Below are 57,671 nucleotides of genomic sequence, written 5' to 3'. Positions count from 1 at the left end.
AGATCCGGCTACTTGGCCTTCGGTCAGGCGCCTTTCGTCACCGAGGATTTCTGTCCGGGCCCTCCGCGGTGATACCGTGCGTTCGTGGGTACGAAGAGCGCGTTGCATCGGATCGCCGCCCTCGCCGTGACGGGGCTCGTGGTGACTGTGGGAGCGGTGAGCTGCACGTCCACGGAGTTCATCCAGGAGCCGCCCGGTCAGCCGACCGATCGCGCCTCGGGCGCGGTGCCCGCGGGCGCGATCGGCGTGTGCAAGCGCGAGGGGACGAAGCGTCCGCCCGTCGTGAGCGAGAAGCTCTGGGAGCACGCCAAGCCGTGCACGACGAAGACGCCCGAGAAGTACATCCGGCTCGGCTACTCCGACAAAGAAGACCCCGGCGTCGAGCAGCAGAACGAGCAGATCCTCGCGGCGCTGCGCGAGGGGCCGAAGGAAGACGGCGGCAACAACCAGTTCGTCGCGATGCTGCGGGGCGTGCGTCAACGCTCGCTCGACGTCCCCACGCTGCGCTACCGAGTCGCGCGCGACTCGACCTCGGCGGGCGCCTGCGACTTCACGTACATGCTCAACACGATGGGGAAGTCGCGCGAGAAGATCGAGCGCGACGCCTGCACGGCCGAGGTCTTCGATCCGGAGGAGCGCAAGGAGGTCTGCCTGTTCGACAAACCCGAGGGCCTGTGGCTCACGGGGGGCTGGGCTTGCCTCATGAACGTGCGCGCGCTCGGGTCGGATCAGTCCTGCCATCGTTTGTGTGCATACGATGACTACTGCGCGCGGCAGGTGAGCTGCGCGGGCGCGGACATCGATCTGCTGCTCTGCTCGATGGGCGTCTGCTTGCCTGAGCAGACGGGCCTGTACTGAGCGGGGGTTCCACAGGGATGTGCGTGCGCGGGGCTTTGCCCCGCACCCCAGAAGGGGGCTGTCCGCCCCCTTCACCCCGGACCAGGCACGGCCTGGACCGAGGGCGGATAAACCGCGCGATGCGCGGTTTATCCGACGGGCCCGTGGCAAGACCACGAGCGGCGTTGCCGACCAAGACAGCAGCGCTGCCCTACGTGCTGGGAACGTCTTCCCTGTCGACAGCGCGCATCGCGCGCTGTCGCCCCGCGTCCAGGGCTTGCCCTGGTCCGGGTGCAGGGGCGGATAGCCCCTGCTCGGGTCCGGGGTGAAACCCCGGCGCTACGCGCTGTCGCCCCGCGTCCAGGGCTTGCCCTGGTCCGGGTGCAGGGGCGGATAGCCCCTGCTCGGGTCCGGGGTGAAACCCCGGCGCTACGCGCTAGTCGCCGTACGGATCGTTCGGGTCGACCTTGGGCGCCGGGGCCGTCGGGGCTCCGCCCGGCAGGCGTGACGGCGGCCTCCACCACGGGGGCGGATACCAGAGGCCGTCGATGCGCTTCCAGCCGCCACCGGGGTTCGGCGGGAGAAACCTGTAGCCGCCGCCGTCGGGCAAGCCGCCGTCGAGAGCGTCGGAGCCTGCGTCGCCTGCGTCGGAGCCTGCATCACCCGCGTCGCTCCCGGCGTCGCCTGCGTCGGATCCCGCGTCGCTCGGCGCGCCTGCATCGAGGGCCAGCGCTTCGTCGCTCGGCGCGCTCGCGGAAGGTGCGGCGCTCGCGCTCGTCATGGCGGTCGGCGCGGGCACGACACTCGCAGGCGGCGGAGGTGGCGCGGGCGCGGGCGCGGTCTTCGGCGGAGGCAAAAGCCAGCGAAGCGCCGGTGGGACGAGCGGCTCGGCCCAGGGCAAGTGGCCGAGGCGCAGCGCAGCGCCCGCGCCGCCGAGCGCTGCGACGAGGGTGAGGCCGAGCCATGGCCAGACCGATCGCTTGCGCTTCGACGTGACGAGCGCTGGCGCCGCAGACGGCGGGGGAGGGGGCACGCTCGGGACGACGATCGCGGGCGGTGGAGGCGGCACGGACTCGCCGTCGTCGAGCGAGATCGGGATGATGCCTTCGAGCGAAGCGCCACGCGACGACGGCGTGCCGCCGCGCGACGACGGCGTGCCGCTGCGCTTTCGCGACACAGGCCCTTCGGCCCGCCGCGACGCAGGCGCCTCTGCGGCTTCGAGCCCGCGCGCATCCGCGGCCTGGATCGCGGCGGCGAGCTCGGCGCGGCGCTGCGACGACCGCTCGCCCATCAGTTTGCTCACGAACGAAGACACGTCGCCGTCGGTCACGGCCGCGCCGATGGCGTTCGTGATCTGATCGAGCGCGCGTTGCATCTCGGCGCAGTCGGTCCAGCGATCCTCGACGCGCTTCGCGAGGGCGCGCATGACCACGGCTTCGAGATCGGGGCGCACCGAGGGCACGAGCTCGTGGACCGGGACGGGCTCGGTGCCGACGATGTTGTCCATCGTCTGCTTGTCCGTGGTCGCCTTGAACGGGTGACGCCCGGTGATCATCACGTACATGAGGATCCCGAGCGAGAAGATGTCCGAGCGACGATCGAGCCGCTCGCCGCGGATCTGCTCGGGCGACATGTAGTGCGCTTTGCCCTTCATCATGCCGGGCACGCGCGTGATGGTGACGCTCGCCGTGGCCTTCGCGACGCCGAAGTCGACGATCTTCACGATCCCGTCGTACGAGACCATGACGTTCGCGGGGTTCACGTCGCGGTGCACGAGGCCGAGAGGGCGGCCGTCGTCGTCGCGCATCTCGTGTGCGGCGTGCAGGCCCGCGCAGGCGCTCGAGAGCATGCGCAGGAGCAAGGGGAGGGGGAAGCCGCCTTGGTCCTTGGCGTTGCGGTTGATCACGAAGAGCGACTCTCCGTTGATCCACTCCATCACGATGTAGAGCACGCCGTTCTCGTCGCCGAGGTCGAGGATCTCGGCGACGTGCGGGTGCCGGATGCGCGCCGCGAGCCGCGCCTCGTCGAGGAACATCGCCTCGAACTCGGGATCTTCCGAGAGGCCCGGCAGCATCGTCTTGATGGCGACGATCTTCTGGAAGCCGCGCGAGCCGACCATGCGAGCGGCCCACACGGCGGCCATCCCGCCCTGCGCCACGGGCATGAGGATCTCGTAGCGTCCTAGCGTGACGCCGGGCTTGAGATCTCGGTTATGAAGCAACAACGAGGATCCTCTGGGATGCGTCGTCCTCGGCAGCGGGACCGCGAAGGACAAGGGGAGCGAAGGCTACCGCGCATGGGAGGGTGTCACGATCGCCGCTCACGGCTCAAGAGGAAGCAGCGGAATCGCCATGCGAAGGCAATTGCGCGCACGGCGAGGAGGGCGAGCGAGGAAAATGCGAGCGGTTTCCGGCAGGGCCGCAGTGCGTCAGGGCGGGCCCGTGCGCGGCGGGAGACGGCGCGAGGAGAGTCGTGGTATTGGGCAAACTGCGAGGCAAACGAGCGCGACGACCATGGTTGATAGCCCGATCCCGCCCCCGAAAGACGACGACGACGAGGATGTCCACTGGGCGCTGTCGACGGCCTCCGCGCTGTGGGGCCGCGGGGAGCGAGCCGAAGCGCTGCGCTGGCTGAAGCGCGCCGCCGAGCAGGCCTCGGACGCGGACAAGGACATGCGTTCGCTCGAGCTCTTCAAAGCGGCCGCGGACATCGCGCCCATGCTTGCCGCGGCGCCCGCGCCCGCCCCGCAAGCTGCGCCCGCGCCTGCGCCGCAAGCTGCGCCTGCGCCGGAGCCGGCCCCCGCGCCGCCACCCGCGCCTGCGCCGCAATCGGCGCCTGCGCCGCAGGCTGCGCCCGCGCCGGAGCCGGCTCCGCAGGCCGCGCCCGCGCCGCTCCGCTCGACGCCACCGCCGCCGCCGGGGCGTCCGGGTCCGCCGCCGCTCCCGCCTGGGCGTGGGGTCCCTGGGTCTGCGCCCGCGCCGCGCGCGCCGCTCGTGACCCAGCCACCGGTCGCGCAAGCGCCGGCCCCGCATGCGCCCGTGACACGGAGCGCGCCGCCTCCTCCCTTGCCGCGCGGGGCGCGTCCTCCTGCCGTGCCGACGGCGGCGACGCCCGCGCCTCCCTCGGTCGGGCCGCAGAGCCACGTGCGGCCGAATACGGGTGGTCCCGTGCTTCCCGCGGGGGTCGCGCCGCGCGTGCCCGCTCCCGCGCCGGTCGCCGCCGCGCCTCCGCCCGCGCCTGCCGAGGCGCCCGCCGCGCCGCAGCCTGGCAAGGCGCCTGGCGCGCCGGGACCCCGCAAGCGGCTCCCGTCACGCACCGGCGCACGCAAGAGCGCCACCAACATGGCCGCGGTCGCGGATCCCACGCGTGCAAGCGCCCGCCCGCCGGCCCCGGCCGTGCCCGCGGCGCCGCCGGTCATCGCGGTAGCTCCCGCGCCTGCCACGGCCGCGCCGAAACGCGCCACCCCGAAGACGACCGTCATCGATCAGGCGTGGGGCGACTTCGGGCCCTCGGCGCCGCCGGTCGCGCCGCCGCCGCCGCCCCTCGAGGAAGAGATCACCGCCTCGCAGGCCCGCGGCGAGTTCGACATTCCGGTCGATGACCTCGACGGCGAGACGGCCGTGCTTTCGGGCAAGGACCTCGGCCGCATCCCGGTGGCGCAGGAGCCCGCCGCCGCACCTGCGCCTGCTCCGGTGGCCGCGCCTGCGCCCGCGCCCGTGGCTGCTCCGGTCGCTCCTGCCGCGCCCGCTCCGGCGCCCGTCGCGGCGGTCACGCCAACGCCGGCCCGGGTCGCTCCTGTCGGGCCCGCTCCGGTGCGCCCCGTGGCTCCCGCCATCGCAGCGGTTCCGGCCGCCGCGCCTGCGGCTGCACCCGCGCCTGCCCCCGCCGCTCCGATGGCCCCTCGCGTGGCGCTGGTCGTCGCGGTTCGGGTCGCGGTCGTCGGTCGGGAAGGGGAAATCCGGGTCGTCCCGCTCGCGCCGGGTCAGGCCCCGCCGCCTGGCACGGCCACGGCCCTGCTCGTTCCCACGGCAGACGAGGATGCCGCCGTGATCGGCCGCCTCGTGGGTCTCTAGACGCTCGAAAGGGGATCGCCCATGACGGACGCATCGGAACGAGTGAGGCCGCAACGCATCCGCATCACGAAGCTGCAGGAGACGCAGGTCAGCGACCTCGTCGAGCTCGAGAAGGCCTGCACGGCGATGTACCACGACCTCGGCTTCGACGCGGCCGAGGTGCCGCCGCGAACCTGGAACGACATCGCGCACCTGCCGCGGCACCACAACGTCTTCGTCGCCGAGGCTGATCACGAGGTCGCCGGTTACCTGGCCTGGCGCGACGAGTCGCCGGGCGTCGCGTACCTCGAAGAGCTCTCGGTCCATCCGCGGTTCCAGCGCTTCGGCGTGGGGACGCGGCTGCTCCAGCGGTTCGAGGAGGACGCTCTGAATTGTGAGCGATATGACGTGATCGCGCGGATGTTCGAGAAGGCCACGTGGGCGCAGGCGTTTTACGCGCACCATGGCTTCGCGCAGCTCGGCGACCAGGCGTCGCGGAAGGTGCTCGGGTGGCGGGAGGAGCGCTCGGGTGGGCGTCCGCTGACGAGGCCGGGCGAGGTCCTGATCTGGAAGTCGTTCCGGGCGCAGTGACGTCCGGTCGGTAGGTCGGGACGGCGCCGCGCGAGGGGCGGGGTGCGCGAGGAGGACGCGCCGAGGGAGACGTGTGTCTTCCGGGCGAGGTCGGCGGGTCGGAGTCTGGGGCTGCTGCGTGGAGCTCGGCCGGGGCTCGGGTTGGTCCGCGGCCGGGTCCGGGAGGCGTCCGTCGCCAGGTCCGGCTCCGCGTCCACACCTGTCCTGAGGCGGATCGCGCAAGTTGACATAATGTATCTTATGCGAAATTTAGATGAGCCCGGAGGAGGGGGATCCGAGCCGAAAACCGGCCTGAAACCAGGCGTTCATCGGGTTCGTCTGGACACACGGCGGCCCCGCGACGCGCGCGTGCACCTCGGCCGCGTGGCGCGATCGTCAACTGCGCCCGTTCCGTCCCCGCCGTTCAGGCTTCGGGCGTCGACATCCCCCCGGACGCCCCTCCGCCCCCCGCGAGCTCGTCAGCCGCCCTTCACGCCGAGCCAGCTCATCGTCGTCTGCGCCGGTGCCGGCGTCGGCGGCATGACCTGGACGCCGAGGAACGATCCCCCGTTGCCCACCACGAACGCCCGCACGCCGTACGCGGCCGGCGTCATCGCGAAGCTGCCGCCCGGCAGGAGCCCGTCGATGAGCCCACCCGTCACGGGCGAAAACAGGAACAAGCCGTACCGCGTCGTCCCCACGAGCAGCGCGCCGGCCACCGGAACCGGCGCCGTGATCCCGCCCTCCGGCAGGTTCCGCCGCCAGAGCGTCCGCCCGTCGTTCGGATCGAGCGCCCAGAGACCTGTGAGCCCGCTCGCAGCGAACAGGATCCGCTGCCCAGGCACGGACGGGGGTTTGGGGGCGTAGCTCGGCTCGTCCGAGCGCAGCCCCCGAGCGTTGACGAGCGGCCCGGTCCGCGGCGCATGCTCCGGCTGCTCCCACAAAACGAGCTCCGTCACCCCGACGGCCTTCTCGTTCACCCACGCCCGCGTGCCGTTCTCCGCGTCGAGCGCGTACAGGCCGCCCGCGTAGCTGCCCACGAACACGACCTCACCCGAGGTGATCCGTGCCACCAACGGCGTCGTGTCGACGTCCAGATAACGCGGCGCATCACCGCCGGTCTGCTGCTCCGCCTCGGCCGCGAGATCCACGGCCGGCCACTGCTCCGAGCCGTCCTCGAGGTCGTACGCGAGCACCACGCCGTCCGAGAACGCCGTGTAGACCTTGTCCCGCCCGAGCGCCGGACCCGCGTACCCGGCGACCTCCATGCCGAACGCCGGCGTCCGGTGCTGGTGCCACTTGAGCGCCCCGGTCGCCGCGTTCATCGCGATCAGCGTGTCGTTGGCGTTGGTGACGTAAATCACGCCGTTTCGGAGAACCGGCTTCCGGCTCACCTCGGCGTTCGTCGAGAACCGCCAGAGCATGCGGCCGTCGCTCGCGTTCACCTTGTAAACCGCGCCGTCGTTCGAGCCGAAGTAGACGACGTTCTCGTCGGCGTCGAAGAGCGGCTCGCTCTGGACCGGCCCCATCGTCTCGAAGCGCCAGATCGTCGAGCCGTCCTCGACCCGAAGCGCGTAGAGGCCGTTGTCGCTCGACGGGACGAAGACGCGCCGGCCCGCGACGTCGATCGCGGGCTTGCCGCGCTCGTAGACCTCGGCTTGCTGGCGCGACTCGGCCGTCAGCGGCCGTCGATACGTGATCGACAGCGTGCCGCCCGGGTGGTGCAGCCACGTCGGGACCTGCGGCGTCGCCGGGATGCTCAGGCTCTCGCAGCCGAAGAGCGGGAGCGCGAGGGCCGCGGCGGCCGCGAGAACGCCACGGGAGATCGCGACGGGAGCCCTCACGCGTCCTTCGATCACGGCGTCCCGCCCTGCTGCTGGGCCGCCTTCTTCTGGGCTTCCTCGACCAAGCGCCGCGCCTTTTCCTGGATGTCGGCCGGCATCGGCGCAGGCGCGCCGCCCCCGCCGAACGCAGGCATCTGCGCGGCCGCGGCGGTCGGATCGATCTGGACCATCAGATCATGCACCGCGCTCTTGAGGTACTCGAGCGGCTCGGGCTCCTTGCTGGGCAGCGCGAGTTTGTCCTCGAGTGGCTTCAGGATCTCCTTCGCCTTGTCCTTGTTGCCCTTGGCGAAGAGGAGGCGCGCCTCGTGGTAGGTCGCGAGGTCCTTGTATCCCTTGACGTCGATGCTCGCGAGCTCCTTGAAGCTCGCCATCGCGCCGTCGAGATCACCCTTGCCCTCCTTGGCGTACCCGATGCCCTCGGTGGCGCGGCCCTTCACGTCGGGATCCGCGGCCGCGAGCGGCGACGAAAGCACGGACGCGTAGGCTTCGATCGCCTTGTCCCACTCACGTTTTTCGAGGTACGTGCCGCCCTGGCCGAGCCGCGCGAGCAGCGCCGCGCCCGTGCCCGCGTACTTGTCGATGACCTTGCCGTACGCGTCGAGCGCGGCCTGCGACTTCTCGGCCTCGTTCTTGAAGACGCGCGTCGGATCGAGCTCTTTCTGATCGTCGGGGCGCTTGTCCTCTTCCATCACGAGCCCGCGATTCGCAGCCACGCCCGAGAAGAGATCCGCCGAGGCGTCGCCGAGCTTCTTGTCGACGCGCGACGACCAGAACGCATACCCGCCCGCGCCGACGAGCGCCGCGAGGACCACCCACTGGAGGACCCCGACGTTCGCCTTGAGCCACTTCGTGAGGGCCGAGGCACTCCGCGCCAGCGCGTCGTCGACCATCTCGCCCGCGTCGAGCGAGCTCGCGACGGGGCGGCGCTCGGCCGCGTCCGCTTGCTCGCGGCGTCGCTTCAGGAGCTCCTTGGCGCGCGCGTTCTTGTCGCGAGGCAGCGCCGCGTCGTCCTCCGCAGCCGCCGCGCCACCCACGCGCTTCTTGCGCCGCGCGAGTGCATCCTCGCGCCTGCGCGCCGCGCGGTTCGGCTTCGCAGCCTCTTGCTTCTCGTCCTCGTCGGGCTCCGCAGCCGCGTCTCCGCCCTCGATCGAGGCGTCTTCTTCGCCCGCGACGCCGAGCGCGGCGGCGACGCGCTGCGCGGCCTCGTCCGGCGCTTCCTCTTCGGACCCCGACGCGCGCGCCTTCGAAGGCTCGTCGTCCCCCGCGCCCTCCGCCTCGCGCGCGTCCTCGTCCTCGCGCTTCGCGCGGCCCTCTTCCGACTGCTTGTCCTCTCGCGACACGCCCGGGACTCTAGCCGCGCCGCCCCCGGCGTCAATCGGCCTCATCGCGGTTTCCGCGGGACTTCGCGTGCCGTTCCAGGGCCGCGCGGAGCGCCTCCGTCCCCTGCCCGTTCGTGACAAAAGTCACGGATTTTGCGGAGGATCTCCGTCGGTCGAGCCCTCGCCGCCCTTCTCGGGCGTCCACGGCTCGGGCGGCGGCGGAGGTAGCTCGGCGACGAGCGGGACGACCGCGCAGGCCGAGAGCTCCACGTTCTGCGTCGCGTAAACGACGAACTCGCCGTGTTGACCGGGGCGCACCTTCACCGCCGCGGGTAGCGGCGCGAAGACCTCCTGGGGCTTGTCGCCCGGCGGGACGTAGAGCGTCGCCGCGGTGCGCGCATCGAGCTCGGGCGCGCGCTTGGGAACGAGGCCGCCCGTCTCGCGATCGCCGCTGCTCACGAGGCGCCGCGTCCCCACGCCGAAGCGGATCTCGCCGGGCCGGTCGTCGTTCGAGCGCGCGCGGCAGAGGACCCGCAGCGCGTCGCCGCTGCCGTCGGACTTCGGCACGACCATGCCGACCGAGACGCCGCTCCGCCCGAATCGCCTGAGCTTCTCCAGGTCGCGATCGCGCGGGCCGCCGACGAGCTCGAGCACGTCCGCCTGGAGCGCGATCCGGAGACCGTTCGGGAGCGGATCGGGCACGCCGAGCAGGCGGATGAGCGGGGCGCGGAGCTCGGGGCCGGCGCCGAGCGCGACGAGCGCCTCGGAGAGCGCCACGCGCGCGTGCTGGTAGCGCTCGGTCGCGAGGTGCTCGGCGAGCGCGGGGCGGGCCGCGTCCTGGCCGATCGCGGCGAGCGCTTCGGCCACATGCGGGCGCAGGCGTACGTCGTCGAGGGCCGCGATGAGCACGGGCAGCGCGGATTTGGCGCGGATCTTCGCGAGCGCCGCGACGATCTCCTTCGCCCGCTCGAACGAGAGGACCTCGCGCTTGTCCGCGCGCTTGCCGTACGCCTCGCGGAACCACGCCACGAGATCGTCCTCGCCGCGGCCGTCGCCGCCCTCGGCGAGCGCGAGCGCCGCGAGGCGCCGCCACTTGGGATCACGATCCTCGAGCAGCTCGCGCGTGCGCGGCGCGCCCTCGCCGAGCCTCGTCAGCGTGAGCGCCGACCAGCGCCGCACCTCGTCGTCCTCGTCCCGCACGAGCGCGAGCCGCATCGTCGGCGAGACCTCGGGCCGTTGGAGGTCAAACAACACCTCGGCGGCCTTGCGCCGGATGAGCACGTCCGCGTCGTCGAGCAGCGCGGCGACGTCGAGCGCCGCGTCCGCATCCCCCGCGATCCCGCGCCGCAGCGCCTCGGGCCAACCCTTGCCCTCGCTGCGCAGACCGGCGATCTCGTACCGCCCGTGCGAGGCCTCCACGCCGCGGAGCTCGTTCCGCATGTCGGCCATGTCCGCCGCGCGCGCGCCCGAAAGATCCCGCGTCTCGGCCGGATCCCGCTCCACGTCGTAGAGCGCGCAGGCGCCGATCCTTCGAGCACAAACGAGCCGGAGCGAACCACGCGCCAGCATGGTCATCGTCTCGGTTTCGGCGAACGCGAAGCCTCGCGCGTCCTCCGGGCTCGTGGCGGTGCCCGCGAGCGCGCGCCCGAGATCCGCGCCGCGCACGCGCGCCGGCCGCGGGATGTCGAGCCCCGAGAGCACGGTCGGCAAGAGATCGACGAGCTGCACGGGAGCCGTCACGCGCCGCGGCGCGAAGAGCCCCGGCGCGTGCACCACGAGCGGGACGCGGACCTGCTCCTCGTACACCGTGGTGCCGTGGTAGCGGCCGCCGTGATCCTGGAACTCCTCACCGTGATCGGCGCTCACGATCACCACCGCGTTCGGCCGGCGCGCGCGCACCGTGGCGAGGATCGAGCCGAGCCCCGCGTCCGCCGCGGCGATCTCGGCGTCGTAGCGATCGATGTCACGATCGCCGAACGGGTGCTCGGGGTGCGTCTCGTAGGGCTCGTGCGGCTCGAAGAGGTGCACCCACAAGAAGACGCGGGCGTTCTTGTCGACGCCGTCGAGGTACGTCTCGACCTGCTTGGCGCGGCGATCGGCGCTCGCGAACTCGACCTTGCGGTACTCGAAGTCGAGGCCGCGCTCGCGGATCGGGCCGAAGCGCTCGGCATCGATGAAGAAGACCGCCGGCGGGAAGAAGGCCGCGGTCTTGTAGCCGTAGCGGCGGAGTTGACCGGCCCACGTCTCGGAGTCGGCGCCAAGGCCCTGGAGCACGAGCGGGCGGATGTACTTGCCCGTCATGAGCGAGGTGACGGCGTACGAGGTGTGCGGCGTCGGCGTGTACGCCCGCTCGAAGACCACGCCCTCGGCCGCGAGCGCGTCGATCGTCGGCGTGGTCTTGCGGCCGTAGCCGTACGCGCCGACGTGATCGGCGCGCAGCGCGTCGATCGTGACGAGCACGATGTCGCGGCCCGCGAGATCCACCGCGCGCCCCGCCTGCCCTTGGTTCACGACGAGCGGCGTGTCGTCGAGCGGCGGCGGCGGCGAGAGCGCGGCCGCGATCTCCACGGCGTTCGCGAGCACCGGCGCGCGCGTCAGGTACACGAGCCGCACGTTGTCCGCAGGCGCGAGCCGCTCGGCCGCCGAGGGCGCGACCGCCGCCGACAGCGCGAACAAACCGAGCGCGAGCGCCGCACGCGCGAGCTTCATGCCGAAGGGCGCGATCGCTCCTTCCGCATCGTCCGTGGCCCCAGGCCGTACGCGTCGCGGCGCATCCCAGGCGACCGGGACGAAGGGCGCGAGCAAGAGCACGAGCAGCGCGAGGCCACGATGAAACGCCGGATAGAGGCGCGGCAGGACGAGCAGGTTGACGAGCTCGACCGCGAACATCAGCGCGATCACGCCGAGGAAGACGCCCAGGCTGAACGTGCGTCGCGGCTTCGGCGCGAGCGCCCGCGCGACGAGCGGCCCGAGCACGAACGCGCCCGCGAACGCGACCCCCGCGACGATGCCCACGAACGGCGCGCGGAGAGGCCCTGACAGAAGGCGCCCCGTGGACACGCCAAACGCCACGGCGCCGGCAAATCCCGCCGCGGAGAGCGCGAGACCGATCCGACCCCATCGCCCTTCCGCGTGGCGTGCGCACTCGACGATCACCCCGCCGATCGCCGCGGCCGGCGCCGCCGCCGCGAACGCGATCGGCCAGAGCTTCCAGAACGCGAGCGTGAGTTCGTGGAGCCCGACGAGCTCACGCCGGAAGACGAGCCCGACGACGACCAGCTCGACCAGCAGGAACACGCCGATCGCGAGGTAGCCGTCGGCGATGCGCCATCCGAGCGGAAGATCTCCCGTCCGCGCGCGCGGCCGCACCACGCTCGCGCCGTCCCGGTCCGGCTTGGGTGCCGAGACCGCGAGCCGACCCTTTGCGCGGCTCGGTCGGGGCGCGGCGGGCGGGACGTGTGCGCCCTCCCCGCCGCGGTTCGTCATGCGTAGGTGATCTCGAGGATCTCGTAGGTACGCGGCCCGGCCGGCATGACGACGCGGACCTCCTCGCCGACCTCGCGGCCGATGAGCGCGCGCGCGAGCGGCGAGGACACCGAGATGCGGTTCTGCTTGATGTCGGCCTCTTCGGGCCCGACGATCTGGTAGACGACTTCCTCGTCCGTATCGACGTTCACGAGCTTCACGCGCGCGCCGAACTGGATCTTGTTGCCGCTCAGCTTGCTCGGGTCGATGACCTCGGCGCGGCTCAACGTCTGCTCGATGAACGAGATGCGCGCGACGATGAGGCCCTGACGCTCCTTCGCGGCGTGGTACTCGGCGTTCTCCGACAGGTCGCCGTGATCGCGGGCCACGCTGATGTCCTTGACCACCTGCGGGAGCTCGATCTTCTTGAGCCGCTCGAGCTCCTCGCGCAGCCGAGCTTGCCCTTCGGGCGTCATGGGCACCTTTTCAGACATCGCAACACCTCGACAAAGACGCTCGGACATGCCGAGCCGAACCTTGGATCCCCTTTAGCATGTTCACGCCGAAGCCGCGCCCACCGTCAGGTGGGGCCACGCCAGCGCACGATCCGCCGCGGCATCGCCCGCCCGGCGTCACGCGCCGCGCGCAGAGCCGCCTTGACCAACGCGGCGCCTGCTTTCTCCAGACCCGCGACGTCCACCCCAACGGCTGCGCCCTCGATCCGCGCCGTCACGTTCGCCCGCCCCTCGGCGCCGCCCTCGCTCGTTTGCTCGACACGAACTTCGAGCGGCAGGTCCGCATCGGGCAGGTGCGCAAACCCCCGGTACGTCGCGCCTGATTCTTCCTCGGCCGCGCGTTCCAGCGCGTACCGCACGCCCGCCGTGGGGCGCCTCTGCGACGCGTCCATCCGCTCTAGGTTCCCTGCTTGTTCGCCGCTTTTTGCGCGTCGAGCTCCGAGAGGAACCGCTTCGCCGTCACGGCGAAGGGCCCGCCATACTCGTCGAGCACCTTCTTGAAGACGACGCGCGCCTCGTCGGGCTTGTTCATCCGCATGAGCGTCTCGCCCTTGAGCACGAGCGCCTCGGGCTCGAGCGCCGATCCGGGGAAGAGCTTCAGCGCGTGATCGATCCGCGCGATCGTCGCCGGGTAGACGTCCTGCCGCAGGTAGAAGCGCGCCACGTAGAGCTCGTGCCGCATGAGCCGACCTTGCACGGCGTCGTGCATCTTGCGCACGTCCTCCGCGTAGCGGCTCCGCGGGTTGTCGCGCAGGAACGCGCCGAGCTCGCGGTAGGCTTCGAGCGCCGTGCCTTGATCACGCTCCTCCTGCGGCGGCAGGAGGAACGTGTCGTCGATGTCGCGGAAGAGCGACTTCGCGATGCGGTAACGCGCGTACTCGACGTCGCGATCCGTGCGGTGGTTCTGGATGAACTCGCGGTACGCCGAGACCGCGTCCGCGTACTTCTCCTGCTCGAACTCGACGTCCGCGATGCGCAGCTCCGCGAGCGTCGCGTACCGGCTGTACGGAAAGAGCTTGCGCACCTCGGCGAACAGGGCGCGCGCGTCTTCCCAGGCCTTGCTGCGGTAGGAGCGCATCGCCTCTTCGTAGGCGGAGCGCGCGTCGTCCGTGTAGGTCAGGGTCGCCTTGCGTCCGTCGCCGACCTGGAGATCACACCCCGCGGCCGCGAGGAGAAGCAGAGGCGCGACGAGGCCGAGGGCCCGGGCGAGCCTCGCCGAGGGCCTCGAAGACGTCGAACCGCAGACCTTGCCCATCCCGCGCTCCGTAGCCCTTTCGCGGCCGGCGCGCCAGTGCTTCCTGCCCCGCCGAGAGGCAGGTATGGATAGGTGCGGCATGGAAAGCTCGTTCGTTACGCCCCAGGCGCCCCCCGGCGAGGCCCTGGGAGCCGCGGTCGCCCCCACCGTCCTCGTCGTCGACGACGAGCGGAACATCCGTCGCACCCTGGATCTCGTCCTGCGCGGCGAAGGCTACGAGGTCATCGAAGCCGAGAGCGGCGAGCAAGCCCTGGAGATCCTCGCGAACGGCGGAAGGCCCGTCGACCTCGCGATCATCGATCTGCTCCTGCCCGGCATGGGCGGCCTCGAGCTGCTCGAGCGCATCCGGCGCGACGAAGCCACGAAGAGCCTGCCAGTCGTCGCGATCAGCGGCCACGCGACGGTCCACGACGCGGTGAAGGCCATCAAGCTCGGCGCGGGCGACTTCTTCGAAAAACCCGTGAGCCGCGAGCGCGTGCTCGTCAGCGTCAAGAACGCGCTCTACTCGTCGGAGCTCGCGCGCAAGGTGCGAGATCTCGAGGCGGAGCTGCTCGCGCGTTACGAGATGATCGGTCGCGCGCCGGTGATGCAGAAGCTCTACAAGGAGATCGATCGCGTCGCGCCAACGAAGGCGAGCGTGCTGATCACGGGCGAGAGCGGCACGGGCAAGGAACTCGTGAGCCGCGCGATCCACCGTCTCTCGCCGCGCATCGCGGGCCCCTTCGTCAAGGTGAACTGCGCGGCAATCCCGCGCGAGCTCATCGAGAGCGAGCTCTTCGGTCACGAGCGCGGCGCCTTCACAGGCGCGCAGTCGCGCAAGCGCGGCTTTTTCGAACAAGCGCACGGCGGCACGTTGTTCCTCGACGAGATCGGCGACATGGAGCCCTCGGCCCAGGCGAAGGTGTTACGCGCGCTGCAATCCGGCGAGATCAGCCGCCTCGGCAGCGAGCGGACGCTGCAAGTCGACGTGCGCGTGCTCGCAGCAACGAACAAAGATCTCAGCCGCGAGGTTTCGGCCGGCCGTTTCCGCGAGGACCTCTTCTTCCGTCTCGCAGTCTTCCCCATCCGCGTGCCCTCGCTACGCGAGCGCAACGAGGACATCCGTCCCCTCGCCGAAGCCTTCATGGCCTCGTTCTGCAAGGAGAACGGGCTCAAGACGAAGCGCATGGATCCAGCCGTCCACGCCGCGCTCGAACGTCGCAGTTTCCCCGGCAACGTGCGCGAGCTGAAGAACGCCATCGAGCGCGCAGCCATCCTCTCGGGCGACACAGTCACGATCGCCGACCTGCCCGAAGATCCGCACGCAAGCCCATTCGACGACGATCTCCAAACCCCCGAAGCGCAGGATCCAAGCGAGCCCATACGCACGCCCCCAGGCCCGCTCCCGTCTTCGATCGAGAACATCCCGCGCACAGAAGGCGGTCGCCGGCTGACGCTACGCGAGTTCCGCGATCAGGCCGAGCGTCGCTACATCATCGAGGTGCTGCAGAGTCTCGACTGGAACATCTCGCGCGCCGCGATCGTCCTCGGCGTCGAGCGCACAAACCTCCACAAGAAGATCCGCGCCTACGACATCCGGCGAGGATGACCAGAGCGTAGCGCCGGGGTTTCACCCCGGACCCGAGCAGGGGCTGTCCGCCCCTGCACCCGGACCAGGGCAAGCCCTGGACCTCAGGGGGAAGAACTGCGCGATGCGCAGTTCTTCCCACAGGCCGGTGGCAAGACCAGGCAGCAGCGTTGCCAGTTGAAGCCGTCTTGTTTGGCAGGGCCTTCGCCGGTCTTGCCTCGGCCTGTTCGATGAACTGCGCATCGCGCAGTTCATCGACGAAAGGTCCAGCGCTTGCGCTGGTCCGGGTCGAGGGGCGGACAGCCCCCGCGGGGTCCGGGGCAGCGCCCCGGCGCGGCGGCCTCAGGGCCGACCGGCGCCCCCCACCACGAGCGGCGCGATGATGTCGGCGACGCTCTTCGCGAGCAGCGGCGCCCCTGCTCCGCTCCGCGTCGACGCCTCGCGCAGGACGGGCTCCGCGATGAAGATCGCGAACGAGACGTAGTCGTAGAGCCACTGCGCGAGCATTGCTTCCGCTTGATCGGGGCCCACGAGCATCGCCACGTTCTCGATGATCTGTCCGTCGTCGAGCGTCCCGTCCGGCTTCGGTCCTGCACGCATGAAGAGCGCGTCGTAGATGCCCGCACCCGTCGCGAACGAGGTGAGGTGCTGCCGGACCTCGTCGCCGCGCTTCACGGCGTCGACCTCGCGCATCACCATCGACATCGCCTCGTTGAAGAGCGCGACGATCGCGGCCGGCCCGGTGGGCCGTGGCGCGCGCACCGTCACGCAGCCTCCTTGCACGAGCTGGAAGATCTGCCGCGTGACCTCGAACTCCCCCTGCCCCACCGCGCGGCAGATGTCCGCCACCGATCGCACGCCGTCGATCGCTCGGTAGACCTGCGCGAAATCGCCGTCGTTCGGCGGAGGCCGATCCGGCACGCGATCCGGCACGTGCTCGGCCGACGGGATGCGCTCGCGGAAGTAGCGCATCTCGTCCATGCGCCGCACCGCTTCCATCAGGAGGCCACTCACGGGCACGTTCTGTCGCGACGTCAGCCGCGCCTCGTCGAAACGATCGAGGAAGTAGAACATCCCGCTCTCGGCGCGGATCACCGCGTAGACGATCTCCTCGACCTGCCGGCCCATGAGCTGGAACAACGTCTCGCGCGAGATGTGCCCCATGCGCACGGCCATCTCGCCGAAGCGCACGTCGCCCGTCACGGCCTTCGCCACCTCCTGGAGCTGCTCCAGCGAGAGCGCGCCGTACCGATAGAGCACCTCGCCGAGCCGCTCTCCTTCAGCGCTCGAGTACGCGCCCACCACCGCGCCGTGCTCGAAGAAGATGCTCCGGTTCGTCGCGCCGTCGTAGATCGCGAGCTCGCCGGTCCACGCGCTCTGGCCGATCATCGACACGATGTCGCAGAGCGCGCTCGCGCTCGTGATCTCGCCGCAGAGCCGGAGGCTCCCTGCTTCGGGCGCGTCCGCGCGACGCATGACGACCACGTGCGCGGGTGCCGGCATCAGTCGGAACGCGCCTTGTCGCGCGCGCATCCGCTGGCTTGCCAGCTTGCCGACTGGGTGCGCCGTACCCGTGCCGTCCACGCGCACGAGATCGTGGCCGTCCTCGCCCATCTGCTCGGTTTATAGCAGGACACGAGCGGAACATGCCTCGGCTTTCCGCGGGGATGGCCATGCTACCGTGCTCCCCGTGACCGCCTCCCCCGATCCGATCGCCTCTCCCCAGGCGCTCTCGGCTGCCCTTGGCGGGGCGCGCTACCTCTGCGACCCGGCCACGGCCCTCTCCCTGTGGCTCGCCCTCCGCATGGAGCGCCCGCTCATGCTCGAAGGACCCGCGGGAGTCGGCAAGACCGACCTCGCCCGCGCCGCCGCCCAGGCCCTCGGCCGACCGCTCGTCCGGCTCCAGTGTTACGAGGGCCTCGACGAGGCCAAGGCCCTCTACGAGTGGGACTACGCCAAGCAAATGCTCTACACGCAGCTCTTGCGTGACGCGATCGCCGCGGAGACACACGGCGCAACCATCGCTGGGGCCGCGCAGATCGTGGCCAAGAGCGAAGCCTCCTTCTTCACCGAGCACTTCCTCCTCTCCCGCCCGCTGCTCGCCGCGATCCGCAACGATGCGCCCGTCGTCCTGCTCATCGACGAGGTCGATCGCGCCGATCCCGAGTTCGAGGCCTTCCTCCTCGAAATCCTCTCCGAGCTGCAGGTCACCATCCCCGAGCTCGGCACCTTCCGCGCCAAGCACCCACCACTCGTGCTGCTCACGACGAACGCCACGCGCGAGATGACCGAGGCGCTCCGCAGGCGTTGCCTGCACGCCTTCCTCGACTACCCATCCTCGTCACGCGAGCTCGCGATCCTCGAGCTCGTCGTCCCCGGCATCGATCGCACGCTCGCCTCGCACCTCGTCGCGTTCATCGGCGAGCTGCGCAAGATGGACCTCCGCAAAGCGCCCGCCGTGAGCGAGACCCTCGACTGGGCGCGCGCGCTCGTCCTGCTCGGCAAGAGCAAGCTCGATCCGGACCTCGTCCAGGGCACGCTCGGCCTCTTGCTCAAGCACCAGGAAGACAAGGTCTCCGTCGAGCCGCGCCTCGAATCGCTGCTGACGCGCGCGTCGGAAGGGTGACGTCTCGCCGGGGCGCTGCCCCGGGCCCCGCGGGGGCTACGCGCCCCTCGACCCGCGCCAGGGCAAGCCCTGGACCATTTGGGGAAGAACTGCGCGATGCGCAGTTCTTCCCACAGGCCGGTGCAAGACCAGGGACGGCGTTGCCAGTCGCGGCGGTCTTGCTTGGCAGCGTTGCTCGCCGGTCTTGCCTCGACCTGTTCGATGAACTGCGCATCGCGCAGTTCATCGACCACGGGTCCAGCGCTTGCGCTGGTCCGGGTCCAGGGGCGGATAGCCCCTGGTCGGGTCCGGGGTGAAACCCCGGCGCGACGCCCCTTACGATCCACTGCGCCCCTCGGGTACCTTCGGGCCCATGACATCCGCGCCGGCGACCTACACCTGGTCCTACCTTCTCCAGGTGGTCCCCTTGCCTACCCCGGAACAGGCTGCCCTCTACGCGATCGATGTTCCGCCGGGCGAGCTCATCGAGCGCGGCACGCGTATTCGGAGCGAGAAGATTCTCACGGATCTCGTGCGTATTGGCGGCATCGCGGCGGAGTTCTGGCCCAAGACCACGCTGGCGCAGAGAAAGCTCCTCCTCGGGTTCTCCGATGCGCTCCTGCGTGTCTTCGTGCATGCGGGCAAGAAGCTCGCGGATCTCGTGGAGCAACGGAACCTCTCCGTCGAGGGACGCGAGCGGAACCGCGCTGCTGCTGTTGCGATTGCCGAGACGACTTATGCCGAGGGGATGGCTGAGCGGGAGCGCCTTGCGACCACGCTCGAGGGCGTCGCGGACCATGCGCCTGGCCTCGCCGAGCGGGTGGACAAGGCGCGGAGCCGCGTCGTCGATGCGCAGACCCTTGCTACCTCGCTCGCTGCGCTCGTCGCGCTCGCGCGTGATCTCGTTGCCGAGGGAGGGTCCAAGGTGGCGCTTCAACTCTTTGATGGGGGGCTCACGGCTGAGGACCTCGATGAGAGCGAGGCGCTTGCTGGCCGCGTGAAGTCGACCAGCGAGAAGGCTGCCGGCGCGCGCACGCAGGGCGGCGTCACGCAGGCGGAGCTCGATCTGCAGGATGGGATTTGCCTGGCGTACATGGAGCGGGTGATGAAGGTGTGGAATCGCGCGCACGAACAGGATCCTTCGATCCCGCAGCTCTTGCCGATCACCACGCGGCGGCTGCTTGGCACGACGCGGCGGCGGGCTGCTCCGACAGAGCCGGCCTGACGCACGGTCACACTGTCGCGGGTCATGGCGGACCTGTCGCGAGCCATGGCGGACGCGTCGCAGGTCATGGCGCATACGTCGCGAGCCATGGCGGACCCGTCGCGAGCCATGGCGGACGCGTCGCAGGTCATGGCGCATACGTCGCGAGCCATGGCGGACGCGTCGTGAGCCATGGCGGAACTGTCGCGAGCCATGGCGGACGCGTCCCGAGCCATGGCGGACGCGTCCCGAGCCATGGTGGACGTGTCCCGAGCCATGGCGGATCCATCGCCAGGCCATGGCGGATCTGTCCCGAGCCATGGCGGATCTGCCGGCGACCTAACGCAGCTCCGCGACCTTCTCCCCGAACAGCTTCTCCAGGCGCGCGAGCATCTCGTCGCTCGGCGTCACCGTGAGATCACGCCCGAGCGCGAGCACTGCCTCGGCTCCGTCGTCGAGCTGGATCAAGAGGTGCACCGGGCAAACGCCGCGGCTCGACGCCAGCACGTCCCGCAGTTTGCCGATGTGATCCCGCGTCGCCTTCCGCGCCTGCACGCGGATGCGCACGCTCTTCGTCTCCGCGCGGATCGCGTCCGCGAGCAGCACGACCTCGTCGAGCATCAGCGTCGGCTCCCGCGGCGCCGCCTGCTCGTCCTCGGCGCCCTCCTCCACTTGCGGAAAGCTCACCTTGCCCGACACGAGCACTGGCTCGTTGCCTTGCAGGAGCGTGCCATACGCCTCGATCTGCTTGTCGCGCACCTTCACCTCGACGCGACCGCTCGTGTCTTCGAGGTGGAAGAACGCGACCTTGCCGCCGCCGCCCTTGAAGATGCGCTCGCGATAGCCCTCGACCATTCCGGCCACGCGCACCTTCGACCACGGATCTTTGTGCGGGAGTGCGCTCGCCGCGATCACCTCGAAGCGACTGAGCTCCGTGCCGTATCGATCGAGCGGATGCCCCGAGACGTAGAAGCCGAGCGACTGCTTCTCGCGCACCAGCATCTCGCGCAGATCCCACGGCTCGCATTGCGGGTACTCGTCGAGCTTCTGCTCCGTCGTGGGCGCCGCCTTCGCGAAGAGACTGAAGAGCGACCCTTGCCCGCGCTCACGATCCTTGCTCGCGCTCCGCGCGCGCTCGAGCGCCTGGTCCAGCGCGGCGAACGCGCGCGCCCTCGTGATCCCGCGCGGCACGAGCGTCGCGTCGAACGCCCCCGACTGCGTGAGCGCTTCGAGCACGCCCTTGTTCACGCGCCGCGCGTCGACGCGCTGGGCGAAGTCGAACAGATCGGCGAACGCGCCGCCCGAGGTGCGCACTTCGAGCACCGCCTCCAGCGCCGACTCGCCCACGCCGCGGATCGCGCCGAGGCCGAAGCGGATCTTCGGATCGTACGGATCGGCGTCCTTGATCTTGCTCGGCGCCTTCCGGCCGACCTTCTTCGTGGCCTTGCCCGGCTCGCTGTAGACGACCGAGAAGTCGATGTTCGACTCGTTGATGTCGGGCGGGAGGATGTCGACGCCCCAGGCGCGGCCCTCCGCGATGATCCGCACGACCTTCTCGATCTTGTCGCGATCCGCGGTCATCAGCGCGCAGAGGAACTCCACGGGGTAATGACGCTTGAGGTACGCGGTCTGGTACGTGATCAACGCGTACGCGGCCGAGTGGCTCTTGTTGAAGCCGTAGCCCGCGAAGAACTCGAGCAGACCGAAGATGCGATCGGCGTCCTCGGCGGACACGCCCTTCTTCAAGGAGCCCTCGACGAAGATGGACTTCTGCTTGGCCATCTCCTCGGGCTTCTTCTTGCCCATCGCGCGGCGGAGCAGGTCGGCGCCGCCGAGCGTGTAGCCGGCGAGCTGCTGCGCGATCTGCATGACCTGCTCCTGGTAGACGATGACGCCGTAGGTCGGCTTGAGCAGATCGTCGACGAGGTCGTGCATCTTCGCGATGGGCTTTCGCCCGTGCTTGCAGTCGACGAAGTCCTTCACCATGCCCGTGCCGAGCGGGCCGGGGCGGTAGAGCGCGACGGCGGCGACGATGTCTTCGAAGTTCGTCGGGCGCAGGTCCTTGAAGAGCTGCTGCATGCCGCTCGATTCGAGCTGGAACACGCCCGTCGTCTCGCCCGATTGCAGGAGGTGGAACGTCTCCTCGTCATCGAGCGAGATCGCGTTGATGTCGAACACCTCCGCGCCTGCCTTGCCCTTCTGATCCGGTCGCGCGTGGATCAGCCGCACCGCGATGTCGATCACGGTGAGCGTCTTCAGGCCGAGGAAGTCGAACTTGACGAGGCCCGCCTGCTCGACGTCGTCCTTGTAGTACTGCGTGACGAGCGCTTCGCCGTTCCGGAAGCACGGCACGTGGTCCCAGAGCGGACCCTCGCTGATCACGATGCCGGCCGCGTGCATGCCGGCGTGCCGCGTGAGCCCCTCGAGCTTCTGCGCCTGCGTGAGCAGCTCGCGCACCGAGGGATCACTCTCCATGTGCGCCTTGAGCTTCGGCTCGATCTCGATCGACTCGGGGATCGTGTACGTCTGCCCCGGCCCCTTCTGCGGGATCAGGTTCGCGATCTTCTGCGCCTCGGCCGGCGGGAAGCTCATCGCGCGGGCCACGTCCTTGATGACGCTCTTCGCCTTGAGCTCGTGGAACGTCGCGATCTGCCCGACGCTATCCTTGCCGTACTTCTCGGCGACGTACCGGATCACCTCGTCGCGCCGATCCATGCAGAAGTCGACGTCGAAGTCCGGCATGCTCACGCGCTCCGGGTTCAGGAAGCGCTCGAAGAGCAGGTTGTACGGGATCGGATCGAGATCCGTGATGCGCAGCGCGTACGCCACGAGCGAGCCCGCGCCCGAGCCGCGGCCCGGGCCCACCGGGATCCCCATCTCCTTCGCCTGCCGGATGAAGTCCCAGACGATCAGGAAGTAGCCGGGGAACTTCATCCCGATGATGACGTCGAGCTCCATGTCGAGGCGCTTGCGGTACGCCTCCTGGTCGACCGTCTTGCCCCCGCGGCCGAACTCCTCGAAGCGCTTCGTCAGCCCCTCGTGCGAGACGTGCCGGAAGTACGAGTTCGTATCGAACCCCTCCGGCAGCGCGAACGTCGGCAGCATCGGCTGGCCGAGCTTCAGCTTGAGCCCCGCGCACCGCTCGGCGATCTCCAGCGTGCTCTTGATGGCCTCCGGGTGGTCGCGGAAGACGTGCGCCATCTCGTCCGGCGACTTGAGGAACATCTCGAAGCTCTGGTGATGCGCCGCGAACGCGTCCGCATACGAGCGGTTCGCCGCGATGCACGAGAGGTAGAGGTGCCCTTCGCCGTCGTCGCGGCTGCCGAAGTGCGCGTCGTTCGTCGCGACGATCGGCAGGCCCCGATCCTTCGCGAGGCGCGTGAGGATCCCGTTCAGCACCGGCTGCTCGACAAGCCCGTGATCCTGCAGCTCCACGTACAGGCTGCCCGGCTCGAACGCCTCGACGAGCCGACCCATCGCCGCGCGCCCTTCGTCCTCGCCCTCCTCGAGCACGCGCTGCGCGAGCACGCCGCCCATGCAGCCGGAAAGGCCGATCAGGCCCTTGTTGTTCTGCGCGATGAAGTCGAGCGACACGCTCGGCGCGGCGCCGCTCATGGGCGTCACGTGGCCCTCGGACACGATCCGAACGAGGCTCTTGTAGCCCTCGAGGTTCGACGCGAGCAGCACCAGGTGATCGACCGGCGTGTCGTCCGTCTTGCCGCTCGGCACATCGTTTCGCGCAGTGCGCGGCCGCGCGACGTTCACCTCGCAGCCGAGGATGGCGCCTACCTGTGCGTCCTTGCACGCCTTGTAGAGCTGGATCGCGCCGAACATGTTGCCGTGGTCGGTCAGCGCCACGGCGCGCATTCCGAGCGCCTTCGTCTTGCCGACGAGGTCCTTGATCTTGAGGGCCCCGTCGAGCAGCGAGTACTGCGAGTGGACGTGGAGATGAACGAACTCGGCTGCCACGATCGATCTTGCCTCGGCGTTGCTTTCGGCTCGGGCGAGCTCGCTTCAGGATAGGCGCGCGTCACCCAAACGAGGCGCCTGTTCGTGATGCTTCGCGTCGCTGGTGAAGCTGCATCGTACGGCTTCACTCTGGCCGTGTGCGGTGCGTCGCGCCCCGGGATCGCCCTTGCTGAAAAGGCAACGGCATGGCTAGCATGCGCCCCGTCCACGGGCACTCGACTGGCTGCCGTGCGCTTTGCGAACGACCCGGGTTCGGGTTCGGGAAAGTGAGTCAGGTTTCTATGCTTCGCACTCGTCTTCTCACTGCGGTTTTCACGGCGACTTCGCTCGCGGTTCTCGGGGGCTGTGGCTCCGACACGGTCTCGGAAAAACCCCCGGCGCCGCCGCCCGAGGATCCCGTGGGGCTCGCGCCTCCGGAGGAGCCCGCTGGTCTGTCCGCGTGCGAGGGGCCGGGCAAGGTCATGGCGATGAGCCAGATCTTCCTCGGCGACACGAAGCGTGACGGCACGCCGGATCCCACGGGTGGCTGGAAGGCGTTCGGCTACGACCTCGACGGTCGCGCCTCGACGAAGGCGTCGGTCGGCCTCTGCAAGCCGCGCGCAGGCGGCTCGCCGGCGGTCGTGTATCCGGATGGCGACGAGGGCCGGGACAACTCGTTCGGCAAGAACATCCTGCCGGTCATCCTCGGCCTCGCGTCGGACATCAGCGCGCAGGCGAACGAGGCGATCGCGAACGGCGAGTTCACGATCATGCTCGACATGGCGACGCTCGGCACGTCGTCGGACTGCAACAGCCTGACGTCGAAGCTCTACGGCGGCGCGGACCTCGGCGCTCCGCCGAAGTGGGACGGCACCGACCAGTGGCCGCTCATCCCCGAGCTGCTGAGCAACGAAATGGATCCGACCTCGGCGAAGATCGTCTTCCCGAAGAGCTACGTCGTGAAGGACACGTGGGTCTCGGGCACGAAGGGCACGGTCAAGCTCTCGCTCTCGATCAGCGGGTTCACGATCGCGCTCGACATCAACAGCGCGGTCATCACGGTGGACCTCAACGCGGAGCGCAACGGCGGCACGAACGGCACGATCGCCGGCGTCATCGAGACCGAGGCGCTGATCACGGAGATCTCGAAGGTCGCGGCGGCGTTCGACGAGTCGTTCTGCGATAAGGACTCGCCCACGCTGCAGAGCATCCTGAACCAGATCCGCCAGGCGTCCGACATCATGAAGAACGGCACGCAGGATCCGGCCGTGGAGTGTGACGGCATCTCGATCGGCCTCGGCTTCGACGCGAAGGCCGTGCAGCTCGGACCGGTGGCGCCGAAGGGCGAGCCCCCGCCGGATCCCTGCGCGATGCCGATGCCGTGAAGGCTCACGTCGGACACGAGGGGCCGGCCCACGGGGTCTGCCCCTCGTGGCCCGACGTTGCAGGACGGAGGGCGCATTCGGCGCACGCCAGCGGGGGGGAATGCGTGTGCTTCGGCGGCGCGCGCCCTACAGTTTGTCATGGGGGGATCGTGTTGAAGGGGGACCGGGCGTGTGGACGGCGGGAACGTGCCCGGGTGAGCCGTTTGGCCCGCGAGAAACGTCGAGGGGCAAGAAGCGGGGGCGCGTAAGGCGTCCGCATGCTGCGACGTTGGGTGGGGGATCGAGCGGTGGAAAGAAAAACTCCAAACCGCCTGAAGAAACCTGATAGAAGCGCGTCCAAGACCCGTTCGGCTCGACGGCTGCCTGCACGCCGGTGAACCATGGCTTGGCCGCGGCCCGTGCTTCTCGGAGGAGATCAATCTCTATGCAAAAGTTCCTGGCTCCCGTTCTGTGCACCGTGCTGATGGTCGGCGCCCTCGGCGCGATGACTGGCTGCACGGCCTCTGCGTCCGTGGGTAGTGGTGCGGAGACGCCGCCGCCCCCGCCGCCGCCCCCGCCGCCCCCGCCGCCCCCGCCGCCCCCGCCGGCCGCGCCGCCCGCGGCGGAGCTCAAGACGGAGGGCAACAAGCTCGTTCTCCCCGGCGCCATCGTCTACAAGACGGGCAGCGCGGAGCTCGAGCCGGTCAGCTTCCCGATCCTCGATCAGGTCAAGACGTACCTCGACTCGAAGCCGAACGTGACGCTGCTCCGCATCGAGGGCCATACGGACGCGGACGGCGACGCGGCGAAGAACCTCGACCTCTCCGCGCGGCGCGCGCAGTCGGCGGCGAAGTACCTCGTGGGCAAGGGCGTCGATTGCAAGCGCCTCATCGCGGTCGGGTTCGGCGTGACGAAGCCCGTCGCCGACAACAAGACGGCCGAGGGCAAGGCCCAGAACCGCCGCACCGACTTCATCAACGCGGCGCTCAACGGCAAGCCCATCATGAAGATGCCGGTCGACGGCGGCGCGCCCAAGGTCCTCGACGCCTGCGCGCCCTGACGATCCCGCGTCTCCCCTCCTCTCCCACCGTCCTTCCCCTCCCCTCCCGAACCCCGGGGTGAGGCGAGACCAGCCGCCGAAAAACGCTGGCCAATCCGCCCCGGGCCCATCATCCCTTCATGGCCATGCGCCCGCTCGTCCTCACGTCGCTGCTCCTCGGCTCGTCGCTCGTCTTCGCGGCGGGGTGTGACTCCTCCTCGCGCGACGTGCGCGAGTGGAAGCCGACGGATCACGATCAGCCCCTCGGTCAACAGCCCGGGCAGGTCGCCGCGCGTCCTCGCAACTCCGCGGAGCAGGGGCCCGATCAGAGCCTCGTGGAGATCGCCTGGCAGCGCAACTGCGCGAGCTGTCACGGTCAGCGCGGCAAGGGCGACGGGCCGCAAGGTCCGATGGTGCGCGCGCCCGATCTCACACGATCGGACTGGCAGGCGCAGGTGACGGACGATCAGGTCGCCGAGGTCATCCGCAAAGGTCGCAACCGGATGCCGCCGTTCAGCAACCTGCCCGATCAAGTCATCATGGGCCTCGTCGGCCGCATCCGCGCGAACCGCTCGCCTTGATCCGCGCCTCACGTTGACTTCCCCTCTCCTGCTCGTCACGTTGCGGCCGATGCAGCGGGAGACGACGACGGACGAGGAAACGCAGCCGCAGGCCGAAGGACCGGCGAAGCCCTTGTTCACGCCTTCGCCGCGGCGGCGACGGCTCCTGTCGTTGCTCCTGCTCGCGGGCGGCGGCGCGGCGTTCCTGTCGCTTTCGCCGCACTGGCCCAAGGAGCGCTCGGTCGATTTTCGTCTCGACGGCGAGACCGGCACGGTCGTCGGCTTCGATGTGACATGGTCGCGGGCCGGCGGGGAGGCGGAGGCCGTCAGCGGCAGCTCGTTCCACTTCGAGCCCGGGCGCGCGCCGAAAATCGTCCACACGTCCGTGCACTTGCCGGATGGTTCGTATGCACTGGACATCCGCATCGACCGCGCGGATCGCAGCGACTCGATGCAGCGCACGCTGACACTCGGAGACGCCGAGCAGATCACCGTGCCGCTTCGCTGAGGCAGAGAGCGTCCTTCAAGCATCGCCTGCGTCTCGCGGGACACGGTTCGCGGGTCGAGAAACGACCTGCAAATCAGCCATCAAGCGTACGAATTCGCTCGGTATTTCTCCGTTCGTGCCGGTGAGGCTTCGTGCGGGAACGGAACGTGTGACGAATTCGCTTGATGCGGCGCCCCAGACACCGCTACTTCTTGGCCCGTTGGCTTGGGGTGTGGCAGCTTATCCTACATGCTCTTATCTGTCGCCGATGAGCGCACCCTGTCGTTCCTGGACAGGGGCCGCGTCGCGGCGCCGGAGGGCGACCCGAGGGACGGGTCGCCTGCACTGATGGAGGACCGATGAAGATCACGCCCTGGTACCTGGCCGCTCTCGCTCCCTTCGCCGCGATTGGGTGCAGTGGTGCATATCTCGGGCACGCGGCCGTCGTCGTTCTGACGATCGGTATCTTCTTTGGCACGCTCTCGCTCGGCCGGACGCCGAACGCTCCCCCGCCCTCGCCGCCGAACGCGCGTGCGTGAACGCGCGTCGGTTCGGCACTGTTAACCTCGGGTCATGACGTACGACACCGTCGGCTCTCTCAAGGGCCTGGACGAGTTCTCCTTGATGGACCTCGAGGCGGTGCGTCTCATCCTGCGAGGCGACTCCGTCGTCGACTGGCACAGGCTCCACGTTCGCGACGAGGAAGAGGCGCGCACGCTCCTGCGAGCGCAGGAGTTCCGGCCCGAAGAGCCCGCAGATCGCGCGCGGCTCGAGGCGATCAAGAACGAAGCGATCGCCTATCTACGTCGGCACTTCGAGTTCCCGATCCCCAAGCCCGTCGCTCGCTGCTCCGTGGAGGAGCTCTTGGTGCTCGCCTCGGGCAAGGGTCACAGGCAGCTCTGCGCCTGCACGATCCTGAAGGCGATGCACATCATCCATCACCTCGAAGGGCGCGAGCTGCTCTTCTCGATCCCGATGTCCGACCAGGATGTTTTTCACCTGGTGGAGGAGAAGGTCTATCGGATCGTGGGCGGGATGCTCGCGGCCGGCTTCCCCATCACGGAGTTCATCGGGGGGCGGAAGAACAAGGACTCGCTCTACACGAAGCTGCTCTCGAAGACCGACACGACCGCAGCGGCAATCTACGACAAGCTGCGGTTCCGGATCGTGACGCGGGAGGCAGACGACATCCTGCCGATCCTGCTGTACCTGTCGGAGCGGCTGTTCCCGTTCAACTACGTCGTGCCCGGGCAGAGCACGAACACAATCTTTCACTTCCGTAGTTACTGCGAGCGTCACCCGTTCCTGCGCATGCTGCTTCGCGAGCTGCAAGCAGGCGTGGATGACGGTCTGACGCTCAGCAACAACACGTTCAGTGATCAGAGCTATCGCGTGATCCACTTCGTGGTGGATCTGCCGGTGCGGCTGCCGCCCGAGATCATGGAGCTGGCGCCGCCGGCAGCGTGGGCACTCGGTCCAATCGTGTTCGTGTTGTGCGAGTTCCAGCTCATCGACCGCGAGACGGAAGCGGCGAACGAGCTCGGAGACGCGAGCCACGCGAAGTACAAGGAGCGGCAAAAGGTGGCCGTGATGCGTCGGTTGAAGCTCGGCGGGCGAGCGCCGACGCGCGTGCCGACGACGAAGCGGAATCGCTAGGGAACGTTTGCGCCGGGGTTTCACCCCGGACCCGACCAGGGGTTGTCCACCCCTGGACCCGGACCAGGCACGGCCTGGACCGAGGGCGACAGCGCGCGATGCGCGCTGTCGACAAGGACAACGTCGCCAAGCGACACGTCCGCGTCGCTGTCTTGGTTGGCGAGGTGGTGGGTGGTCTTGTTTGGGCCCGTCCGAGAAACCGCGCATCGCGCGGTTTCTCGGCCCTCGGTCCAGGCCGTGCCTGGTCCGGGGTGCCGGGGGCGGACAGCCCCCGGCTGGGGTTTGGGGCAACGCCCCAACCTCCCGCCAGGGGCAAGAACGGCCGATCAGGTACGGGTCTTGAGGCCTTCGCGGTCGAGCACCACGATGCGGCGGCGGTCGACCTCGATGATGCCCTTGCGGCGGAGTTCGCCCAGGGTGAGCGTGACGGTCTCGCGGGTGGAGCCGATCATGCTGGCCATCTCCTGGTGCGTGAAGGGGGCCGAGATCAGGACGCCGCGCGGGTCGGGGATGCCCCAGCGCTGGGCGGCCTTGAGCAGGAACTCGGCCAGACGCGCTTCCACGTTGCGGAAGAGCATCGAGGCGAGACGCTCTTCCGTCTCGGCGTTGCGCTCCACGAGCGCGCCGACCAGCGCGTTCGCGAAGGCCTGATCCGAGGACATGAGCCCGCGGATCGTGGCGATCGGAACGACGAGCGCTTCCACGTCTTCCGTGGCGATCGCGCTCTCGCGGTGGTTCGGGACGCCGCCGAGCGCGGCCTCGCCGAGGAGGTCGCCCGCGCCGCGGTAGCCGAGCGAGAGCGTGTGCCCTTCGTTCAGCGCCCGGACCAGGCGGACGCGTCCGCTGCCGAGCATCACCACCGAGTTTGCGGGGTCGCCCTGGGTCACCAGTGGCCGGCCGCGCGTCACTCGCTGGATCGTTCCAGCGTCGGCCAAGAGGGTCTGCGACGCGGGCGAAGCCGCGCTACCGACCGCTCCACGCCGTAGAATCCGCCGCTTGCGTGCGTCCGGATCGAGCCCCCCGTCGTTGCCGACCGCGCCGGAACGAGCCGGGACGTTCGGTGCCATCGCATCCTTACCCATCATATCGAGACTGCTCCTCTAGGTGCGTTTTCGCCGTGCGGGCCCTGAAAAAGAACGCGGCTTGCGTTGACATCTCCGAAGTACGGCCCGTACCTTTCGGGGGCCGAAGCCCCAGCCGAAGAACCCAAGTTGGCGGGGATCCGGTGCCCCGCTCCCCTGAAGCTACGGATCGTTGGATGCGCCTCTTTAGCGGTAAAATTGCCCCTCTCAGCGAAGAAATCGTCAAAACCCTGGCGGACAACGGGGAGATCGAGTGTGAGGACCGAAAAGAGGTGGTCCGCGACCTGGAGTCCGTCTTTTCTCAGTACCTCGCGACGGAAAAGGAAGTGATGGACAAGTCGAAGGCCACGCTGGAGTCGCGTGGCCTTCCGCCGTCCGAGCTCGGGCGGATCCGGAAGATCATCGCCGAACAAAAAGGCATCAAGATCGGCGAAGACATCCTCGACTACTTGCTAGACCAGTGCATCGAGATGCTCATGCACTCGGGCAACGTCGACGAGGTCTACGGTCAGGATCACGACCTCAGGCGTCGCATGCGGCCGGTGCTGAAGAAGTACCTCGCGGCCGACGACGAGCTCGACGCCGAGGTCCGGAACAAGATGAAGAACCTGCAGGAAGGGACTCGGACCTGGGAGGTCGAGTACCAGAAGATCAAGAACGAGATCCAGCGCCGCAAGGGCCTCGTTTGAGGGGAGAGTAGAGACCGATGGGCTGGATTCCGAAGGTCGAGCAGAAGCGCCACTTCTGCCACAAGTGCAAGAACGAGCTCGTCTTCGAGGTGAAGCTCCAGCGCGCCGACACGTGTCCGCACTGCGGCGTCGACATGCACTGCTGCAAGAACTGCGAGTACTGGGATCCGTCCGCGCACAACCAGTGCAAGGAGCGGATCGCCGAGTACATCCCCGACCGGGAAAAAGCGAACTTCTGCACGTTCTTCACGTTCAAGAACGGCGTCCCCGAAGATACGTCCGCGCAGATCGCCAAGTCGAAGGCCCGCCTCGACGATCTGTTCAAGAAGAAGTAAGTCGCGAGCGCCTGCGCGTTCGAGCATCGAAACGGGCATGTCCACGCCTCGTTACCTGGTCACCGGCGGTGCCGGTTTCATCGGCAGCAACATCGTCGCGGCGCTCGTCGCCGCGGGCGAGCGCGTCCGCGTGCTCGACAACCTCGCCACGGGGATGTGGGAGAACCTCGACGGGATCTCCCCTTCCTCCGCGGTCGAGCGCATCGAGGGCGACATCCGCGACCCCGAGGCCGTCGCCAAGGCCGCCGCGGGGGTCGAGGTCGTCTTTCACGAGGCCGCGCTCGGGTCGGTGCCGCGCAGCGTCGAAGACCCGGTCACGAGCGACGCCGTCAACGTCGGCGGCACCGTCACCGTGCTCGACGTGTCGCGCCGCGTCGGCGTGCGTCGTGTCGTGTTCGCCGCGTCGTCCTCGGCGTATGGCGAGACGCCCGTCCTGCCGAAGCGCGAGGACATGCAGCCGATGCCGCTCTCGCCGTACGCCGTGACGAAGCTCGCGTGCGAGAGTTATTGCCGCGTCTTCTCCTCGATCTACGGCCTGGAGACGATGTGCCTGCGGTACTTCAACGTCTTCGGCCCGCATCAGACGCCCGAGGGGCCGTACGCCGCGGCGATCCCGCGCTTCGTCGACGCCGCGCTCGCGGGAAGGCCGATCCGGATCTTCGGCGACGGCGAGCAGACGCGTGACTTCTGCTTCGTCGACAACGCGGTGCGGGCGAACTTGCTCGCCGCTGCGTCGCCGCGGAAGCTCGCGGGCGAGGTCGTCAACATCGCGGGCGGACGGCGCGTGTCCTTGAACGCGCTTTGCGTCGAGATCGGCCGCGTCCTCGGGAGTGCGCTCGCCGTCGAGCACGGCCCGGCCCGACCGGGCGACGTGCGACATTCGCTCGCGGACGTGAGCCTCGCGCGGGAAATCCTGGGGTACGAGCCTTCCGTGCGGTGGGAGGACGGCATCGCCCCGACGATCGCGTACCTGGAGGCGCTCCGGGCGCAGGGACCCGCCGAGGCCGCTCGGCGGTCGGCCGAGCGACGCGCACAAAGTCCGCGGGAGAGCGCAAATCTTGCGGGTGCGACAACCAACGTTGTTGCACTCTTTCGGTGAGCGACGTATCCGGCAGAGCCATGCGGAGCATGACGGGGTTCGGGATCGGCGAGGTGACCCTCGGAGAGGGCCGCGTGCTCGCCGAGATCCGCTCCGTCAACCAGCGGTTCCTCGACGTTCGAACGCGACTGCCGCGCGAGCTCGCCGAGATCGCGCTTTTCGCCGAGCAAGTCGTGCGCGAGCGGCTGCGTCGCGGACGGGTCGAGCTCGTCGTGCGTACGGAGGGGCCGGTGCTGACGGCGGCGACGCTCGACGTGGCGCGTGCGCGCTCGGCGTTCCGTCAGCTCCTCTCGCTGCGGGACGAGCTCGCGCCGGGCGCGGAGCTGCCGCTCGCGTTGCTCTCGGCCGTGCCGGATCTGTTCATCCCGCCGGCGGGGCCGGAGCTCGCGGCGGTGCGCGACGCGGTCAGGCGCGCGATCGAGGCCGCGATCTCGGCGATGGACGCGATGTGCCGCGCGGAGGGCGAAGCGCTGCACGCGGATCTCTCGGGCCGGTGCCAGGCGCTCCGGCGCCTCATCGAAGCGATTGCTTCACAGGCGGACGGTTTGCGCGAGGCGGCGCAGCGGCGGCTGCACGAGCGGCTCGAACGTCTGCTCGCGAGCGCGGAGCTCACGGTGGATCGGGGCAGGCTCGAGCTCGAGCTTGCGATCCTCGTGGACAAGAGTGATTTCACCGAGGAGCTCACGCGCCTGCGGAGCCACCTCGATCAGCTCGAAGGCGTGCTCGCGTCGAGTGGGGGCGAGCCCGTGGGGAGGCGGCTCGACTTCCTTCTGCAGGAAATGGTACGCGAGGCCAACACGCTCGGCGCGAAGGCCCAGGACGCCTCGGTCAGCCAGCTCGTCGTCGGCATCAAGGTCGAGCTCGAGCGGCTTCGCGAGCAGGTGCAGAACGTCGAGTGACGCGGACACGCCCGAAGGCCCAGAACCCCAGCACGAGACCGACACGAATGGTGAGCGACTTCCTCCTCCTCATCGTCTCCTCCCCTTCCGGGGCGGGCAAGACGACGCTCTGCAACCGGCTTCGCGCGGAGTTCCCGGACCTGCGCTTCTCGGTCTCGCACACGACGCGCAAGCCTCGCCCGAACGAGCTCGACGGGCGCGAGTACCACTTCATCGACAAGGACGCGTTCGATCGGATGATCGGCGAGCACGCGTTCGCGGAGTGGGCGCCGGTGCACGGCAACTACTACGGCACGAGCGTCGCCGAGATCGAGATCGCGAAGCGCGAGGCGCGCGGCGTGCTGTTCGACATCGACTACCAGGGCGCGCGGCAGATCAAGGCGCGCATGCCCGAGGCCGCCTCCGTGTTCATCCTGCCGCCCTCGCTCACCGAGCTCGAGCGCAGGCTGCGCGGCCGCGGGACCGAGGACGAGCCGACCACGCTGCGTCGCCTCCAGGCGGCGAAGAGCGAGATCGAGCATTACGGATTCTTCGACTACGTGATCGTGAACGACGATCTCGAGCGGGCGTACGATCAGCTTCGTGCGGTGGTGTTCGCCGAGCGTTGCCGTCGTGGCCGGCACGCGCTGCTCTGCGAGCAGATGCTCGCCGAGGGGAAGGTCGGAGCCTCCACATGAGCCACGTCCTCGGGGTGATCGGCGGCAGCGGTGTGTACGCGCTCGAGGATCTCGAGGACGTCGAGGAGGTCGACGTCGAGACGCCGTACGGTCCGCCGAGCGACCTCGTGTTCCGCGGCCGCGATCGCGACTCGGGGACGACGCTGCTGTTCTTGCCGCGCCACGGACGAGGCCATCGACTCTCGCCGACGGAGATCAACTACCGCGCGAACGTGTGCGCGCTGAAGAAGCTCGGCGCCACGCACCTCGTCAGCGTGAGCGCGGTGGGATCCATGCGCGAGGAAATCCCGCCTGGGGATCTCGTGATCGTCGATCAGTTCATCGATCTCACGAAGCGCCGCACGAGCACGTTTTTCGAGGGCGGCGTCGTGGGGCATGTGGCCTTCGCCGATCCGGTTTGTCCGCATCTCTCGTCCGCGCTCGCGGACGCCGCTTCGCAGGCGCTCTCGGATACGCAGAAGAAGCTCCACCGCGGCGGCACGTACGTGTGCATCGAAGGCCCGCAGTTCTCGACACGCGCGGAAAGCCTCCTCTATCGGAGCTGGGGCGTGCACGTGATCGGCATGACGGCGATGCCCGAGGCGAAGCTCGCGCGCGAGGCGGAGCTGCCTTACGCGCTGCTCGCGATGTCGACCGACTACGACTGCTGGCACGCGACCGAGGAGGCGGTGACGGTGGAGGCGGTGATCGCGGTGCTCCGGGAGAACGTGGCGTATGCGCGGCGCGCGCTGCGGGGTCTCTCGCGTACGCTGCCCGATCCCAAGACGAGCCCGGCGCACGGCGCGCTCACGAACGCGGTCATGACCCGACGTGATCTCGTACCCGAACAGACGCGGGCGCGGCTGTCGTGGCTTTTGCCGGATCTCTCGTGCTAGAAGGGGCCGCCGTGAGCACGTCCTCTCCGATTCTCATCGTTGGATCCATGGCCTTCGACGATCTCGACCTGCCCTCGGGCAAGGCGCGCGACGTCGTGGGCGGCTCGGCCACGTACGCGGCCATGACCGCGTCGGTCTTCGCGCCGGTGCGTGTCGTTGCCGTCGTCGGGGACGATTTTCCGGAGCACGTGCTCATCGCCATGCAGGCCCGCGGCATCGACACGCGCGGCATCGAGCGGGCGAATGGAAAAACGTTCCGCTGGGCGGGCCGGTACGATCAGGATCTCGTCCACCGCACCACGCTCGACACGCAGCTCAACGTCTTCGCCGACTTCCGCCCGCGCCTGCCCGAGTCCTACCGCGACACGCCGTTCCTCCTGCTCGGCAACATCCATCCGGGGCTGCAGCTCGACGTGCTCGAGCAGGTGCGCTCGCCTCGCCTCGTCGTGGCCGACACGATGAACTTCTGGATCACGGGTGAGCCCACGCTGCTCGCGTCGATGCTGAAGCGCATCGACGTGCTCATCGTGAACGACGAGGAGGCGCGACAGCTCTCGGGCATCCACAACATCCGGCGCGCGGCGCGCGACATCCTCGCGCGTGGCCCGAAGCGCCTCGTCATCAAGCGCGGTGAGCACGGCGCGCTCCTCTTCGACGAGGAGGGCGTGTTCGCGGCCCACGGATTCCCGCTCGAGGACGAAGTGGATCCGACGGGCGCGGGCGACTCGTTCGCGGGCGGCTTCCTTGGCTACCTCGCGACGCAGTCCGACGTCACGCCGCTCGCGCTGCGGCGCGCGATGGTGCACGCGACGGCCACGGCGTCGTTTTGCGTCGAGGCGGTAGGCACGGGCAAGGTCGGCGTGCTCGCGCGCGACGAGGTCTCCGCGCGCGTCGCCGACATCCAGAAGCTCTACGAGTTCGGCGCCAGCACGATGTGATCCACCCGCTCCGCCCCGCGCGGAGTGGGCGCCGTCCGTGATAGTCTCCGCGCTCCTTTTTGCGTGGAGGAAACACGGATGCGCTTTTCGAATGTGGCCGCGTCGCTCGCGGCTTTCGGGCTTTTGTCTCTCGGGGTCCTCGGCAGCGGCTGCGGCGGTGAGGATACCCCGCCCTCCCAGCCGCCTCCTTCGAACGCGAACTGCGCGCTCACGGCCGAGTGCGTCTCGGCCGATCCCACGTGTATCGCGCTCGTCGACAACGCGAGCCAGACGGAGTTCGGCCTGCGCATGTCGCAGATCATCATCAGCAAGCCTGCGACGCTCGCGGCCGCGAGCTTCATCGGCAAGACCGTCGCAGGCGGCGTCGCGCTGAACGACACGAAGTGCAACCTGTCCGGCCAGGGCACGTTCTCGTGGTTGCTCCACTTCGACACGATGACGAACACCGTGTGCACGGGCGGCGCGAAGCCCGTCGCGAACCCCGCGGACGGCTACACCTTCGTGAACGAGATGATCGGCGGCTTCAACATCACGCCGATCAAGTTCTCGAGTGATCTCTCGCAGGGCAACTTCGAGGTCGATCAGGGTCAGGACATCATCGTCCCCGTGTACACGGCCGAGGGCGGCGAGCCCATCCTCCTGCCGCTCAAGAAGGCGCGGATCCTGGGCGGAAAGCTCTCGTCCAACAACAACTGCGTCGGCAGCTACAACGCCGAGGGCCTCGATCCGCTGAACCTCTGCAAGCCGTACCCCGAAGAGAATCAGTTCACGTTCAACAACGCGGGCAAGATCGAGGGGTACATCACGCTCGAAGATGCGGATGCCGTCGAGGTCGATCTCGCGAAGAAGTCGCTCTGCGCGCTCCTGACGGGCAAGGACGACGCCGCCACGCCGATCGCGAAGTGCGTGCGCGATGCGAACGGAAAAATCGATTACAAGGGCGATTGGTGCGACGCCACGAACGCGGCTGCGGACGGGACGTGCGCCGACGCGGTGCAGCTCGGCGCGGAGTTCGCGGCGAGCGCGGTGAAGATCAACGGCGGCTGTCCGCTCTGACGCGGAGACGTCCCGTCCGTCACGCTTGCGGCGTGCGCCGTAGGACGCGTACGATCGCGCAAATCCGGTGAAAAACGGCCTCTGGCGTGTGCGAGAGGCCGCATCGGTGGCGCTTCGGAGGTCTTCGCCATGCCTCGCTTTCTCAGACATCTCATCGGGATCATGGTCGTGATCCTCATCGCCGGTTGTGCCGGCGGTGGTTGCTCGAGCGGATGCTCGGGCTGTGGCATGACACCCTTGCCCGGCGGCTTCGATCCAAACGCCCGGATCGAGAACGCCGGCTCGGTGCGGCTCACGCAATCCGGGCTCACGTTCCTCGAGCAGAACCTCGGGCCTCTGGCCAAGAGCCTCCTTGGGGGCAGCGGGAGCGGCGGCGTCGTCACGTTCCCCATCCCCTCGACGAGCGGTTCGACCGCGGGCATCGGTTACGACGTTTGCCCCGACGGCCCCAACGAGGGCTCGAACCCGCCGAAATGCGTCGCGGAGATCGACGTCGGTAACGCCCAGCTCAACATCGACACGTCGACGCCGCACAACATCAAGATCACGGGCCCGCTGCCGCTCCGGCTCCAGGACCTGCCGATCGACATCTCGTACTTCGGCATCCCCGACAGCGCCACGGCGCGCCTGACGGGCAACGGCTGCACCACGCCGTCGACGTTTGCAAACATCGATCTGAACGTCGACATCTCGATCGAGGTCGACACGAACGCGGCGCACTCGCGGTACGGCTACTCGCGGGTCAAGGTCGGCACGCTCTCGGTCAACGAGACCCAGCTCCAGGACTCGCTCGAGTTCTGCGGTGGCGGGTTCTCGAACTTCGTGCTCAACGCGATGAAGGGCATCGTCTTCGATCTGCTCGTCGGCGAGCTCATCGGCACGCTCTCCGAGACGATCGAGGAGCAGCTCTGCCAGCAGGCGAACCCGGATCTGAACCCCTCCTGCCCGCTCGGCACGAACGACGTGGGCGGCGTTTGTCGTTATGGAACGGCCGAGAGCGACGAGTGTGCCTCGATCATCCTCGGCACCGACGGCAACGTGAACCTCGGCAGCCTGCTCGCGAGCGTCTCGCCGGGCACGAAGGGCGGCCTCGACATCCTCTTCGCGGTCGGCGGCGCGAGCCAGCGGACCGACAACAGCGGCTACGCGTGGGGTGATCTCAACCCGATCGATGGCGGCGCGACGCTCGGCATGTACGGCGGCGCGGAGCCCACGCCCATCTCGCAGTGCGTGAAGTTCTCGCCGATGGATCTGCCCACGGGCATCCCGATCCCGGACGAGATCCAGTCCAACACGGTCTCGAACTGGCCCGCGGGGCTCGACGGACCGCACGTCGGGGTCGCGGTCTCCGAGCGGTTCGCGAACTACGCGCTGAACGGCATGTACAACAGCGGCTTCCTCTGCCTCGGCATCTCCACCGAGACGGTGCCGCAGCTCGCCTCGGGCACGCTCTCGCTGCTCGCGGCCTCGCTCAAGGACCTCGGCCTCCAGCGCGAGCCGCAGCAGGTCGCGCTCGTCATCCGGCCGGGCCGCCCGCCGACGGCGACGTTCGGCAACGGCACGGACATCAACGCCGATCCGCTGATCCGCGTGAAGCTCGATCAGGCATCGTTCGACTTCTACATCTGGTCGACGGACCGCTTCATCCGCTTCATGACGGCGACTTTCGACCTCGACGTCCCCGTGAACCTCACGGTCACGCCGGACGGCCTGCTCCCGGTGCTCGACAAGATCGGCGTGACGAACGGCGTGGTCACGAACTCCGAGCTCCTCAAGGAGGATCCGGCGGTCATCGCGAGCGCGCTCCAGGGCCTCATCGGCGGCCTCGGCTCGCAGTTCCTCGGCGGGATCAGCGCGATCGACCTCGCGGACGCGCTGAGCTCGGTGGGCCTCACGCTCACGATCCCCGAGACGGTCGAAGGCCAGGGCTCTGCCGGCCTGCGCAAGCTCTCGAAGGGCAGCGACAACTACCTCGGCATCTTCGCGACGCTCGGCGTCGGCCAGGCGTCGCCCGTCGCGCCGAACCCGGGTTCGGCGGCGAAGGCCGAGCCGATCGAGACGACGGCGCGCGTGATCGAGAAGAAGCTCGATCGCACGGGCTTCCGCCTCGGCACGGTGGACGAGGAGAACGCGCCGGTCGTGACGCTGCAGATGTCGTCGCCGAGCGACCTGGGCGCGGTGCCCGTCGAGTACTCGTACCGTGTCGATCGCGGCATGTGGAAGCCGTTCACGCGTGAGCGCACCGTCGACGTGCGCGACGAGTGGCTGCGTCTGCAAGGCAAGCACACGGTGAGCGTGCGTTCGCGCGTCGTGGGCAAGCCCGAGACGCTCGACGAGACCCCGGCCGAGATCGATGTCGTGATCGACGCCGAGCCGCCCGTGATCGCGGTCGGCGAGGTGCAGGAAGGCAACCGCGTGTCCATCGACGTGCGCGACCTCGTGGGCGGCGGCGGCGAGTCCCGCGTGCGCTACCGGCTCGACGGCGGCGCGTGGTCCGCGTGGAAGCCCGTCACCGAGCTCGGGATGATCGACGTGGGCGAGTCGGCCGAGATCGACGTCGAGGCCGAGGACGCCGAGGGCAACGTGGCCGAGGCTTCGCAGGCGCTCATCCGTGGTCGCGCGCTCATCACGGGCGAAGGCTGCGGCTGCGCCGTCGTCGGCGACGATCGCACGCAGGGCAAGCCCATGTGGATCGTTGGCCTCGCGCTGCTCGGCGCGGTGATCCGGTTCGGCCGTCGCCGCTCGCCGAAGGCCGTGGCTGCGAAGCCTGTGGCGGCTCCCGCTCCCGCGCGTCGCGCTTCGTCGCGCCGCACGATCCGCGCGCTCTCCGGGCTCGCGATCATCGGCGCGGCGGGCTCGTTCGCCGGCTGCAACTGCGGCGGTGACGACAGTGCGATCGCGGCGGGTTATAGCTGCGTCGCGCCTGGCTGCACGACGCTCGAACCCGGTCTCATCGGCGCGTACACGTCGGTCGCGGTCTCCGGCAAGGGGATCTGGGTCGCCGGGTACGTCGAGGCGGACTGGGCGAACGAAAATAGCTGGGGTGATCTCGTCGTCGGCACGTGGAACGGCACGAGCGTCGGCTGGTCCGCGATCGACGGCGTCCCGGCCGAGCCCGCGGTCGATCCGACGAAGTTCAACAAGAACGGCTTCCGCGGCGGCCAGCTCGATTCGGGTGACGACGTCGGCACGTGGACGAGCATCGCCGTGAGCAGCGACGGTAACCCCGCCGTTGCCTACTACGACCGTACGAACAAGGCCCTCAAGTTCGCCCAGCGCGTGGGCGGCACGTGGAACATCGTCACGGTCGAGCAGAAGGCGCAGGCCGACATCGGGCGGTACGCGAAGCTCCTCATGGCGGGTGGCGACAAACCCACCATCGCGTACCTCTCGATCGAGCCTGGCAAGGACGGTGCGATCACCTCGAAGGTCCGCATCGCGGCGGCGACGACTGCGACGCCGGGGGCTGCGGAGTGGACGTTCGAGGACGTGGCCGTCGACGAAGCCACGCCGTGCCGCGCGTACAACTGCGCGCTCGGCGACGTGTGCGTGCAGGAGACCGGCCGCTGCCAGGAGAAGCTCACGGCGTGCGATCCCAAGTGCGGATCGGGCTCGGCGTGCGTGGACATCGGCGGCGCGACGCAGTGCGCGGACACGTTCGACGCTGCGAAGATCGACACCTACCCCGAGGCCATCGGCGACTACATCTCGCTCGCGCAGGATCCCGCGGGCGCGCTTGGCCTCGCGTTCTACGATCGCATCCGGGGTAACCTCGTGATCGCCTCGAAGAACGCGGGCATGTGGCAGACGACGATCGTCGACGGGCAGGCAGCCGATGGCACGGACACCGGCGACATGGGCATCGGCTCTTCGCTCTTCATCGACGAGAAGGGCGACTGGCACCTCTCCTACGTCGACGGTTTGTCCGAAGGCCTCCGCTACGCGCAGGTCACGAAGGGCACGACCGTGAAGTTCACGGGCATCGTGGACGACGGCCTCACGATCGACGGGATGACGAAGTTCGACGACGGCCAGCACCTGGTCGGCGACGACTCGGCGATCTACGTCGGCGCGAGCGGCGCCGTCCACATCACCTACCAGGACGCGACGGCCGGCAAGCTGCGGTATGCCGTGGGCACGCCGACCGGTGATCAGGTCGACTGGAAGGTGCGTGCCGTCGAGCAGGACGGCTTCGCCGGCGCGTTCTCGCGTCCGATCGAAGTCGAGGGCCAGTTGATGCTCGTCAACTGGTGGCGCCGCCTCGACGAGGCGGGGCCGCGCGGCGACGTCTCGATCGTCTCGCCCTGATCCACGACGAGGGCGCGCTCTTCGGGGCGCGCCCTTCCCTTCCCTCTCCGCGTTACGCCGCGGCGATCTCCGCGGCCGTCTCCAGCAGCATCTCGCGCGTCGCCGGGCCGTTCACCCGCGCGCGCTCCGCGGCGACGATCTCGAGCAGCTCCTGCTTCGTGGCGACACCGGAGTCGAGCAGCGCCCGCATGTACCCGTCGACCGCGCCCTGCGCTTTGGCGAGCTTCGTGTAGCTCGCGCCCGCGCTCTGCGCGCGGAGGGCCTCGTTCAACATCTGCTTGAGCTCCGCCAGCATCTCGCTCTTGCGTCGCATGAGACACCTCTCCCGATCCGGCAGGCTGCCGCCTCGGCCGCGCACCACGCGCGTACGCCTCTGGGGTCGGTCCTCGCCCACCCGGCTGCGCCACGCGCGCCGGATCGCCGGTACACGACGTCCCCTATCCGAGGCGCGCGCGTCGGGCCAAATTGTCGATCGTTTTTCCGAGAGGCGTCGCCGTCAGGACGAGCTGCCCTGGAGCAAGCGGCCGAGCGCGCTGTCCGCGAGCGTTGGATCGAGGCGACCGAGCGCGACCGTCGGGCCCTTCTGCGGCACGAGCACCACGCGGCAGCGACCCCGCGAGGCGGGCATCAGGTTCGTCAGGGCGAAGTCGATCGCGATGGAGACGGCCACGAGCAGCGCGCCCATGCCGAGCAGATCCGGCGAGCCCGCGCGCGCACCGTCGACGAAGAGCGAGATGCCCACGTAGCTGCCGATCGCCAGCGCGAAGAGCCCCGCGTACATCGCGAGCCGCGGATAGCGCACCTCGCGGGCCACGCGCGTCAGACCCTCGACCGGGAAGACCATCTCCCGCTCGCGTACCGTCCGTCCGAGCAGCTCCGTCTTCGCGAGCACCGTGATCGAGCGCGGCGAGACCCGCATCTCCGCGGGGCAACGGTAGCGGAGCACGAAACGCCCGAGCAGGCGGGCGATCGGCATCAGGAAGAGCAGGCCTGTCACGGCGAGCAGCACGAGCGCCACCGGACCACGCGGCGGCGGGACGAGCTCACCGGCGGCCGCGGCCGCGCCGGGGCTCCGCGCGTCCTGGAGGAGCGCGCGCACCACGGGATCACGCGCCTCGGCGGCGAGCGTCCGCGCGTCGTCCCGCGCAGCCGGCGACGAGCTCGCGCCGAGCGCTGCGGCCACCACGAGCGCCCCGGCGCGACCCACGAGCGGCGCGGCTCCTTCGTCTGCCCTGCGCACGAGCGCCGCGGCTTCTCGCCAGAGCCCGTCAGCCTTCGGCCCGAGCGCAGCATCGATCGCGGACAGCGCATCCAATGGCGTGTGCGCGGCGACCCACGCGAGCGCCTCGACCACGCGCCGCTCGGCTTCCACGCCTTCCGGCGGGGCGAGCGCGATGCCGCGGGCGAGCAGCGCCGACAGGAGTGCGCGTGTCGCCGGCCCTGTGGGCTCGTTCGGGCTCCGTTCGAGCGCGGCGAGCACGTTGCCGAAGGGGGTCTCGGCGTCTTCGGCCGAGAGGCCGAGCCTGGAAGCGGCGTCGCGGGCCCCGTCGGGCAGCGAGGTCCTTCGCTCGTCGGCGCAGGCGAACGCGATGGCGTGGACGAGGCGGGCCAGATCGTCGCCGCGCGGATGACCGGCGAGCTCGGCGAGGACTTCGTGAGGCGTTTGGTCGGCGGGCATGGCAGGGCGTGCTCTGTCGCGCGTCGCGCGCGGGTCGACTTAACCGAACGCGCGCGCCCTGGCTAGTCTTCCGGGCTCTTTCGAAGGCCCGGCCGTGGGCCGACCGTGCGTCAGGGCGCTTTTTTCCCGCCCTCTTCCGCGGCTTTCGCTTGTTTCGCGAGCTGCTGCTCGACCGCGCTCATGATGTATTTGAGCTGCTTGTTCGTCACGTGCGTGGTCGCGCGGACCAGGTCCCCCTCCGCGACGAACGGCGTCGGCCCGAGGACCTCGAACCGGCCGATGAAAGGAATCTCGACCTTCCGGAACCCCTCGACGATCGGCCCGAGCTCTCCGGCGTGCTTCTGGGCCAGGTCCGCGTCCTTGTCCTGCGCCTCGAGCAGCACGTCCGCGCCGCCGTCGTCCGTGGGCGTCACGGAGAGCCGCATCCACTTGAACGTATCGGGGATCTGGAACGGCAGGCCCTTGAATGCCCGGTGCGGCGTGACCATCGAAAGCGCGATCCCCACGCCGCTCGACTTGTTGAAGCCCTTCGTCGACTTCACCTTGGCGAGCTCGCCCTTCGCGTCGGCGGGCAGGACCACGAGGATCCGTTTGCCCGGGACGAGCGCGAAGATGCGCTCGCCCTTGTCGGCCTTGGCGATCGCGGCGGGCACGGGCGTGTCTTCGAGCCAATGGCCCGGCGGATCGCTGCGCTTCACGATCGCCTCGATCGAGGCGCGGATCTTTGCCTCGGGCACGTTGAAGTCCATCACCGCGACGACCTTGCGCGAGTCGCGGAACTGCGGGCCCGCGATGAGCAGGTGGTCGAGGTCGCGGATGGGATCGATGGGCGTGTCCTTGAAGAAGGACTGCCACTGCGGGATGCCCACGAGGATTCGGCTGAACCAGGTCCCGAGCTCGTGCTTGCGGATCCGGTCGCCGGCGATGAGCACCTGCACGTTTGGGTTTTTCGAAGCGATCTCCGCGGCCGAACCCGCGGTCGCGAGCGGATCCTTGAGCTTCGGGCCTCCGGCGTCCGCGCCTGCGTCGGGCAACTCCGCGACCGGCGCCGGTGCGCCCGCATCCGGGCCCGCATCCGGCTCCGCTTTCGCGACCACCTCCGCGTCGGCGCCTGCGTCGGGCAGCTCCGCGATCGGCGCGCCTGCGTCAGGCGCCTGCGTGCCGCCATCCGTATCGAGAGGCGCTGCATCGGGGACCCCTGCGTCCTCCGGCCCTGCGTCGCTTGTGCCTGCGTCCTCGGCTTCTGCGTCGGGACCTGCGTCTGGCGCCTCGGCATCCGGGCCTGCGTCGGCCGGCTCTGTTTTCTTCTTGGGCTTTGGCTCGGCTTGTTTCGTGGGTTCGGCGGCGGGATCGGGCTCCGCGGCGGTCGGCTCGGATTCCGGTGCGGGCGCCGGCGCTGCGGTTTCTCCGGGCACGAGATCGAGATCGATGGGGATCACGACCTCGCCCTCCATGTCGACCATCGACATCTCCTCGCCGAAGAGGAGCGACAGCCAAGCGAACAGACGCGTCGGCAGCAGCGGCAGGTGCAGGAGGAGCGCGATCGTCAGGGCAACCACGAAGGCGCGTGGAGCGGCCGCGCGGATTCGCCCGAGAGGCGTGACCGGCTCGTTCGTGTCTTTCCGGCCACGGGGCCGCGTCCGCTGCTCCACGGACCCTACGGTAGCAGCGCATGGCCGGGCGTCATCGGGGCCGAGCGCTCCGTGGCACGTTCCTTTCAAGCGGCTTTCTCATCCCTTTTGCAGAGAACTGGATCGACGATGCAGGAACGGGTACGAAGACCCCCGAGCCCGTCTGGTCGAGAAGACGAGGCGCTTTTTTCGGCGATGGGAAGCTCTCCAGTGGATCGGCCTCGGCGTGAACAAGATCGACCCCGCGTGGCGATGAACTCCCGCGTGCCGGCGGGTCGCGAGCCCGCGCCTCCTCCTCCCGAGGGGAAGGCGCCTTCCACGCTCGCGGCGAGTGCGCTCGGCTTCGCGGTGGCCGCGGGCCTCGCGGGCGCGGTCGCGTGGGCGAGTGGTTGCCACGGGGATGCGCCGCCTGGCGCCTCCGTCGACAAGCCCACGCGGACGAGCCAGCTCCCCGCCCCTCCCCCCACGACGCCCCCGGCCCCGAAGGGTTCTGCGCGGGTCGCGACGGCGACGCCGGCCGACTCCCGAGATGCGGGCGCCGACGCGGCCGCCGACGCGAGCGCCGAGGTCGCCGAGGCCGAAAAGCCCTACACCGGCCCGCTGCTCGGTGGGCTGGCGGTGCAGACGCCGGTCTATCCGACGATGGAGTCGAGCAAGAAGCGGCTCGGCTACATCCGGCTCGGCGGCAAGGTCCCGGTGGATCCGAACCCGACGAAAAACGCCTCGTGCCAGCAGGGCTGGTATCGCCTGCTCGACGGCGGCTACGTCTGCGGCAAGTACGCCACGACGGATCTCACGAACCCTCAGGTTCGCATGGGCATCACCGCGCCGAACCTCGAGGAGGTGCTGCCTTACCGCTACGCCTACAACACGGCGCACGGCACGCCGCTCTACCGATCGGTCCCCTCGAAGGAGGACATGATCAAGTACGAGCCGTACCTCGAGATGGCGAAGAAGGCGCGCAAGAAGAAGAAGGCCGAAGAGGAGGCCGAGAGCGCGAAGGACGAGGCGGCGAAGGATCAGACGGCATCGGCTGCGGCGACGCCCTCGGCGAGCGCGTCAGCGGCGGGCGACACGGCGGCCCCGGCGGCGAGCCAGGAAGGCGCCCCGAGCGCGCCGTCGCCGATGCCTTCGGCCGAGGTCGCGGCGATGCTCGACGCGGGGCCTGCGGTCGAGGAGCCGCCGAAGCCCTGGTGGCAACAGATCGAGCCGGGCAAGCCCGTCAACGTCACGCTGAAGGAGCTCGAGTCGGACGCCGACGGCACCGTCGCGAAGCGCATGGTGAAGGGCTTCTTCGTCGCGGTGGACAAGACGTTCGGGTGGAACGGGCGGCTCTGGTACAAGACCACGGCGGGCCTCGTCGCGCCGAGCGACCGCATGTACATCGTCAAGCCCCCGACCTCGCAGGGCATCGACGTGCCCGAGGGCGTCAAGCAGGTCGGCTTCATCCTCGCGACGAAGTCGTCGAAGTTCGAGATCGACGACGAGCACAAGAACGTGAAGGTGAAGGGCCCGGCGCCTCGGTTCACTGCGGTCGGGCTCACGGGCGTGACGGCGACGGTGAAGTCGGTCGTGTACCGGCAGACCACCGAAGGCTGGTGGATGAAGGGCGTCGACGCCACCTACACCGAGCCTGGCCCTCCGCCGGCGGATCTCGCGCCGGGCGAGAAGTGGATCGACGTCAACATCACGCGGAAGACGATCCTCGCGATCGAGGGCGACAAGCCCGTGTACGCGGCGCTCGTGTCGCCGGGGCGGAAGTCGACGAACAAGGCGAAGGATCACTCGACGATCAAGGGCACGTTCCGGATCCGCGAGAAGCACATCGCCGTGACCATGGACGGCGACGGCACGGTTGCGGGCGACCTGCCCTACAGCATCGAGGACGTCCCGTACGTCGCGTACTTCGAGGGCTCGTATGCGCTGCACGGCGCGTTCTGGCACTCGAACTTCGGCCGCGAGATGAGCCACGGATGCGTGAACCTGTCGCCGCTCGACGCGAAGAAGATCTTCTTCTGGGCCGAGCCTCGCCTCCCTCGAGGCTGGCATGCCGTCTGGTCCACGCCCGAGAACCGCGGCACGCTCGTGGTCGTCCACGAGTAATCCCTCAGAAAAAACCAGCACCTACGGCCTTTCTGGTAATCTGGACATATCCAGCGAGCCAGCAGCCCCGAACGCCGGGTAGGCCCGAACGAAGCGAAGCGGAGTTGAGGGCCGTAGGGTGTGGGCCATCGAGCCCACACCCTCCCCAAGAGACTTGACTTGGGGCGGAGTGTCGAACAGTTGTTGAGGCCGTCATGGACCAGTTCTCGGCCCACCTCGATCGCGGGTGGGATCTCGTTCAGCGTGGGGATACCCGCGGCGCCGAGGCTTCGGCGCGCCGAGCGCTGGAGCTCGATCCCAACTCCCCCGAGGCCCACAACCTCCTCGGTTACGTCGCGGCCCTCGAAGGGGACGGCGAGGAGGCGATCGAGAATTACCGGCAGGCCATCGCACTCGACGACACGTACCTGGAGGCGATGCTCAACGCCGCCGAGGTCTACATCCACCCGCTCGGCGAGTACGACCAGGCGATCGAGATGTGCGACCAGGCGCTCGATCTCGCCGAGGTCGACGAAGAGATCATCGATGCGCTCCTCCTCAAGTTCGATGCCCTGCTCGCGAAGGGGGACACGGAAGAGGCGGCGCGGGTGGTCGAGCGGATTCCGAGCGGGCCTTACGACAACCCGAACCACACGTTCCTCGTCGGGCGCGCGTTATACGAGATCGGGCAGACGGAGCGGGCCGCGCGGCTCGTGGAAGAGGCGGCGATGAAAGATCCGCGGCACGTCGAGGCGTACTACTACCTCGGGCTCGTTCGCGACGAACGCGGCGACATGCGCGGCGCAACGCAGGCCTTCTTGCATGCGCGCGAGCTCGACATCGAGATGGGGCTGCCTCCGTGGGCGCCGGGTCGCGAGGCGTTTGCCGGCCTCGCGCAGAAGGCGATCGCCGGGCTGAATCCCGTCTTGCGTCGGTATGTCGACGGAGCCGATGTGTACGTCTCCGATGTCCCGGGCATGGAGCTCGTCGCCGAGGGCGTCGATCCGCGGGCGCTCGTCCTGCTCGATGGGCTCGTCTCCGACGAGCTCTCGCGTGGCGGACGGAACGATGCGCCTTGTGCGCGGATCTTCGTGTATGCCATCAACGTCGCCCGGCTCGCGGGCAGCGTCGAGGGCATCGAGCGGGAGATCAGCTTGGCGCTCGAACGCGAGATCACCGCGACGTTCCTCGAGGCCGAGCAGGCCGAACGCCCGGAGAGCGAGCTCAACTGACGGGCGGGGACCGTTCGCCATGGAACCCGACCCCGAGAGGCCCGCGAGGCCCGTATCCGCCCGAAGACGCGGCCGCACGGTCGCCGGGGCGATTTATTACGGCATCATCGGCGCCGTTTGCCTCGCGGGCACCATCCAGATCTCCGTCCAGGTGTTCTTCACTGCGCACCCCCCTTCCCCGTATGGCGGCTGCCACGAGGGGCTCCGGGCCCTCGTCGGGGCCGTCGATCGGGCGCGGGCGGCCGCCCCCGGTACGGACGGCGAAGACGGGGCGATCGCGCGCTTCCGGGCGGCGCTCGAGCCCGAGTGGAAGTACTTCGAGGGTGTCGCGACCACGTGCAAGGGGTCGGCGAAGGACGAGGGCGCTCTCGACGCCATCGAGCGGCTCCGCTATGCGGAGGAACATGCAGCGCGGCGGGAGGCTTCGGACCTGGCCCCGCTGCGGCGCCAGGTGCAGGAGATCGTGAACACCGATCTCGCGAAAGCCAGCGAACCCCCCAAAGGCCCCTGAACTCCAGAGCGGCGACGAATGACAGACCAGAATCCCACCTCCCAGGGCGCGAACGCCTCCGAGGCTCGCACGAGTGATCCCGCAGCGGCCGGCCAGGCAGCCGCGACCGCGCCCACCTTCGACGTCCTGCCCCTCTCGGCCGAGCTGCGCGAGACGCTGGCCGAGATCGGTTACGTGAACCCCACGCCGGTGCAGGTCGCCGTGTGGGAGCCCGCGACACGCGGGCGCGACGCCGTGGTGCAAGCGCGCACCGGCACCGGCAAGACGGCGGCCTTCGGGCTGCCGATCGTCGATCACATCGTCAAGCGCTCGGCTGCGAACGTGCAGGTCTTGGCGCTCTGCCCGACGCGCGAGCTCGCGCTGCAGGTGACGGCCGAGATCGAGCGGCTTGGCAAGCGCAAGGGCGTGCGCGTCGTGCCCGTGTATGGCGGCGCGCCGATGCCGCGGCAGATCGATGCGATCGCCGCGGGCGCGCAGGTCATCGTGGGCACGCCTGGCCGCGTGCTCGATCATCTGCGCCGCGGCACGCTCGAGCCGAAGACCATCCGCCTGCTCGTCCTGGACGAGTGCGACGAGATGCTCTCGATGGGCTTCGAGCGTGAGCTCAGCGCGATCCTCGAGCGTTTGCCCGAGAACCGCCAGACGCTCCTCTTCTCGGCCACCTTGCCGCCCGACATCGAGCGGATGGCGAAGAGCAAGCTCAAGAACCCCGAGTTCGTCACGCTCTCGGGCGACCACATCGGCGCGCTCTCCATCGATCACTTCGTGTACATGGTCGCGGGCGACAAGCTCGGCGCGCTCATCCGCGTGATCGAGGTCGAGAACCCGGAGAGCGCGGTCATCTTCTGCAACACGCGCGACGAGACCGAGCGCGTGGCGAACGCGCTGCAGCGCCAGGGCTTCGATGCGGACTGGCTCAACGGCGACCTGCCGCAGTCCGATCGCGAGAAGGTCATGAGCGCGACGCGCGAGGGCCGGCTCCGGTTCCTCGTCGCGACGGACGTGGCGGCGCGCGGGATCGACATCTCGCTCCTCACGCACGTCATCAACTACGACTTCCCGCAGGACGCCGAGGCGTACGTCCACCGCACGGGCCGCACCGGACGCGCGGGCCGCACGGGCACCGCGATCTCGCTCATCGCGCCGCAGGACATCGGCGGGCTCTACCTCGTCCGGCTCACGTACAAGATCCGTCCGATCGAGCGGCAGATCCCGACCGAGGGCGAGCTCAAGACGCGCGCCGAGGCGGACCTCGTGAACATGCTCGCCGAGGCGTTCGCTCCGAAAGGTACGCACCCGGACGATCTCTCCCTCGCGCGTCGCATTCTTTCGCATGACGCGAACGAGCGGATTCTCGCGGGGCTCTTGCGTGATCATCTGGGCGCGCGGCCGACGGTGAAGGACGAAGCGGCGGCTGCGCGCCGCGCCGGTCCTCTGCCGAAGCGCGTCGAGGCGGCCCCTGCCCCGGCGAAGGCCGAGGCCAAGCCCGCGCGCGAGCCGCGCGAAGAGAAGCCGCGCCGCGAGGAGCGCGAGGCGCGTGAGGAGAAGCCGCGCCGCGAGGAGCGCGAGCCACGCGCGGCCGGTGAGGAGCGTGCTCGTCGCGAGGAGCGCGAGGAACGGCCGCGTCGGGAGGAGCGCGAGGAGCGCGCCTCGGGCGAGGAGCGCGAGCCGCGGGAGTCGGGGCGCCGTACGCGCAGTCGCCGCGAGGCTCGGCCCGAGATGCCGCGGCCGGCCCGCGCGCGTGGCGGGGACGAGGTTCCGCCGACGCCCGTCAGCGCGGCCGATCCGTTGCCGCCGCCGAAGGCGCGCGCCGCAGCGCCGGTTCGTCACGCCGACTTCACGAGCTGGCAGCCGCCGGAGGAGGAGGGCGACGACGAGCCGATTCTCGGCGACGCGGCGCTCTCGGGTCCGCGGGAGGTCGCGCGTGAGGTGGGGCCGGACGACACGGATCCGGGGCGCCCGCAGGAGGGTTCGTCCGGGGACTACGCCGAGGTCTTCGTCAGCGTGGGTCGCCGCGACGGCGTCCGCGCGGCCGACCTTCAGTCGCTCCTGCTCGACCAGATCGGCCTCGACAAGGCGGATGTCAAGCGGATCCGCGTCCGCGAGCGCAACGCGTTCGTCAGCGTCCGGCGCACCGAGCTCACGCGTGCCGTGGCTGGGTTGTCGGGGGCGACGCTTGCCGGTCGCACCGTAATGGCCGAGCCGGCACGGGAGCGCGGCGCCGCGGGCAGCGAAATCGACGCGGACGCTGCGGGCGTCGTCGAGCCCTGAGCCAATTCCCGGCGATCTCCGCCCTTGGTCGACACTCGGGACGCCGGATCACTTCCGGCGTCCTGCTCTCCAATTACCCCGCTGGCGGAGAATGCACGAAGGTCGTATCCCCTTGGATATGGCGCGGCGCGGATGGGAGGACGAGGTCGGGAGGCTCCGGCAAGAGGTCGACGGCGCGATCGCGGCGGGCCTCGGCGTCGAGGACATCCTGCCCCTGCTCGCGCGCATCACCCGCATCGCCGAGCCGGGCAGCGTGCCCTGGGTCGCGGCGCATCGGCAGCTCGCCGAGCTCGGCGTCGAGCACGACCCTTGGCGCGCGGCGCTCTTCGCGCGCAAGGTCCTCGCGCATGACGGCCGGGATGATGGGGCGTGGGCCGTCATGGGCCTCGCGCAGTCGCTCCTGCGAAACTTCCGTTATGCGGCGCGCGCCTACGAGCGGGCCCTCGCGCTCTCGCCGGACAACCCCTGGTACGCGCATAACCTCGGCCACCTCTACGACGTGGCTTTGGGTCGCCCGCACGACGCGCTCCCCTTGCTCGCGAAGGCCAGCGAGGCGCAGCCCGAGGAGGCGGACATCGCTGCGAGTTACGCGCATGCCCTCGCGCGCTCCGGCAAGCTCGTTCTCGCCAAGCGCGTGCTCAAGCGCGCCATCCGGCGCGGGGCCACGGCCGATCAGATGGCGCTCTGGCGCTGGCTCGATGCCGGCGCGCCGGAGAGCGTGGAAGCCTCGGGCCGTGAGCGGCGCGCCAAACCGAAGAAGCAGCGGGCGCGCCAGCGTCCTTCCGCGCGCGACTAACTGCTGCTTTCGATCCGCTTCCCGCTTGTCGTCGCCCGCGCGGTGCTACATCGAAGCGCCATGCGCCGTTCTCGCTGGGTCCGAGCCTCGCTCGTTACGCCGCTCCTCTCCTTCGCGTTGCTCGTCTCCGCGCCGCTCGCCGCGCAGCCGGCCGCGCCGCGCGTGCCAGAGCCCCCCGCGCCGCAAGCGCCCGCGGCGACGCCGCCGACGATCGCCGTGGACGATCCGCTCCTCGCGCCGGTCCCCGCCGCGCCGAAGACGCTCGCGACCTGGCGCGAGGCGGTCACGATCGTCGAGACGCGCGCGCCCGATTTGCGTATCGCGGAGGCGGAGGTCGCGCGCGCGGAGGGGCTCAGCACGCAGGCCCTCGGGCGCGCGCTGCCCACGGTCACGGCCACGGGATCGGTCAACCACAACATGATCCTGTCGGACGGCAGGTTCCTCTTCTGCCCCGTGGGCCCGGCGGTCCCTACCAACGACGAGAGGACGCAGGGCACGTGCCTCATCGACAACACGCCGGCGCAGTACATCCCGCTGCCGTACACGCCCGTCCTTCGCGGCGACGTCACGGCGCGCGTGCCGATTCTGTCGCTGCGCAACTGGTACGCGATCGGAACGGCGCAAAAGAACGTCGACGCGGCGCGCGCCAGCGTCTCGGATCGGCGGCGGCAGCTCCTCGCGAACCTGGCGGTGGCGATCGTCAATGTCGTCACGACGGAGCGCACGAGCGAAATCAATCGCAGCGGCCTGCGCACCTCGCTGGAGCGCCTCGAGCTCACGAAACGAAAGGCGCGGCTCGGCACGGGCACGCAGCTCGACGTCGTCCGCGCCGAGCAGGACACGAACCTCGCACGCACGCAGATCGTGCAGAGCGACGAGTCGCTGCGCCGCGCGCGGGAGTCGCTTGGCCTCGCGCTCGGCGAGAACGTGGCGTACGGCGTGCCGCCCACGATCTCGCTCGACGACATGAAGCACAGCATCGAGAGCACGTGCTCCGCGGGTAAACCCGAGGATCGGCCCGACGTTGTGGCGGCGCGCCAGCAGCTCGAGGTGGCCAAGCGCCAGGCCCGGGAGACGCGGCTCGGCTTCCTGCCCACGGCGGAGGCGACCACGACGCTCACGGCCATGAACCTCGGCCAGGGCAACCTCAAGAACTACACGTGGACCATCGGCGCGGTCCTCACGATCCCCATCTACGAGGGCAGCCGCTACGGCGAGGTCCGGACGACGCGCGCGGCCGTCCAGCAGCAGGAGGCGCGGCTCGAGGCGGCCGAGCGGCAAGCGCGGCTCGACACGCAGCAGACCATGCGCGCCGTCGAGGTCGCGGAGCAGGCGCTCGTCATCTCGGAAAAGGCGCGGGATCTGGCGCGCGAGACGGCGCGGCTCACGCAGCTCGCGTACGACGCCGGCACGGCCACGAGCTTCGAGCTCGTCACGTCCGCGCAGAGCCTCCGCCAGGCTGAGCTCGATCTCGCGGTGCGGGAGCTCGAGCTCGTCCGCGCGAGGATCGGCGCGCTGCTTGCTGCGGCCGTCTGTGACGGCTGAGAGAGCTCGCCGCGGTTTTCCCTCTTTGCCCGAGACAGCCGCTTCGGATCCCTCCTATCATCGCCGCGCACGCTCGTTTTCGTGGGGGTGCGCGCTCGCGTGACGCGGCGCGACGACGTCTCGTATCGAAGGAGAATCCGCCATGGCCAACATGCCGCCCCCGGGTGGGGGGTATCCCCCGGGAGGTCCGCCCGGCTATCCGCCGCAAGGCTATCCGCAGCAGGGAGGCGCCTACGGCCCTCCGCAGCACGGAAATGACCCGCAGGCTGGCATGGGGCAGCCGTCGCCGTACGGAAATGCTCCGCACGCTGGCATGGGGCCGCCGCCGTATCCCGGGTATGGTCCGCAGGCTGGCATGGGGCAGCCGTCGCCGTACGGAGATGCTCCGCAGGCTGGCGTGGGGCAGCCGCCGCCGTACGGAAATGCTCCGCACGCTGGCATGGGGTACGGCCCGCAGCCCGGAGCGCCGATGGGTGCGCCGCCAATGGGCGCTCCGATGGGCGCTCCGCCGATGGGCGCTCCCATGGGTGCTCCCCCGATGGGCGTTCCGATGGGCGCGCCCATGCCGCAGCAGGCGCAGGGCGGCGGCTTCAACATGCTCAAGGTCGTGGGCATCGGTGTCGCCGTGGTCCTGGGCGCCACCGGGATCGGCGCGTTCGTGTGGTACGGCTACACGCACCCGTCGGTCCGCATCGTCAACGTCACGGGCAAGGACGGCGTGAGCGTCACGCTCGACGGCCAAGAGCTCGCCAAGGACCTGAAGAACGCGGCCACGGAGAACGCGGCGGTCGTCGTCACGAAAAACGTCGCGAGCGGCGCGCACAAGCTCGAAGCGAAGGACGCGAGCGGCAAGGTGCTCGAGAGCTTCACCTTCGAGTTCAAGTCGGGCACGAACGGCTACGTCTACGCCCCTGGCCGCGCGGCCGACTCGAAGACCTGCTTCATCGTCCAGACGGACGAGTACAAGACCATCAGTGTCGGGCTCGGCAACCAGGACCGCTTCAAGACCCTCGACCCGACGAAGAACATCTGGGAGCTGCCCACCACGATCGAGTTCTGGTTCCAGGACACGCCCGAGAGCGTCGAGATCAAGACCAAGAAGGGCGACTCCTCGAACAAGACCGTCACGAAGCGCGCGCTGCGTCAGGCTCCCTGCGACGATCCCGACTTCATGGATTGATCAGGAGGGGGCCGGGTTCGCTCGGCCTCTCGCGCTCCCGGGTTCCGCGAGGCGCGTGTCCGCGGTATAGAGCGCGGACCGATGGAACGACTCGCAAGCTACGTATCAGGTGCCTGGGTTCACGGCTCTGGCAAGGCGGCCGTGCTCGTCAATCCGACGACGGAAGAGCCCATCGCGGAGGCCAGCACGGAGGGCATCGACTTCGCGGGCGCCCTCGCCCACGCTCGCGACGTCGGCGGCCCTGCGCTCCGCGCCCTCTCCTTCGCGCAGCGCGGCGAGCTGCTCCTCGCCTTGTCGCGCGCTATCCACGCGAACCGCGACGCCCTGATCGAGGTCGCCATCCAGAACGGCGGCAACACCCGCAGCGACGCGAAGTTCGACATCGACGGCGCCTCCGGCACGCTCGCGTATTACGCCGAGCTCGGCAAGCAGCTCGGCGACGCGCGCTTCCTCGTCGACGGCGAGGGCGAAAAGCTCGGCCGCAGCCCGCGCTTCTTCGGCTTCCACGTCCTCGTCCCCCGCGCGGGCGTCGCCGTGCACATCAACGCCTTCAACTTCCCCGCTTGGGGCCTCGCCGAGAAGGCTGCTTGTGCCCTCCTCGCCGGCATGCCCGTCGTCTCCAAGCCCGCGACGAGCACGGCCCTGCTCGCGTATCGGATCGCGCGCCTGTTCGTCGAGGCGAACATCCTCCCCGCGGGCGCCTTCTCCTTCATCGCGGGCGCGCCCGGCGACATGCTCGATCACCTCGGTGGCCAGGACGTCCTCGCCTTCACCGGATCCGCCGACACCGGCGCGCGCCTTCGCGCCTTGCCGGCCGTCGTGCACGGCTCGGTGCGCCTCAACATCGAGGCCGACAGCCTCAACACGGCCGTCCTCGGGCCCGACGTCACCTCCGGCTCCGACACGTACCGCATGTTCCTGCGCGAGGTCTCCCGCGACATCACGCAGAAGGCCGGACAGAAGTGCACCGCCATCCGCCGCATCCTCGTCCCCGCGGCGATCGAGGGCGAGATCAAGGACGAGCTCACGAGCCTCCTGCGCGACGTCAAGGTTGGCGACCCTGCGCTCGAAGGCGTCACTGTCGGCCCGCTCGCGACGGCTGCGCAGCTCCGTGACATCCGCGCCGGCATCCAGAAGCTCGCCGCGGAGGCCTCGATCGTCCTCGGTGACGGCTCCTTCGAGCGCGTCGGCGCGCAGGACGGCAAGGGTTACTTCGTCCCGCCCACGCTCCTCCACTGCAAGGATCCCGATGCGGCGCGTGACGTCCACCAGCACGAGGTCTTCGGTCCCTGCGCCACCATCGTCCCTTACGACGGGTCCTCTGCCCGCGCGACGGACCTCGTCCGCCGCGGCGGCGGCATGCTCGTCGGCTCGGTGTACAGCGACGATCGCGCGTTCGTCACCGACATGATCTTCGGTTTGTCGCCGTACCACGGCCGCCTCTACTTCGGCAGCGAGAAGATTGCCGATCAGACGCCTGGCCCGGGCACGGTCCTCCCGCAGAGCGTGCACGGCGGCCCTGGCCGCGCGGGTGGTGGCGAGGAGCTCGGCGGACGCCGCGGCCTTGCGTTCTACTCGCACCGCGCGGCGATCCAGGGCGCGCGGCCCATCCTCGAAGCCGCGCTCGATCTGAAGAGCTGAGTCGTGGGGGCGCGCCCCACGGCGCGCTTCCTCCTAAAGATCGCCGCAGCTCGGATCCTGTGCGGCTGCGAGATCGAGCGTCCAGATCGGCGCTTCCCCGCCCATCGACCGACCCACGCCGAGCGTCGAGAAATCCCCGTTCACGAGCACCGGCTGCGTCGTTGTGTCCGTGGCCCACTGCTCCAGCGTCTGCGCGGCGCCGGCGTAACCCTTCGCCAGAAGTTCGGCCATTCCCACGGTCCCGTCGCACGCCACGGAAAATCCCGCCTCGCAAGCGCGCGTCACCGACGTGGATCCGTCCAGCCCTACGTCCTTCAGGTACCCCTTGTCCCGCATGTCGTCGCTGTGCGCCGATGCCGACTCGTTCAGCGTCGCGCAAACCTTCAGCACGGGCACGCCGGCCGTCGTGCGCATCTCGTTCAGCTTGACGACGAGCTCACTCTCGACGGCGTCGAGCGGATTTGCCTGGCTCACACTATCTGCGTACTCGACCGTCGAGCAGCCCACGCATGGGGCGAGACCGAGCGCACCGAGGACGGGGAGCATGGGCCAAACGGACCCGCGGGACGAAGCCGAGCGGCACATTTTCACCATACGGGGCATCTTATCGCGTTAGGCTGCCGGATGTTCCCGTTCGTATGAGCACCGCCGCGGCCCTCATCGGAAGCACCCTGGCAGGTCGGTTCCGGATCACTTCGTTCCTTGGGGAGGGAGCGATGGCGACCGTGTACCGCGGCGTGCAGGATGCCGACCCGCGCGAGGTCGCGGTCAAGGTCATGCACCCGGAGCTCGCGCGCGACACCACCTTCGCCAAGCGCTTCCGCCGCGAGGCCAAGGCCGCCTCGCGCCTCAACCACAGGAACACCGTCCAGATCATCGACTACGGCGTCGACGGGAACGTCGCGTACATCGCGATGGAGCTGCTCCAGGGCCGCGATCTCTTCGAGATCCTCTCGGTCGAGCGGCGCCTGTCCGAGGCGCGGGCCGCGCGCATCTTGATCGACGTCTGCGACGTGCTCACGGTCGCGCACGACCAGGGCGTCGTGCACCGCGACCTCAAGCCCGAGAACATCATGATCCTCGGCCAGCCCGATGCCGCCGGCCGCGAGCGCATCAAGGTCCTCGACTTCGGCATCGCGAAGATCCTCGACAAGGAGCAGCCGCAGAAGGAAGGGGGCGAAGGCGGGGATGCGCCGCCGATCAGCGCGGCGCCGAGCTCCGCGATCACCACGGTCGGCGTCATCGTCGGCACGCCCGAGTACATGTCCCCCGAGCAATGCCGCGGCGAGGGCGTCGATCAGCGCAGCGACATCTACGCGTGCGGCGTGCTCCTCTACCAGCTCGTCACCGGCCAGATCCCCTTCAGCGGCGACTCCATCATCGATATCGCCCTCAAGCACATCCGCCAGCCGCCGCCGCGTCCGAGCCACGCCACGCCCTTCATGCACAAAGGGCTCGAGGCCATCATCCTGACCGCGCTCGAAAAATGGCCCGCGCAGCGGCAGCAGAGCGCCACCGAGCTCAAGGCCGCGCTGGAAAAAGTCCTGCCGGAGCTCCGCACCACGCCGCATCGGCTCGGCGGCACCTCGCGCGACGACGCGCCGACATCCGCTGCGCGCCGCAACATCGCCGAGGTCCCGGTCGAGTCGGTCCGCTTTGCGCACGCCACGATCCCCGAGCAGTCGACGCTCCCGTCCGAGGAGCTCACGATCAAGCGCAAGGGGATCAAGCCCGCTGCGTCTCCGGACGATGCCGAGCGCGACACCGATCCCGAGGGCGGAAAAATCTCGAAGGACGGCGTCATCATCCGCGTCCCGGCCGACGCCGAGCCTGTCCTCGGCTCCTCGCCGACCATCCCCGCGGCGCCGTCGGTCACGGACACGCTCGCCACGGGCCGCGAGCCTCCGCCGGGCCTGAAGAAGCCCGCGTCGCCGAAGCCGCCGATCGTCGTGAGCGTGCCTTCCGACACGCGCAAGGCCGCGGCCCCGCTCGCCACGGACAAACCGCGCGCGGTGGCGCGCAAAAAGAAGGGCGGCACGAGCTTCTGGCTCCTCGTCCCGATCGCGGTCCTCGTGGGGATCACGGTGGGCGCCGTCGTGTTTTTTCTGACGCAATGAACGGGTCTCCAGAGAGGTGACGGATCGCATGGCGAATCGGCTCGACGACGACGCGCTCGATCAACTCTTCCGCAAGGCGCGCACCCACAACGGGTGGCTCGAGCGCCCGGTCGAGGACGACGTGCTGCGCGAGATCTACGATCTCGCGAAGATGCCCCCCACGAGCGCGAACTGCGCGCCGATGCGGGTCGTCTTCGTGAAGAGCCCCGAGGCGAAGGCGCGCCTGCTCGCCGTGGTCTCCGCGGGCAACCAGGAGAAGACCCGCACCGCGCCGGTCACGGCGATCCTCGCGAACGACCGCCGCTTCTACGACGAGCTGCCCAAGCTCTTCCCGCACGCCGACGCGCGCTCCTGGTTCGTGGGCAACGAGGCCCTCGCCGAGAAGACCATGTTCCGCAACGGCACGCTCCAGGGCGCCTACCTCATGCTCGCTGCGCGGGCGCTCGGCCTCGACTGCGGCCCCATGTCCGGCTTCGACAACGACAAACTCGACCGCGAGTTCTTCCCCGACGGCCGCTACGCCTCGAACTTCCTCGTGAACCTCGGCTACGGCGACGCCACGAAACTCTTCCCGCGCAGCCCTCGCTTCAGCTTCGACGAGGCCTGCACGATTCTCTGAGAGGGGCTCCTCCACAGCGTAGCGCCGGGGTTTCACCCCGGACCCCAGCAGGGGCTATCCGCCCCTGCACCCGGACCAGCGCAAGCGCTGGACCCGGGGCGACAGCGCGCGATGCGCGCTGTC

At 69.5% G+C, this 57,671-nt stretch carries 45 protein-coding genes; 31 read left to right on the top strand and 14 right to left on the bottom strand.

The window, feature by feature from the left end:
• Positions 1-84 precede the first annotated feature (84 nt).
• The gene (locus tag KEG38_RS29050) at positions 85-858 is read left to right on the top strand and encodes a hypothetical protein (protein ID WP_272423119.1); all 774 of its coding nucleotides are present in this window, start codon (positions 85-87) and stop codon (positions 856-858) included.
• Positions 859-1,273: 415 nt separating this feature from the next.
• Here the strand turns inward: KEG38_RS29050 and KEG38_RS29045 are convergent, their stop codons facing one another.
• The gene (locus KEG38_RS29045) at positions 1,274-3,058 is read right to left on the bottom strand and encodes a serine/threonine protein kinase (protein WP_272423118.1); all 1,785 of its coding nucleotides are present in this window, start codon (positions 3,056-3,058) and stop codon (positions 1,274-1,276) included.
• 292 nt (positions 3,059-3,350) lie between these two features.
• Here KEG38_RS29045 and KEG38_RS29040 point away from each other — a divergent pair, with 292 nt between their 5' ends.
• On the top strand, positions 3,351-4,910 hold the full coding sequence (locus KEG38_RS29040) for a hypothetical protein (RefSeq protein ID WP_272423116.1): 1,560 nt from the start codon (positions 3,351-3,353) through the stop codon (positions 4,908-4,910).
• A 21-nt stretch (positions 4,911-4,931) separates the two neighbouring features.
• On the top strand, positions 4,932-5,480 hold the full coding sequence (locus KEG38_RS29035; protein WP_272423114.1) for a GNAT family N-acetyltransferase: 549 nt from the start codon (positions 4,932-4,934) through the stop codon (positions 5,478-5,480).
• Positions 5,481-5,938: 458 nt separating this feature from the next.
• Here the strand turns inward: KEG38_RS29035 and KEG38_RS29030 are convergent, their stop codons facing one another.
• The 6 genes from KEG38_RS29030 to KEG38_RS29005 form a co-directional block, all read right to left on the bottom strand.
• Positions 5,939-7,303, bottom strand: coding sequence for an outer membrane protein assembly factor BamB family protein (locus tag KEG38_RS29030; protein WP_272423112.1), 1,365 nt, complete (start codon positions 7,301-7,303; stop codon positions 5,939-5,941).
• 11 nt (positions 7,304-7,314) lie between these two features.
• A complete protein-coding gene (locus KEG38_RS29025) occupies positions 7,315-8,643 on the bottom strand; it encodes a tetratricopeptide repeat protein (protein WP_272423111.1) in 1,329 nt (442 codons plus the stop codon).
• A 123-nt stretch (positions 8,644-8,766) separates the two neighbouring features.
• On the bottom strand, positions 8,767-12,108 hold the full coding sequence (locus tag KEG38_RS29020) for a sulfatase-like hydrolase/transferase (protein WP_272423108.1): 3,342 nt from the start codon (positions 12,106-12,108) through the stop codon (positions 8,767-8,769).
• On the bottom strand, positions 12,105-12,581 hold the full coding sequence (gene greA, locus KEG38_RS29015) for a transcription elongation factor GreA (RefSeq protein ID WP_272423106.1): 477 nt from the start codon (positions 12,579-12,581) through the stop codon (positions 12,105-12,107). Before greA ends, KEG38_RS29020 begins: the two co-directional genes overlap by 4 nt.
• An 86-nt stretch (positions 12,582-12,667) precedes the next feature.
• Positions 12,668-12,994: a hypothetical protein gene (locus tag KEG38_RS29010; RefSeq protein ID WP_272423104.1), complete on the bottom strand. Its 327-nt coding sequence runs from the start codon at positions 12,992-12,994 to the stop codon at positions 12,668-12,670.
• Positions 12,995-12,999: 5 nt separating this feature from the next.
• Positions 13,000-13,857 (bottom strand): outer membrane protein assembly factor BamD, encoded by an 858-nt coding sequence (locus tag KEG38_RS29005; RefSeq protein ID WP_272423103.1) that lies wholly within the window; start codon positions 13,855-13,857, stop codon positions 13,000-13,002.
• A gap of 79 nt (positions 13,858-13,936) precedes the next feature.
• Here KEG38_RS29005 and KEG38_RS29000 point away from each other — a divergent pair, with 79 nt between their 5' ends.
• Positions 13,937-15,445: a sigma-54-dependent transcriptional regulator gene (locus tag KEG38_RS29000; protein WP_272423102.1), complete on the top strand. Its 1,509-nt coding sequence runs from the start codon at positions 13,937-13,939 to the stop codon at positions 15,443-15,445.
• 321 nt (positions 15,446-15,766) lie between these two features.
• Here the strand turns inward: KEG38_RS29000 and KEG38_RS28995 are convergent, their stop codons facing one another.
• A complete protein-coding gene (locus tag KEG38_RS28995) occupies positions 15,767-17,038 on the bottom strand; it encodes a DUF4388 domain-containing protein (RefSeq protein ID WP_272423101.1) in 1,272 nt (423 codons plus the stop codon).
• A 76-nt stretch (positions 17,039-17,114) separates the two neighbouring features.
• Here KEG38_RS28995 and KEG38_RS28990 point away from each other — a divergent pair, with 76 nt between their 5' ends.
• On the top strand, positions 17,115-18,050 hold the full coding sequence (locus KEG38_RS28990) for an AAA family ATPase (RefSeq protein WP_272423099.1): 936 nt from the start codon (positions 17,115-17,117) through the stop codon (positions 18,048-18,050).
• 352 nt (positions 18,051-18,402) lie between these two features.
• The gene (locus KEG38_RS28985) at positions 18,403-19,254 is read left to right on the top strand and encodes a hypothetical protein (RefSeq protein WP_272423097.1); all 852 of its coding nucleotides are present in this window, start codon (positions 18,403-18,405) and stop codon (positions 19,252-19,254) included.
• A gap of 318 nt (positions 19,255-19,572) precedes the next feature.
• Here KEG38_RS28985 and dnaE read toward each other — a convergent pair whose 3' ends face one another.
• Entirely contained in the window at positions 19,573-23,202 is a 3,630-nt protein-coding gene (gene dnaE, locus KEG38_RS28980) for a DNA polymerase III subunit alpha (protein ID WP_272423096.1), read from the bottom strand.
• Positions 23,203-23,483: 281 nt separating this feature from the next.
• Here dnaE and KEG38_RS28975 point away from each other — a divergent pair, with 281 nt between their 5' ends.
• The 6 genes from KEG38_RS28975 (at position 23,484) to KEG38_RS28950 (ending at position 28,287) form a co-directional block, all read left to right on the top strand.
• Positions 23,484-24,566 carry a hypothetical protein gene (locus KEG38_RS28975; RefSeq protein WP_272423095.1) on the top strand — a complete coding sequence of 361 codons (1,083 nt, stop codon included), beginning with the start codon at positions 23,484-23,486 and terminating at the stop codon, positions 24,564-24,566.
• Between the two features lie 424 nt (positions 24,567-24,990).
• Complete coding sequence (locus KEG38_RS28970; RefSeq protein ID WP_272423093.1) at positions 24,991-25,605, top strand: OmpA family protein; 615 nt, start codon at positions 24,991-24,993, stop codon at positions 25,603-25,605.
• 119 nt (positions 25,606-25,724) lie between these two features.
• Complete coding sequence (locus tag KEG38_RS28965; protein ID WP_272423091.1) at positions 25,725-26,165, top strand: c-type cytochrome; 441 nt, start codon at positions 25,725-25,727, stop codon at positions 26,163-26,165.
• Between the two features lie 13 nt (positions 26,166-26,178).
• Positions 26,179-26,652: a hypothetical protein gene (locus KEG38_RS28960; protein WP_272423090.1), complete on the top strand. Its 474-nt coding sequence runs from the start codon at positions 26,179-26,181 to the stop codon at positions 26,650-26,652.
• A gap of 338 nt (positions 26,653-26,990) precedes the next feature.
• On the top strand, positions 26,991-27,170 hold the full coding sequence (locus KEG38_RS28955; protein WP_272423088.1) for a hypothetical protein: 180 nt from the start codon (positions 26,991-26,993) through the stop codon (positions 27,168-27,170).
• A 34-nt stretch (positions 27,171-27,204) separates the two neighbouring features.
• Complete coding sequence (locus tag KEG38_RS28950) at positions 27,205-28,287, top strand: TIGR04552 family protein (protein ID WP_272423086.1); 1,083 nt, start codon at positions 27,205-27,207, stop codon at positions 28,285-28,287.
• 326 nt (positions 28,288-28,613) lie between these two features.
• Here the strand turns inward: KEG38_RS28950 and KEG38_RS28945 are convergent, their stop codons facing one another.
• Positions 28,614-29,354 carry a Crp/Fnr family transcriptional regulator gene (locus KEG38_RS28945; protein ID WP_232379562.1) on the bottom strand — a complete coding sequence of 247 codons (741 nt, stop codon included), beginning with the start codon at positions 29,352-29,354 and terminating at the stop codon, positions 28,614-28,616.
• 191 nt (positions 29,355-29,545) lie between these two features.
• Here KEG38_RS28945 and KEG38_RS28940 point away from each other — a divergent pair, with 191 nt between their 5' ends.
• From KEG38_RS28940 to KEG38_RS28900, 9 genes are all read left to right on the top strand, one after another.
• Positions 29,546-30,058 (top strand): DUF507 family protein, encoded by a 513-nt coding sequence (locus KEG38_RS28940; RefSeq protein ID WP_136929694.1) that lies wholly within the window; start codon positions 29,546-29,548, stop codon positions 30,056-30,058.
• A gap of 17 nt (positions 30,059-30,075) precedes the next feature.
• A complete protein-coding gene (locus KEG38_RS28935; RefSeq protein ID WP_153817484.1) occupies positions 30,076-30,393 on the top strand; it encodes a hypothetical protein in 318 nt (105 codons plus the stop codon).
• Between the two features lie 37 nt (positions 30,394-30,430).
• Positions 30,431-31,492, top strand: coding sequence for an NAD-dependent epimerase/dehydratase family protein (locus tag KEG38_RS28930; protein WP_272423081.1), 1,062 nt, complete (start codon positions 30,431-30,433; stop codon positions 31,490-31,492).
• 20 nt (positions 31,493-31,512) lie between these two features.
• Positions 31,513-32,391, top strand: a complete 879-nt coding sequence (locus tag KEG38_RS28925; RefSeq protein WP_272423079.1) for a YicC/YloC family endoribonuclease — start codon at positions 31,513-31,515, stop codon at positions 32,389-32,391.
• Positions 32,392-32,438: 47 nt separating this feature from the next.
• On the top strand, positions 32,439-33,068 hold the full coding sequence (gene gmk / locus KEG38_RS28920; RefSeq protein ID WP_272423078.1) for a guanylate kinase: 630 nt from the start codon (positions 32,439-32,441) through the stop codon (positions 33,066-33,068).
• Entirely contained in the window at positions 33,065-33,943 is an 879-nt protein-coding gene (gene mtnP, locus KEG38_RS28915; RefSeq protein ID WP_272423077.1) for an S-methyl-5'-thioadenosine phosphorylase, read from the top strand. The genes gmk and mtnP overlap by 4 nt, the downstream gene beginning before the upstream one ends.
• Before the next feature lie 11 nt (positions 33,944-33,954).
• Entirely contained in the window at positions 33,955-34,881 is a 927-nt protein-coding gene (locus KEG38_RS28910; protein ID WP_272423076.1) for a PfkB family carbohydrate kinase, read from the top strand.
• A gap of 78 nt (positions 34,882-34,959) precedes the next feature.
• A complete protein-coding gene (locus KEG38_RS28905; RefSeq protein ID WP_272423075.1) occupies positions 34,960-35,937 on the top strand; it encodes a hypothetical protein in 978 nt (325 codons plus the stop codon).
• Positions 35,938-36,066: 129 nt separating this feature from the next.
• Positions 36,067-40,245 (top strand): LBP/BPI/CETP family protein, encoded by a 4,179-nt coding sequence (locus KEG38_RS28900; RefSeq protein WP_272423073.1) that lies wholly within the window; start codon positions 36,067-36,069, stop codon positions 40,243-40,245.
• Between the two features lie 52 nt (positions 40,246-40,297).
• Here the strand turns inward: KEG38_RS28900 and KEG38_RS28895 are convergent, their stop codons facing one another.
• The 3 genes from KEG38_RS28895 to KEG38_RS28885 form a co-directional block, all read right to left on the bottom strand.
• Positions 40,298-40,558 carry a hypothetical protein gene (locus tag KEG38_RS28895; protein ID WP_272423072.1) on the bottom strand — a complete coding sequence of 87 codons (261 nt, stop codon included), beginning with the start codon at positions 40,556-40,558 and terminating at the stop codon, positions 40,298-40,300.
• 183 nt (positions 40,559-40,741) lie between these two features.
• Positions 40,742-41,923, bottom strand: coding sequence for a serine/threonine-protein kinase (locus KEG38_RS28890; RefSeq protein ID WP_272423070.1), 1,182 nt, complete (start codon positions 41,921-41,923; stop codon positions 40,742-40,744).
• A 110-nt stretch (positions 41,924-42,033) separates the two neighbouring features.
• Positions 42,034-43,575 (bottom strand): hypothetical protein, encoded by a 1,542-nt coding sequence (locus KEG38_RS28885; RefSeq protein ID WP_272423069.1) that lies wholly within the window; start codon positions 43,573-43,575, stop codon positions 42,034-42,036.
• A 231-nt stretch (positions 43,576-43,806) separates the two neighbouring features.
• On the opposite strand from KEG38_RS28885, the gene KEG38_RS28880 reads away from it, so the two are divergent.
• The 8 genes from KEG38_RS28880 (at position 43,807) to KEG38_RS28845 (ending at position 54,812) form a co-directional block, all read left to right on the top strand.
• The gene (locus tag KEG38_RS28880) at positions 43,807-45,657 is read left to right on the top strand and encodes a L,D-transpeptidase (RefSeq protein WP_272423280.1); all 1,851 of its coding nucleotides are present in this window, start codon (positions 43,807-43,809) and stop codon (positions 45,655-45,657) included.
• A 194-nt stretch (positions 45,658-45,851) separates the two neighbouring features.
• The gene (locus KEG38_RS28875) at positions 45,852-46,868 is read left to right on the top strand and encodes a tetratricopeptide repeat protein (protein ID WP_272423068.1); all 1,017 of its coding nucleotides are present in this window, start codon (positions 45,852-45,854) and stop codon (positions 46,866-46,868) included.
• A gap of 19 nt (positions 46,869-46,887) precedes the next feature.
• A complete protein-coding gene (locus KEG38_RS28870) occupies positions 46,888-47,379 on the top strand; it encodes a hypothetical protein (RefSeq protein WP_272423066.1) in 492 nt (163 codons plus the stop codon).
• Positions 47,380-47,397: 18 nt separating this feature from the next.
• Positions 47,398-49,650: a DEAD/DEAH box helicase gene (locus KEG38_RS28865; RefSeq protein WP_272423065.1), complete on the top strand. Its 2,253-nt coding sequence runs from the start codon at positions 47,398-47,400 to the stop codon at positions 49,648-49,650.
• 118 nt (positions 49,651-49,768) lie between these two features.
• Positions 49,769-50,446 carry a tetratricopeptide repeat protein gene (locus KEG38_RS28860; RefSeq protein ID WP_272423064.1) on the top strand — a complete coding sequence of 226 codons (678 nt, stop codon included), beginning with the start codon at positions 49,769-49,771 and terminating at the stop codon, positions 50,444-50,446.
• A gap of 60 nt (positions 50,447-50,506) precedes the next feature.
• Entirely contained in the window at positions 50,507-51,991 is a 1,485-nt protein-coding gene (locus KEG38_RS28855) for a TolC family protein (RefSeq protein WP_272423063.1), read from the top strand.
• A gap of 142 nt (positions 51,992-52,133) precedes the next feature.
• Complete coding sequence (locus tag KEG38_RS28850) at positions 52,134-53,171, top strand: hypothetical protein (RefSeq protein ID WP_272423062.1); 1,038 nt, start codon at positions 52,134-52,136, stop codon at positions 53,169-53,171.
• Between the two features lie 81 nt (positions 53,172-53,252).
• Complete coding sequence (locus KEG38_RS28845; RefSeq protein WP_272423061.1) at positions 53,253-54,812, top strand: 3,4-dehydroadipyl-CoA semialdehyde dehydrogenase; 1,560 nt, start codon at positions 53,253-53,255, stop codon at positions 54,810-54,812.
• Positions 54,813-54,845: 33 nt separating this feature from the next.
• Here KEG38_RS28845 and KEG38_RS28840 read toward each other — a convergent pair whose 3' ends face one another.
• Complete coding sequence (locus KEG38_RS28840; RefSeq protein ID WP_272423059.1) at positions 54,846-55,286, bottom strand: CAP domain-containing protein; 441 nt, start codon at positions 55,284-55,286, stop codon at positions 54,846-54,848.
• 35 nt (positions 55,287-55,321) lie between these two features.
• Between KEG38_RS28840 and KEG38_RS28835 the strand changes: the two genes are divergently transcribed.
• Both KEG38_RS28835 and KEG38_RS28830 read left to right on the top strand, forming a co-directional pair.
• Entirely contained in the window at positions 55,322-56,929 is a 1,608-nt protein-coding gene (locus tag KEG38_RS28835; RefSeq protein WP_308216889.1) for a protein kinase domain-containing protein, read from the top strand.
• A 28-nt stretch (positions 56,930-56,957) separates the two neighbouring features.
• Entirely contained in the window at positions 56,958-57,548 is a 591-nt protein-coding gene (locus KEG38_RS28830; protein WP_272423057.1) for a malonic semialdehyde reductase, read from the top strand.
• Positions 57,549-57,671: the final 123 nt, after the last annotated feature.

Origin of the sequence: Polyangium jinanense, from assembly GCF_028435265.1 — a bacterium.
Lineage (GTDB): Bacteria > Myxococcota_A > Polyangia > Polyangiales > Polyangiaceae > Polyangium > Polyangium jinanense.
Note: the sequence above shows the minus strand (reverse complement) of the source record. Positions and strands in the feature narration are given on the sequence as shown.

Coding starts and splice junctions, on each gene's coding strand:
- KEG38_RS29005 (WP_272423103.1), bottom strand. CDS start 13,857: ATGGGCAAGGTCTGCGGTTCGACGTCTTCGAGGCCCTCGGCGAGGCTC.
- KEG38_RS28905 (WP_272423075.1), top strand. CDS start 34,960: ATGCGCTTTTCGAATGTGGCCGCGTCGCTCGCGGCTTTCGGGCTTTTG.
- gmk (WP_272423078.1), top strand. CDS start 32,439: ATGGTGAGCGACTTCCTCCTCCTCATCGTCTCCTCCCCTTCCGGGGCG.
- KEG38_RS28940 (WP_136929694.1), top strand. CDS start 29,546: ATGCGCCTCTTTAGCGGTAAAATTGCCCCTCTCAGCGAAGAAATCGTC.
- KEG38_RS28900 (WP_272423073.1), top strand. CDS start 36,067: ATGCCTCGCTTTCTCAGACATCTCATCGGGATCATGGTCGTGATCCTC.
- KEG38_RS28955 (WP_272423088.1), top strand. CDS start 26,991: ATGAAGATCACGCCCTGGTACCTGGCCGCTCTCGCTCCCTTCGCCGCG.
- KEG38_RS28830 (WP_272423057.1), top strand. CDS start 56,958: ATGGCGAATCGGCTCGACGACGACGCGCTCGATCAACTCTTCCGCAAG.
- greA (WP_272423106.1), bottom strand. CDS start 12,581: ATGTCTGAAAAGGTGCCCATGACGCCCGAAGGGCAAGCTCGGCTGCGC.
- KEG38_RS28930 (WP_272423081.1), top strand. CDS start 30,431: ATGTCCACGCCTCGTTACCTGGTCACCGGCGGTGCCGGTTTCATCGGC.
- KEG38_RS28845 (WP_272423061.1), top strand. CDS start 53,253: ATGGAACGACTCGCAAGCTACGTATCAGGTGCCTGGGTTCACGGCTCT.
- KEG38_RS28890 (WP_272423070.1), bottom strand. CDS start 41,923: ATGCCCGCCGACCAAACGCCTCACGAAGTCCTCGCCGAGCTCGCCGGT.
- KEG38_RS28995 (WP_272423101.1), bottom strand. CDS start 17,038: ATGGGCGAGGACGGCCACGATCTCGTGCGCGTGGACGGCACGGGTACG.
- KEG38_RS28975 (WP_272423095.1), top strand. CDS start 23,484: ATGCTTCGCACTCGTCTTCTCACTGCGGTTTTCACGGCGACTTCGCTC.
- KEG38_RS28925 (WP_272423079.1), top strand. CDS start 31,513: ATGCGGAGCATGACGGGGTTCGGGATCGGCGAGGTGACCCTCGGAGAG.
- KEG38_RS29010 (WP_272423104.1), bottom strand. CDS start 12,994: ATGGACGCGTCGCAGAGGCGCCCCACGGCGGGCGTGCGGTACGCGCTG.
- KEG38_RS29040 (WP_272423116.1), top strand. CDS start 3,351: ATGGTTGATAGCCCGATCCCGCCCCCGAAAGACGACGACGACGAGGAT.
- KEG38_RS28950 (WP_272423086.1), top strand. CDS start 27,205: ATGACGTACGACACCGTCGGCTCTCTCAAGGGCCTGGACGAGTTCTCC.
- KEG38_RS28985 (WP_272423097.1), top strand. CDS start 18,403: ATGACATCCGCGCCGGCGACCTACACCTGGTCCTACCTTCTCCAGGTG.
- KEG38_RS28895 (WP_272423072.1), bottom strand. CDS start 40,558: ATGCGACGCAAGAGCGAGATGCTGGCGGAGCTCAAGCAGATGTTGAAC.
- KEG38_RS28850 (WP_272423062.1), top strand. CDS start 52,134: ATGGCCAACATGCCGCCCCCGGGTGGGGGGTATCCCCCGGGAGGTCCG.
- KEG38_RS29000 (WP_272423102.1), top strand. CDS start 13,937: ATGGAAAGCTCGTTCGTTACGCCCCAGGCGCCCCCCGGCGAGGCCCTG.
- KEG38_RS28865 (WP_272423065.1), top strand. CDS start 47,398: ATGACAGACCAGAATCCCACCTCCCAGGGCGCGAACGCCTCCGAGGCT.
- KEG38_RS28880 (WP_272423280.1), top strand. CDS start 43,807: ATGAACTCCCGCGTGCCGGCGGGTCGCGAGCCCGCGCCTCCTCCTCCC.
- KEG38_RS28860 (WP_272423064.1), top strand. CDS start 49,769: ATGGCGCGGCGCGGATGGGAGGACGAGGTCGGGAGGCTCCGGCAAGAG.
- KEG38_RS28835 (WP_308216889.1), top strand. CDS start 55,322: ATGGGGCGAGACCGAGCGCACCGAGGACGGGGAGCATGGGCCAAACGG.
- KEG38_RS29020 (WP_272423108.1), bottom strand. CDS start 12,108: ATGACGAACCGCGGCGGGGAGGGCGCACACGTCCCGCCCGCCGCGCCC.
- KEG38_RS28945 (WP_232379562.1), bottom strand. CDS start 29,354: ATGGCACCGAACGTCCCGGCTCGTTCCGGCGCGGTCGGCAACGACGGG.
- KEG38_RS28875 (WP_272423068.1), top strand. CDS start 45,852: ATGGACCAGTTCTCGGCCCACCTCGATCGCGGGTGGGATCTCGTTCAG.
- KEG38_RS28855 (WP_272423063.1), top strand. CDS start 50,507: ATGCGCCGTTCTCGCTGGGTCCGAGCCTCGCTCGTTACGCCGCTCCTC.
- KEG38_RS29035 (WP_272423114.1), top strand. CDS start 4,932: ATGACGGACGCATCGGAACGAGTGAGGCCGCAACGCATCCGCATCACG.
- KEG38_RS28870 (WP_272423066.1), top strand. CDS start 46,888: ATGGAACCCGACCCCGAGAGGCCCGCGAGGCCCGTATCCGCCCGAAGA.
- mtnP (WP_272423077.1), top strand. CDS start 33,065: ATGAGCCACGTCCTCGGGGTGATCGGCGGCAGCGGTGTGTACGCGCTC.
- KEG38_RS28970 (WP_272423093.1), top strand. CDS start 24,991: ATGCAAAAGTTCCTGGCTCCCGTTCTGTGCACCGTGCTGATGGTCGGC.
- KEG38_RS28935 (WP_153817484.1), top strand. CDS start 30,076: ATGGGCTGGATTCCGAAGGTCGAGCAGAAGCGCCACTTCTGCCACAAG.
- KEG38_RS28965 (WP_272423091.1), top strand. CDS start 25,725: ATGGCCATGCGCCCGCTCGTCCTCACGTCGCTGCTCCTCGGCTCGTCG.